This is a genomic window from Thermodesulfobacteriota bacterium, assembly GCA_040753795.1.
Taxonomy (GTDB): Bacteria; Desulfobacterota; Desulfobacteria; order Desulfobacterales; family Desulfosudaceae; genus JBFMDX01.
Genome location: JBFMDX010000004.1, coordinates 173,014 through 230,684 on the forward strand (window position 1 = coordinate 173,014; position 57,671 = coordinate 230,684).

General features: G+C 52.7%; 53 protein-coding genes and 1 tRNA gene (2 of these 54 only partly in view). 39 read left to right on the forward strand and 15 right to left on the reverse strand.

The annotated features are described in order from the left end of the window. Nucleotides 1-383 carry the start of a uroporphyrinogen decarboxylase family protein gene (locus AB1724_07170; protein ID MEW6077573.1) on the reverse strand. The gene continues 781 nt to the left of window position 1, outside the view, so 383 of the gene's 1,164 nt are visible here — the first part of the coding sequence; it begins with the start codon at nucleotides 381-383; its stop codon lies off the left edge, out of view. A 343-nt stretch (nucleotides 384-726) separates the two neighbouring features. Between AB1724_07170 and AB1724_07175 the strand changes: the two genes are divergently transcribed. From AB1724_07175 to AB1724_07255, 17 genes are all read left to right on the forward strand, one after another. Beyond that, nucleotides 727-2,589, forward strand: coding sequence for a thiamine pyrophosphate-binding protein (locus AB1724_07175; protein ID MEW6077574.1), 1,863 nt, complete (start codon nucleotides 727-729; stop codon nucleotides 2,587-2,589). 1 nt (nucleotide 2,590) lies between these two features. After that, the gene (locus AB1724_07180) at nucleotides 2,591-4,189 is read left to right on the forward strand and encodes a thiamine pyrophosphate-binding protein (GenBank protein MEW6077575.1); all 1,599 of its coding nucleotides are present in this window, start codon (nucleotides 2,591-2,593) and stop codon (nucleotides 4,187-4,189) included. 34 nt (nucleotides 4,190-4,223) lie between these two features. Further along, nucleotides 4,224-5,255 (forward strand): AraC family transcriptional regulator, encoded by a 1,032-nt coding sequence (locus tag AB1724_07185; GenBank protein ID MEW6077576.1) that lies wholly within the window; start codon nucleotides 4,224-4,226, stop codon nucleotides 5,253-5,255. Between the two features lie 100 nt (nucleotides 5,256-5,355). Continuing rightward, entirely contained in the window at nucleotides 5,356-5,955 is a 600-nt protein-coding gene (locus AB1724_07190; protein ID MEW6077577.1) for a TetR/AcrR family transcriptional regulator, read from the forward strand. A 216-nt stretch (nucleotides 5,956-6,171) separates the two neighbouring features. After that, nucleotides 6,172-6,279 (forward strand): hypothetical protein, encoded by a 108-nt coding sequence (locus AB1724_07195; GenBank protein MEW6077578.1) that lies wholly within the window; start codon nucleotides 6,172-6,174, stop codon nucleotides 6,277-6,279. Continuing rightward, the gene (locus AB1724_07200; GenBank protein ID MEW6077579.1) at nucleotides 6,276-7,214 is read left to right on the forward strand and encodes a serine hydrolase; all 939 of its coding nucleotides are present in this window, start codon (nucleotides 6,276-6,278) and stop codon (nucleotides 7,212-7,214) included. Before AB1724_07195 ends, AB1724_07200 begins: the two co-directional genes overlap by 4 nt. A 932-nt stretch (nucleotides 7,215-8,146) precedes the next feature. Next, nucleotides 8,147-8,422: a PQ-loop repeat-containing protein gene (locus tag AB1724_07205; protein ID MEW6077580.1), complete on the forward strand. Its 276-nt coding sequence runs from the start codon at nucleotides 8,147-8,149 to the stop codon at nucleotides 8,420-8,422. A gap of 247 nt (nucleotides 8,423-8,669) precedes the next feature. Then, nucleotides 8,670-9,848: a hypothetical protein gene (locus AB1724_07210; protein ID MEW6077581.1), complete on the forward strand. Its 1,179-nt coding sequence runs from the start codon at nucleotides 8,670-8,672 to the stop codon at nucleotides 9,846-9,848. 2 nt (nucleotides 9,849-9,850) lie between these two features. Continuing rightward, nucleotides 9,851-10,789 carry a hypothetical protein gene (locus tag AB1724_07215; GenBank protein MEW6077582.1) on the forward strand — a complete coding sequence of 313 codons (939 nt, stop codon included), beginning with the start codon at nucleotides 9,851-9,853 and terminating at the stop codon, nucleotides 10,787-10,789. A 311-nt stretch (nucleotides 10,790-11,100) separates the two neighbouring features. Next, complete coding sequence (locus AB1724_07220) at nucleotides 11,101-11,799, forward strand: hypothetical protein (protein ID MEW6077583.1); 699 nt, start codon at nucleotides 11,101-11,103, stop codon at nucleotides 11,797-11,799. 45 nt (nucleotides 11,800-11,844) lie between these two features. Then, the gene (locus AB1724_07225) at nucleotides 11,845-14,655 is read left to right on the forward strand and encodes an AHH domain-containing protein (GenBank protein ID MEW6077584.1); all 2,811 of its coding nucleotides are present in this window, start codon (nucleotides 11,845-11,847) and stop codon (nucleotides 14,653-14,655) included. 28 nt (nucleotides 14,656-14,683) lie between these two features. Beyond that, on the forward strand, nucleotides 14,684-15,589 hold the full coding sequence (locus AB1724_07230) for an OmpA family protein (GenBank protein ID MEW6077585.1): 906 nt from the start codon (nucleotides 14,684-14,686) through the stop codon (nucleotides 15,587-15,589). Nucleotides 15,590-15,713: 124 nt separating this feature from the next. After that, entirely contained in the window at nucleotides 15,714-16,649 is a 936-nt protein-coding gene (locus tag AB1724_07235) for a hypothetical protein (GenBank protein ID MEW6077586.1), read from the forward strand. Between the two features lie 221 nt (nucleotides 16,650-16,870). Continuing rightward, entirely contained in the window at nucleotides 16,871-17,320 is a 450-nt protein-coding gene (locus AB1724_07240; GenBank protein MEW6077587.1) for a hypothetical protein, read from the forward strand. 100 nt (nucleotides 17,321-17,420) lie between these two features. Beyond that, nucleotides 17,421-18,590, forward strand: a complete 1,170-nt coding sequence (locus AB1724_07245) for an IS4 family transposase (GenBank protein MEW6077588.1) — start codon at nucleotides 17,421-17,423, stop codon at nucleotides 18,588-18,590. A 524-nt stretch (nucleotides 18,591-19,114) separates the two neighbouring features. Beyond that, complete coding sequence (locus tag AB1724_07250) at nucleotides 19,115-19,687, forward strand: hypothetical protein (GenBank protein ID MEW6077589.1); 573 nt, start codon at nucleotides 19,115-19,117, stop codon at nucleotides 19,685-19,687. 169 nt (nucleotides 19,688-19,856) lie between these two features. Beyond that, complete coding sequence (locus tag AB1724_07255) at nucleotides 19,857-20,030, forward strand: hypothetical protein (GenBank protein ID MEW6077590.1); 174 nt, start codon at nucleotides 19,857-19,859, stop codon at nucleotides 20,028-20,030. Nucleotides 20,031-20,046: 16 nt separating this feature from the next. Here the strand turns inward: AB1724_07255 and AB1724_07260 are convergent, their stop codons facing one another. Next, entirely contained in the window at nucleotides 20,047-20,229 is a 183-nt protein-coding gene (locus AB1724_07260; protein MEW6077591.1) for a hypothetical protein, read from the reverse strand. Between the two features lie 54 nt (nucleotides 20,230-20,283). Between AB1724_07260 and AB1724_07265 the strand changes: the two genes are divergently transcribed. Then, nucleotides 20,284-20,532: an AbrB/MazE/SpoVT family DNA-binding domain-containing protein gene (locus tag AB1724_07265; protein MEW6077592.1), complete on the forward strand. Its 249-nt coding sequence runs from the start codon at nucleotides 20,284-20,286 to the stop codon at nucleotides 20,530-20,532. After that, nucleotides 20,529-20,927 (forward strand): PIN domain-containing protein, encoded by a 399-nt coding sequence (locus tag AB1724_07270; protein MEW6077593.1) that lies wholly within the window; start codon nucleotides 20,529-20,531, stop codon nucleotides 20,925-20,927. The genes AB1724_07265 and AB1724_07270 overlap by 4 nt, the downstream gene beginning before the upstream one ends. A gap of 26 nt (nucleotides 20,928-20,953) precedes the next feature. Here AB1724_07270 and AB1724_07275 read toward each other — a convergent pair whose 3' ends face one another. Continuing rightward, entirely contained in the window at nucleotides 20,954-22,093 is a 1,140-nt protein-coding gene (locus AB1724_07275) for an AAA family ATPase (protein MEW6077594.1), read from the reverse strand. Nucleotides 22,094-22,271: 178 nt separating this feature from the next. On the opposite strand from AB1724_07275, the gene AB1724_07280 reads away from it, so the two are divergent. After that, complete coding sequence (locus AB1724_07280) at nucleotides 22,272-22,814, forward strand: hypothetical protein (protein MEW6077595.1); 543 nt, start codon at nucleotides 22,272-22,274, stop codon at nucleotides 22,812-22,814. Beyond that, nucleotides 22,777-23,496, forward strand: a complete 720-nt coding sequence (locus AB1724_07285; protein ID MEW6077596.1) for a hypothetical protein — start codon at nucleotides 22,777-22,779, stop codon at nucleotides 23,494-23,496. Before AB1724_07280 ends, AB1724_07285 begins: the two co-directional genes overlap by 38 nt. 416 nt (nucleotides 23,497-23,912) lie before the next feature. Here AB1724_07285 and AB1724_07290 read toward each other — a convergent pair whose 3' ends face one another. Then, a complete protein-coding gene (locus AB1724_07290; GenBank protein MEW6077597.1) occupies nucleotides 23,913-24,566 on the reverse strand; it encodes a TetR/AcrR family transcriptional regulator in 654 nt (217 codons plus the stop codon). 199 nt (nucleotides 24,567-24,765) lie between these two features. On the opposite strand from AB1724_07290, the gene AB1724_07295 reads away from it, so the two are divergent. Both AB1724_07295 and AB1724_07300 read left to right on the forward strand, forming a co-directional pair. After that, a complete protein-coding gene (locus AB1724_07295) occupies nucleotides 24,766-25,803 on the forward strand; it encodes an enoyl-CoA hydratase/isomerase family protein (GenBank protein ID MEW6077598.1) in 1,038 nt (345 codons plus the stop codon). 30 nt (nucleotides 25,804-25,833) lie between these two features. Further along, nucleotides 25,834-26,703 carry an SDR family oxidoreductase gene (locus AB1724_07300; GenBank protein ID MEW6077599.1) on the forward strand — a complete coding sequence of 290 codons (870 nt, stop codon included), beginning with the start codon at nucleotides 25,834-25,836 and terminating at the stop codon, nucleotides 26,701-26,703. Between the two features lie 493 nt (nucleotides 26,704-27,196). On the opposite strand, the gene AB1724_07305 is transcribed toward AB1724_07300, so the two are convergent. After that, nucleotides 27,197-27,273 (reverse strand) — tRNA-Ala (locus tag AB1724_07305). Between the two features lie 307 nt (nucleotides 27,274-27,580). Between AB1724_07305 and AB1724_07310 the strand changes: the two genes are divergently transcribed. The 3 genes from AB1724_07310 to AB1724_07320 all read left to right on the forward strand — a co-directional run bounded on the left by AB1724_07310 (nucleotide 27,581) and on the right by AB1724_07320 (nucleotide 31,362). Beyond that, nucleotides 27,581-29,317, forward strand: a complete 1,737-nt coding sequence (locus tag AB1724_07310) for a long-chain fatty acid--CoA ligase (GenBank protein MEW6077600.1) — start codon at nucleotides 27,581-27,583, stop codon at nucleotides 29,315-29,317. 184 nt (nucleotides 29,318-29,501) lie between these two features. Further along, on the forward strand, nucleotides 29,502-30,293 hold the full coding sequence (locus AB1724_07315; protein ID MEW6077601.1) for a 2-amino-3,7-dideoxy-D-threo-hept-6-ulosonate synthase: 792 nt from the start codon (nucleotides 29,502-29,504) through the stop codon (nucleotides 30,291-30,293). A gap of 1 nt (nucleotide 30,294) precedes the next feature. After that, nucleotides 30,295-31,362, forward strand: coding sequence for an NAD(P)/FAD-dependent oxidoreductase (locus tag AB1724_07320; GenBank protein MEW6077602.1), 1,068 nt, complete (start codon nucleotides 30,295-30,297; stop codon nucleotides 31,360-31,362). Nucleotides 31,363-31,471: 109 nt separating this feature from the next. Here the strand turns inward: AB1724_07320 and AB1724_07325 are convergent, their stop codons facing one another. The 9 genes from AB1724_07325 to AB1724_07365 all read right to left on the reverse strand — a co-directional run bounded on the left by AB1724_07325 (nucleotide 31,472) and on the right by AB1724_07365 (nucleotide 38,550). After that, nucleotides 31,472-32,299: an SDR family oxidoreductase gene (locus AB1724_07325; protein MEW6077603.1), complete on the reverse strand. Its 828-nt coding sequence runs from the start codon at nucleotides 32,297-32,299 to the stop codon at nucleotides 31,472-31,474. Between the two features lie 131 nt (nucleotides 32,300-32,430). Further along, nucleotides 32,431-33,204, reverse strand: coding sequence for an acetoacetate decarboxylase family protein (locus AB1724_07330; protein MEW6077604.1), 774 nt, complete (start codon nucleotides 33,202-33,204; stop codon nucleotides 32,431-32,433). Continuing rightward, nucleotides 33,201-34,301: a glycerol dehydrogenase gene (locus tag AB1724_07335; GenBank protein ID MEW6077605.1), complete on the reverse strand. Its 1,101-nt coding sequence runs from the start codon at nucleotides 34,299-34,301 to the stop codon at nucleotides 33,201-33,203. Before AB1724_07335 ends, AB1724_07330 begins: the two co-directional genes overlap by 4 nt. Before the next feature lie 25 nt (nucleotides 34,302-34,326). Further along, a complete protein-coding gene (locus AB1724_07340) occupies nucleotides 34,327-34,755 on the reverse strand; it encodes a hypothetical protein (GenBank protein ID MEW6077606.1) in 429 nt (142 codons plus the stop codon). Nucleotides 34,756-34,774: 19 nt separating this feature from the next. Continuing rightward, nucleotides 34,775-35,302 (reverse strand): GDYXXLXY domain-containing protein, encoded by a 528-nt coding sequence (locus tag AB1724_07345; protein MEW6077607.1) that lies wholly within the window; start codon nucleotides 35,300-35,302, stop codon nucleotides 34,775-34,777. After that, nucleotides 35,299-36,453, reverse strand: coding sequence for a DUF2157 domain-containing protein (locus AB1724_07350; protein ID MEW6077608.1), 1,155 nt, complete (start codon nucleotides 36,451-36,453; stop codon nucleotides 35,299-35,301). Before AB1724_07350 ends, AB1724_07345 begins: the two co-directional genes overlap by 4 nt. A 50-nt stretch (nucleotides 36,454-36,503) precedes the next feature. Then, entirely contained in the window at nucleotides 36,504-36,731 is a 228-nt protein-coding gene (locus AB1724_07355; protein ID MEW6077609.1) for a CopG family transcriptional regulator, read from the reverse strand. Next, nucleotides 36,703-36,996 (reverse strand): BrnT family toxin, encoded by a 294-nt coding sequence (locus AB1724_07360; protein ID MEW6077610.1) that lies wholly within the window; start codon nucleotides 36,994-36,996, stop codon nucleotides 36,703-36,705. Before AB1724_07360 ends, AB1724_07355 begins: the two co-directional genes overlap by 29 nt. 111 nt (nucleotides 36,997-37,107) lie before the next feature. Next, nucleotides 37,108-38,550, reverse strand: coding sequence for a M48 family metalloprotease (locus AB1724_07365; GenBank protein MEW6077611.1), 1,443 nt, complete (start codon nucleotides 38,548-38,550; stop codon nucleotides 37,108-37,110). 59 nt (nucleotides 38,551-38,609) lie between these two features. On the opposite strand from AB1724_07365, the gene AB1724_07370 reads away from it, so the two are divergent. The 5 genes from AB1724_07370 (at nucleotide 38,610) to amrS (ending at nucleotide 42,818) form a co-directional block, all read left to right on the forward strand. Beyond that, nucleotides 38,610-39,371, forward strand: a complete 762-nt coding sequence (locus AB1724_07370) for an AAA family ATPase (protein ID MEW6077612.1) — start codon at nucleotides 38,610-38,612, stop codon at nucleotides 39,369-39,371. A gap of 17 nt (nucleotides 39,372-39,388) precedes the next feature. Then, complete coding sequence (locus AB1724_07375; GenBank protein MEW6077613.1) at nucleotides 39,389-40,294, forward strand: ParB/RepB/Spo0J family partition protein; 906 nt, start codon at nucleotides 39,389-39,391, stop codon at nucleotides 40,292-40,294. A 120-nt stretch (nucleotides 40,295-40,414) separates the two neighbouring features. Next, nucleotides 40,415-40,948 carry an NYN domain-containing protein gene (locus AB1724_07380; GenBank protein MEW6077614.1) on the forward strand — a complete coding sequence of 178 codons (534 nt, stop codon included), beginning with the start codon at nucleotides 40,415-40,417 and terminating at the stop codon, nucleotides 40,946-40,948. 50 nt (nucleotides 40,949-40,998) lie between these two features. After that, a complete protein-coding gene (locus AB1724_07385) occupies nucleotides 40,999-41,787 on the forward strand; it encodes a class I SAM-dependent methyltransferase (protein MEW6077615.1) in 789 nt (262 codons plus the stop codon). A gap of 17 nt (nucleotides 41,788-41,804) precedes the next feature. Next, a complete protein-coding gene (amrS, locus tag AB1724_07390) occupies nucleotides 41,805-42,818 on the forward strand; it encodes an AmmeMemoRadiSam system radical SAM enzyme (GenBank protein ID MEW6077616.1) in 1,014 nt (337 codons plus the stop codon). A gap of 4 nt (nucleotides 42,819-42,822) precedes the next feature. Here the strand turns inward: amrS and AB1724_07395 are convergent, their stop codons facing one another. After that, on the reverse strand, nucleotides 42,823-44,613 hold the full coding sequence (locus AB1724_07395) for a long-chain fatty acid--CoA ligase (GenBank protein ID MEW6077617.1): 1,791 nt from the start codon (nucleotides 44,611-44,613) through the stop codon (nucleotides 42,823-42,825). Between the two features lie 222 nt (nucleotides 44,614-44,835). On the opposite strand from AB1724_07395, the gene AB1724_07400 reads away from it, so the two are divergent. The 8 genes from AB1724_07400 to AB1724_07435 all read left to right on the forward strand — a co-directional run. Continuing rightward, nucleotides 44,836-49,785 (forward strand): diguanylate cyclase, encoded by a 4,950-nt coding sequence (locus AB1724_07400; protein ID MEW6077618.1) that lies wholly within the window; start codon nucleotides 44,836-44,838, stop codon nucleotides 49,783-49,785. Between the two features lie 34 nt (nucleotides 49,786-49,819). After that, on the forward strand, nucleotides 49,820-50,119 hold the full coding sequence (locus AB1724_07405; GenBank protein ID MEW6077619.1) for a hypothetical protein: 300 nt from the start codon (nucleotides 49,820-49,822) through the stop codon (nucleotides 50,117-50,119). Nucleotides 50,120-50,158: 39 nt separating this feature from the next. Further along, nucleotides 50,159-51,856 carry an AarF/ABC1/UbiB kinase family protein gene (locus AB1724_07410; protein ID MEW6077620.1) on the forward strand — a complete coding sequence of 566 codons (1,698 nt, stop codon included), beginning with the start codon at nucleotides 50,159-50,161 and terminating at the stop codon, nucleotides 51,854-51,856. Nucleotides 51,857-51,985: 129 nt separating this feature from the next. Next, on the forward strand, nucleotides 51,986-53,236 hold the full coding sequence (locus tag AB1724_07415) for a methyl-accepting chemotaxis protein (GenBank protein ID MEW6077621.1): 1,251 nt from the start codon (nucleotides 51,986-51,988) through the stop codon (nucleotides 53,234-53,236). Between the two features lie 195 nt (nucleotides 53,237-53,431). Continuing rightward, on the forward strand, nucleotides 53,432-54,751 hold the full coding sequence (locus tag AB1724_07420; GenBank protein MEW6077622.1) for a (Fe-S)-binding protein: 1,320 nt from the start codon (nucleotides 53,432-53,434) through the stop codon (nucleotides 54,749-54,751). 128 nt (nucleotides 54,752-54,879) lie between these two features. After that, nucleotides 54,880-55,074: a hypothetical protein gene (locus AB1724_07425; protein MEW6077623.1), complete on the forward strand. Its 195-nt coding sequence runs from the start codon at nucleotides 54,880-54,882 to the stop codon at nucleotides 55,072-55,074. Between the two features lie 32 nt (nucleotides 55,075-55,106). Then, on the forward strand, nucleotides 55,107-57,014 hold the full coding sequence (selB, locus tag AB1724_07430; GenBank protein MEW6077624.1) for a selenocysteine-specific translation elongation factor: 1,908 nt from the start codon (nucleotides 55,107-55,109) through the stop codon (nucleotides 57,012-57,014). A gap of 22 nt (nucleotides 57,015-57,036) precedes the next feature. Next, nucleotides 57,037-57,671: the 5' portion of a DUF2333 family protein gene (locus tag AB1724_07435; protein ID MEW6077625.1), read on the forward strand. The gene runs 547 nt beyond the window's last position; only the first 635 of its 1,182 coding nucleotides appear in the window; its start codon is at nucleotides 57,037-57,039; its stop codon lies off the right edge, out of view.

Sequence of the window (57,671 nt, forward strand, 5' to 3'; positions counted from 1 at the left end):
TACATGTACGTCATGCTGCCGAACCCGTCCGGAATCATGTTGTATATAGAGCCGGTGGTAAACACGATGGTTTTTGAGTCCGGATAATGCCAGGAATCATCATAATAGGCCCAGACCAGGTCAAAGCCCATCTTCACCTGGGCCAGGTTCCGCCGTTTGATCGTTCTGACCAGGGTGCTTCTGGCTATCGGCCGGGTCAGTTTTTCAGGCAGGTTGTCCAGCAGAAACCGGTTAACCGGGAAATTCGCGAATTTTTCTTCGGATATGAACGGCTTGCCGATGATTTCATTGGCGGTCCGGCTTTCCATCATGGCGCAGAAACAGGGAACCCTGTCCACCGGCTTACCTTCGAACGTCTTGTAAATTCTTTCAACCGGATGCATCGCTTCCTCCATAATTGATTGTTGACGTGCCGCTATGGTTGTCTTCAGGATACGTTTTCCGTAGATGGCGTCAATTGCCGAAGATATCAATATATTGTCATTTGATATCATCTTAGCGCCGGTCCACGCACACCCCGGGCCCGCTGACCGGCCTGCTGGAAGAACCCACACCCCGGTTGCCGGCGAAAGCCCGCGCCGACCGGCGGCAGCCGGGAAAGCGTTGACACACCCGCCTGATCTTGTTACAGATATTGGTCAAGAATTAAGCTTCTCCCCTTAAATTCCGGTTTTTAAAATCGATACCCGTAAAAGAGAAACTTCACCTTTTAGTCGGGAGGTCAATATGCAAAAGGATGTTTCAGGAGCCCAGGTGCTGGCGCGTTGTTTTGCCTCCCAGGGCATAAAATTCTTCTTCACGGTGCCGACGCCCAGGCTGGCGCCGTTGATCCGGGCGCTGGAAGATGAAAAGGAGGTCCGCGTCATCACCGCGCACAATGAAACCGCGGCGGCTTTAATGGCCGATGGTTACATCCGGCGGTCAAGGCTTCAGGCGGCGGTGCTCACGGACGCCAGAGCCCGGGCCATTTCCCAGATCTGCGGGGTAACCAACGCCTGGGCGGACAAGGTCCCCCTGGTGTCGCTGTCTTTGTGCGAAAACGACGAGCCGGACGGCAACAAAAGCGTCGAGCGGTGGCGTTATGATCAGCGCGCCGCCTTTCAGGCGGTCACCAGCTGGAATATCCGGCTGACTTCCCTGGAAGAAGCGCCGGACCGGATCGCCAAATGCCTGCGGGAATCCGTCAACAATAAAATGGGACCGGTTCACATTGATATTCCCTTCCGGCTGCTCGGTCAGAGCCTGCCGGAAAGCGCCGTCAGCAGCCCGCCGGAGATGCGTCCGCGGCCGGTGGAGCCGTTGCGCCTGAGGGCCGAAGCCGCCGCCGTGGCCCGGGCGGCAAAGCTCTTGATGGCGGCCCGGAAGCCGCTGATCTTCTGCGGCGGCGGCGTCAAGGCGTCGGATGCCTGCGCCGACCTGGTCCGTTTTCTGGAAACCTATAACATTCCCATTGCCACTTCCATGGCCGGCATCGGCAGCCTGCCCTTGAGCCATCCGCTGTGCCTGGGCGGCCCCAGTTACACGTCCGGCGAGGTGTTTCACGTGGCCGTCAGGGAAGCGGACGTGGTGCTGGCGCTGGGCGCGGCCTTCAGCGGGCTGGACGGCTTCGGGTTGCCGCCGGTCTGGTCCGGGGCCATCCAATTCATTCATGTGGATATTGATCCCCGGCAGCTGGGACTGAACGTGCAGCCGGAGGTTCCGGTCCAGGCGGATGCCGGAACTTTTTTAAAACAGCTTGCGGCGGAAATGGAGAAAAGCAATTTTCACAGCGGCCCAAGGTGGAACGCCTGGAACAACCGGCTGCAAAAGCTCAAGCAAACCCGCCTGGCGCGCCTGGAAAAAGACGCCGAGAGCAAGGGTCGGCTCATGCATCAGGCGAAGTTTGCCAAGGAACTGGGCAGAATGAAATCGCAACTGCCGGATGACCCGGTAATCGTCATGGACGGCGGCAACACGGTTTTATACATGGCCATGTACGCGCCGGATATCGACCCCTGGCAGATTCTCTTTCCTTACGGCATGGCGGCCCTGGGCGGCGGCATCCCCTACGCCATCGGCGCGGCCCTGGCCGCGCCCGGCAAGCCGGTGTTCCTGGTCACGGGTGACGGGTCCTTCCTGTATAACATTCAGGAGCTGGAAACCATCAAGCGCCTGAATCTGCCCATTACGGTTTTTGTCAATAATGACAGCGCCTGGAACATGATCCGTTCCATGCAGAATTCCTTTTTCGCCCAGAATTTCGTGGGCACGGACATCGAAGGCGTTGAGTATGCTCGCATCGCCCGGGGGTTTGGCTGGAACGCGGAGAAGGTGACCGAGGCCGCGGATATTCTGGCCGCTTTTGAGAAACTGGGCCGGGAGCCCGGCCCCGGGCTGATTGAATGCATCACCGACAAGGCCAACACGCCGGACAGCCTGCTGAGCTTCGCGCTGGTGGAGTTTGAGGGGGCGCTGCGATACCTTAATCCGCTCAAGGTCCTGCAAAGTTTCTGGTTGATGCGCCGACTGGGCTGGTGGCGCAATTTTTACCAGCTGACCTATATCAGAAAAGCATTGCTTCGAATCAACCCCATGGCAAGGAGGGTGTAAGATGAACCTGATAACGGGTGGAGAAGTGCTGGTTGACTGTCTGCGGGCCCAGGGGGTGCGTCAGGTGTTTTCCATCATCGGCGGGCAGATGGGCACGATTTACGATACCATCGGCCGCAGGGAGGATATGGACCTGTTTGTTCCCCGCTGCGAAACAACCGTACCGCTCATGGCCGCCGGTTATGTCGCCTCCACCGGACGACCGGCGGTTTCCCTGACCACGGTGGGCGCGGGGGTGGTTTACGAAGTGGCGGGCCTGGCCTGTGCCTGGTTTGATTATCTGCCGGTCATTTCATTGGCGCCGCAGGTGCAGAGCTGGAAAACAAAACCCCATCAGGAAAGCCTGCAGGCCTGCAACCAGGATGAGATTTATTTTCCGCTGACCAAATGGAACACCATCGTCTATCACTGGAAACGGATTCCGCAACTGCTGACGCGCGCTTTCCGGGAAGCCTACACCGGTCTTCCCGGGCCGGTCCATCTGGATTTTCCGGTGGATATACTGTTCCGGCGGGGTATTTGGGGTCCAAAAGATCTGCAAAAAGTGCCCCTCGTAAAAAGGGAGGCCGTCATTCCCGGCGCGGCCGCGCAGATCGATAACGCCGCCGCGGCCTTGAAAAACGCCGGGCGCGGCCTGGTCATCGTGGGGCAGGGAATCGGCCGGAAGGGGCGCTATCGCGGTATCCGCCGGCTTTTAAACCAGTGGGGATGGCCGGTTATCACCACGCGCCTGAGCGCGGGAATTCTGCGCGGAACGGATGCGGCCTATGCCGGGCCGGCCGCTCTTCTGGCTGAAACCGGAAAAGGCCGGGAACTGCTGAAAAATGCCGACGCGATTGTTGTTATCGGCCTTGATCCGGAAACGGTCGCCCTGGCAGAAGCGTTCGGCTGGGGCGAAAAACCGCTGGTCCAGATCGAGACCGATCCGTCCGCCCTGCTGACCGCCGCGCGGTTTCCGGTTTATGCCGATCCGATCAGCGCCGTCACCGGCCTGATGACTTCGGGCCTGGCCGCTGAACCGGCCGGGAACCGGTTGGCGTCTTTCCGGAGCATTTTTGCCGAACGTGTCGAACAACTGGCCGGTGATGAGAAGGGCATCAACCGGGCCATCACCGCCCTGGGCAAGACAACCGGCGAAAAAGATATTATCGTCGCCGACGGCCCCGGCATCGGACGGGCCGCTGCCGGTCTGCTCGGAGAGGCTGAATATCGCGATTTGTTCTGCCTGGACGAAAACGAAATGCCGGGCGCGGGCCTGCCGTTTGCCATCGGCGCCGCCATCGGCAATCCCGACGCCAGGGTAACGCTGATTTGCGATAAGGAATCGCTTTTCGCCCATGTGCGCGAAATATCACCCGCGGCCCTGGCCGGCGTGGCGCTGCGCCTTATTGTGGCCGATAACCGCAACGCGGCCGTTAACTGCGCCGATACCGCGGCGGTGCTGGAAGGATTGACCTGTTCCGTGGTAAACCGCTCTTCCACCGACGCGATGGAAATACCGGAATTCAAAGCCCGGCCCATCACTGCCGTGGTGGTGGCGCCGGACCCGGAAAAAGCGGCAATCACGGCGGACCGGCGGGCCGTGGCTCTGGCATCATGAAACAGACAGGAGGATAATCATCCGGGGTGAATTTATGGGAATCTGTATAAAAACCGAGCCGATTATCCCGCAGCACCGGTCCATGCACGCCACGCGCATTCTGATCGATCTCGCGGAAAAACGCGGGATAGCGGTGAACGAGATCCTGGAAGAAGCCGGGCTTGATTATGCCGACCTGGACAATCCCGACAAATGGATATCCTTTGAGCAGGAACTGACTGTTTACCTGCGGATCGCGGACCGCGCCACCGATCCGGGTTTCGGTTTGCTGCTGGGCCAAAACTACAATATCGGTCATCTGGGAAAATGGGTGATGGCCGTGAACTGCTGCACCACGGCCATCGAGGCGATTAAAACAGCCTTTGGGCTCATCGAGTTAGCGCCGGTTTATTTTCAATATATTCTGGAGACAAAGGGTGATACCGCTTTTTTCCGGTTCCGCGAGATATTTGATCCCGGTAAATACCGGCGGTTTATCCATGAAGCCCATACGGTCGGCTTTTATTATATCTGCCGCGAAATAATGAAAGAGCCGCTCCCGCTGACGGAAGCCCGGTTCGCCTATCCCAAACCCGATTATGTCGAAAAATATCAAAAAATTTTCAATTGCCCGATCATTTTCAATGCCGAAGAGACCCAGGCGCTTTTTGCCGGCCGCTATCTGGAAAAACCACTGCCCTGCTCCAATGTGCTGACCAGAAATCTTTATGAAAAAGAGTGTCGGCACCTGTTGCAGGATTTGGACCGGTTTTCCACAACTGCCGGGCGCGTCAGGCAGTTGCTGCTCTCCTGTGATAACGGGTTTGCCGGAATGACCGAGATTGCCCGGCAATTGAATATTAGCCCTCAGACGCTGGGCCGTCGTCTGGCCGCCGAGGGGACTGATTATAAAACCGTGTCCCGCCTGGTGCGCGAAAACAAAGCCCGCGCTTTCTTAAAAACAACCGATTTATCCATCGAAGCAATCGCCGGCAAACTCGGCTACAGCGATACGGCCAATTTCTACCGGGCCTTTAAATCATGGACCGGTCAAACACCGCTTGATTTCCGCCGCAAAAACAGTTGAATTCAAATTTTTGATTGTTCAAGTGATCAATAAATATGTTGACACCCCGTCCGGCCCGGACTATAGATTGATCAGACGATAAATATATGTGGAGGCGGCCATGGGGAGAAAAAGCATTGCTCCGCAACGGCAAGAGGAAATTTTAGATGCCTTTGAACGGACGATTGAGCAGCATGGTTTTAGCGGCAGCTCTACCCGGAACATTGCCGAAGCAGCCAAAATGAAACAGGCGATGATCGCTCATTATTTCGGCAGCAAAAAAGAACTGGTCGATGCGCTGGTCCGTCGGATTACGGATGACTATGTCTTGCGAATGCAGCAAGCCCTGGGAAACACATCCGGTGATGTTCGCGTGAAAAGGCTTCTGGGATTTTTGTTCGGTCCCGGTCTGCTGGGGAATAAGACGAAAAGAAACCTGATCGGGCAGCTGCTGGCAGCCGCCATTAATGATGAAACACTGCGGGCACAGATGCATTTCATGTACCAGTCTTTTATTGAAATCGGCATCCGTGAGCTGAGCCAGACCTTACCGGAAATACCGGTCCATAAACATAAAGAGTGCGTTTACGGCATCTTGTGCCTGGCTGTCGGAAACGACGCGGTTCTATCCGTTGACTTGCCATATTCCAACCGGATACTTGCCAGGCAGTGTGCTGAAGTGTTGATCAACAGGTTGAGGATGTCATTAGGTCCTCATTAACCATAACAAGCCCCGGCGGAGCGCGTATGCAAAACATTAATTTAAACAAAGTTAAGGCCTGCGGAATGTGCGGTGTTCTGAAACACCTTATCCTGATCATGATGATCGCGTTCATGGCCGGATGCGGCATATCCCGTAAAGTGAACCGTTTATGGCAGTTTAATTCTTTGTTTGATGAAGATCGTATTGTCGAAAATTTCCGCAGACTACCCGAATATGTCCCTTATCATACCATTCATAAGGGAGACCGGTTGTTTGAGTTCGGCACGGCTTACCGGGAACTGCCGGAATCTTTTGAGTTCCGGGGTAAAACCTGGAACATGAAGGAGCTGCTGAAAGACACCTGGACCACCGGTTTGATTGTGATAAAAAATGATCAGATCCTGTTTGAAGAATACTATCTGGGCAATACGCCGGATACGCTCAGCATCTCATGGTCTGTGGGAAAATCCTTTGTGTCAGCTTTGATCGGCATTGCCATTGACGAAGGCTTTATTGAAAATGTTCAGGTCCCGGTATCCGATATCGTCCCGGAGCTGAAAAATACAGGCTATGACGGCGTTAAGCTAAAAGATGTTCTGCAGATGTCCTCGGGTGTGAAATTCAACGAAGATTACGATGCCTTTTTTTCCGATATCAATCGCATGGGCCGGACGGTTGCCTTCGGGAAATCCATTAATGAATTTGCCGCCAGCCTTGAAAGGGAAAGAGCGCCCGGAACCGTCAACCATTATGTGAGCATGGATACCCAGGTTCTGGGCATGGTATTAAAAGCAGCCACCGGGAAAACGCCATCTGAATATCTTGAAGAAAAGATCTGGAAGCAAATCGGCATGCAGTCGGATGCCAAATGGCTGGTGGACGATGAAGATATGGAGCTGGTTTTCGGGACACTGAACGTCACCCTCAGGGATTATGCACGGTTTGGCCGCTTGTACGCCAATAACGGCAACTGGGAAGGGAACCAGGTGGTTCCCGCCCAATGGGTTAAAGCGTCCACAACGCCGGACGCCCCTCATCTGATGCCGGGAGCAAAGCCCCTGTCGAAATATAAAATGGGATATGGGTATCAATGGTGGATACCGGAAAATCCAAAAGGAGACTTCATGGCTCTGGGGGTTTACGGACAGTATATCTATGTGAACCCTGCCAAAAAGGTGGTCATCGCGCAAACTTCGGCCTTCCCTTTCTGGAAAGATGAACTTGAAACCAATGACGTGACCATGGCCTGGTTTCAATACCTGGCCGATTATTTGTAATTATTCTTACCGGATAACGGCTTCGCTCTTTATTTATTCATCTTGGCCAATTGGATTGGGGTTGTTTTTTTTGTTTGCGCTGCAAGGCCAGCTTTAGTTCGATATATTTCACCAAAATGTGTTCGGCTCTCTGGTTAGCTCCAAAAGTTTTCGGAAACCGACCAAAAAATTCTCCAAGTGTGACCGTATCTGTCACAAAGGCAGGTTATCATGCAATCAAGGTTGAAGAGTTGTGACCGCAAAATATAAAATCAACCAGAACCGGCAAGAAGGAGTTGACATCTTCAACCGCTCGCATTAAATTGTTAAATACAAATTTGCTTGTGATGCCGTTTTAAATGGCTAGAAACAGGCCCTACGAGATCTGAAAAAGTTGGTCTCCTTGAGTATCAGTTAAACTCATGGAGACCATTTTTATTTTAGAGCCTCCTTGAATTGATACTCATCATTTCCGGGAGGTTTTTTATTTTGGGCAAAAGGGACGGGCAAAACCTAAAGGGGGAAGATCATGAACCTTGACTCTGGTTGGTTCTGGGGCATGGCCGCTTATCGGATATTGTTTTTTGTTTACGTAACAATAGGATTCAGCGGAGACGCGGACATGTTTCTGTTTGCGGGGGTTGCATCGTTTTTTGACCTGGTCGTATGCAGGACGTTTTATCAAAAGTCTAAAAGAAAAGATGCACAGGATAAAAAGAATAGGACAGAGATTTAATACAACAACCATAACCATGGGAGACCATCATGCTGATGTGGCCGCTTGAGAATATAGAGTATGAACTGCATCACCCGTTCATTGTTTTGGGTTACAGGGTTTTGGTTCTCATTCTGGCCTTACTGATTGTAGCCAGAATAAAAGCCTCCGGAAAAAATAAGAGAACAGGACCGTAACAAGAAACAAGGGACGCAAGGGGAAAAGGATTCTAACGCTAATGGAAATCGAAAATATCTTTGAACTGATGGGAACAACCGGCTCTTTAATCCTGTGCGTCAGTGCCGTTCCCCAGATTTTAAAAACCTACCGGCTTAAATGCGCTGACGGTTTGAGCGGGCTGTATCTTCTGGTGCTGGTTATCGGAATGGCCCTGATCCAGCTTTATGCCATTCACATAAAAGACGCCGTATTCATCTGGGGCAATGGCATCTCGCTTCTATTAACCTCAATATTGCTGGGGCTCAGGTGTCAGTACGGAAAAAAAGCAGGATAAACCAACCATAAAAGGAGACGAAAATGACCATAAGAATACCGCCTGAAAACATTCTGGACAGAGTGCTCCGGCTCTTCGGGAAGGAAAGAAAAATTATTTTTCCGGAGGGTGCCGGAAAAACCTACAGGGAAACAGGGCCTTATGTGCAGATAAAGGCAAGAAAAGAAAGTTTTTTAAAGGCCCTGTTCCGGAGGAAAACAGACAATCATTAAAACCGCTAAACTGGAGGTTTGGCAAGGAGGTGCCCATGAGAACCCTTTCATTTGTCTTTTCCCACAAGCTCCCAGTTGTAAAAAAGCGCGTCAAAGCAGGCAGTCCGACATCCTTTCCGGAAAACAAGTCCGGCAAAGGATCGTTTGGCGCAGGAATTCTTCTCTTGGCGGTCTCGGTACTCACGATATATGTCGCTTACAACATAGCAACCGAAGACAGGATCGTCCCTCAAACGCCTTCAGTCTCTCGTGCGGACAAAATCGACAGCCGGCTGTCCGAATTTATGGATGAAAAAATAGACCCGGTCCTGAAGGACAACCACAACCGCAACCTTGATGCCGTCAAAAGAGCGGTTCAGGATGTTAATGATCTCTTCAGCCAGTATGAGCAAGGCGTCGCCCCCTTTGTGGATGATGTTACCAGTTGGGGCACACGCTTTGGAATTATCGGGCGCTATGCCGGGGAAAAATACGATACCTGGTGGAAAGACAAAGAAAGCACAACCAGAGTGGCCGACTATATCAGCGAAAAATTTGGAAAGCATGTGTTTGCCGGTAATAAGATCGAGGGGGATTTACAGCTCATCGTCAACAATTTCCTGCAAGATGTCGAAGCCAATCAGAACCTCATGCTTTCCGAAATAACCGAACAGATTGAAATGTCCGGCCTGCCAATCGATAAGAATTTATTTAAACCGGAAAACTTCACCCCTAAATTCAAGCAGGATCTTGAGCCGGTCTTAAAGGAAATGGCGAAAGATTCCATGAATGTCGGCCTCCTGAGTATTCTGGGCGGATTTATATTAGAAGAATCAGCCACAAAAATTGTTCAAAGCGTATTGGCAGCGGTATCGTCCGGAATAGCGGCTACAACCGCCTCTTCAGCCGCCTCGTCCGCTGTATCCACCGGCGTGATTCAGGGGGGAAATATGCTGTCCATTTCAGCAGCCGGCGGCGGCGCAGGCAGTTTCGGCGGTCCGGCGGGCATGATCATAGGTGCGGTTGTAGGCCTGACCGTCGGTGTGATCATTGACTGGTGGGCCACGGAGAAGCTGCAGGAAAAGCTGACCGACCAATGTGTGTCTTTTCTGAACAACACAAAGACCGCGATTCTAAGCAGCGAAGAGGGGCTGATTCCCAGTCTTTACCAGTCGTTATCAATTACCGGTGAATCCTACCGGCGGGTGATCAACGCAAATTTACGAAAGGAGTAGCCATGAAATCATGTCGATTAACCATTTATCCTTTTGTCCTTCTGTTTATAGTGGGTGTTTGTTCGACCTCTTATGGAAACCCTCTTATCCGGGAATCCCTTGAACAGATCATTGAATTTTCTGTCAAAAAAAGCGGTCAAACCGCTGCCAAGGAATTTGTCGAATTCGGGGGTGAGACGGCTGCCAGAGAAGTCCTTGAAAAAGCATACCAGGAAGGCGGTGAAGCGCTAACGAAAAAGGTTGTGCAATATAGCGAAAAATATGGGATAATTGCTTTGAGAGGTATACGGCAATCTCCAAAAATCTTTCTGCAAGCACTTGATGATATGCCGGATAATTTAATCAGATCGGCACTGCAATCCGTAAAGAGAGAACCTGAGCTATTAGCACGGTTGACCTCTGAATACGGCTCCAAAGCCCTGAAAGTCGCGGCACAACATCCCGGGGTTGGTCCTCAGATAGCATCTAAGCTGGGTAAGGAAGGAATCGACCTGGCGCTTGAGCTTCCGACAGAATCCGCAATCAAACTCAATAAGATCGCCGGCCCTTTACAGAAATTAGACTCAACGCAAAGGTCGGCCATCATAGACATAATAAAAAAAGCGCCGGGGAAGGCCCTGGACCTGCTGGAGAATCATCCACGGGTATTATATACATCCGCGGCTGTCGCGAGTTTTCTGGCCGCAAAGGATCAAATCCTTGGGGACAGCGAGGTCCATATCGACGATAACGGCCAGGTCCAGGTAGTTGATAAGCATGGACTGATCGGCAGGACCGTCAATTGCTTACTGAATACAAAAGAAACCCGAAACGCCATATCCGCTGTCTTTTATGTGATTGCTCTGGTTATCGGCTGCGGGGGGGTGAGTATTATAGTCGGTGGGTTCAGAAAAAGGAAGGTTAAGGAAGAGCGTCTCAAGCAAAAGCTAACCAAAAACTGAAATTTCTACGCATGTTTTGTCATTTTACAACCAAAGCCGCCCACAATGAATAAACATAAAAAAAAAATAGCATTAAGCATATTGATATTATTTTTAATCAATCAATTTTCTGTTGTTTCGGCTGGCTGCTGGATTCCCCTTATGGAAACCCTCTTATCCGGGAATCCCTTGAACAGATCATTGAATTTTCTGTCAAAAAAAGCGGTCAAACCGCTGCCAAGGAATTTGTCGAATTCGGGGGTGAGACGGCTGCCAGAGAAGTCCTTGAAAAAGCATACCAGGAAGGCGGTGAAGCGCTAACGAAAAAGGTTGTGCAATATAGCGAAAAATATGGGATAATTGCTTTGAGAGGTATACGGCAATCTCCAAAAATCTTTCTGCAAGCACTTGATGATATGCCGGATAATTTAATCAGATCGGCACTGCAATCCGTAAAGAGAGAACCTGAGCTATTAGCACGGTTGACCTCTGAATACGGCTCCAAAGCCCTGAAAGTCGCGGCACAACATCCCGGGGTTGGTCCTCAGATAGCATCTAAGCTGGGTAAGGAAGGAATCGACCTGGCGCTTGAGCTTCCGACAGAATCCGCAATCAAACTCAATAAGATCGCCGGCCCTTTACAGAAATTAGACTCAACGCAAAGGTCGGCCATCATAGACATAATAAAAAAAGCGCCGGGGAAGGCCCTGGACCTGCTGGAGAATCATCCACGGGTATTATATACATCCGCGGCTGTCGCGAGTTTTCTGGCCGCAAAGGATCAAATCCTTGGGGACAGCGAGGTCCATATCGACGATAACGGCCAGGTCCAGGTAGTTGATAAGCATGGACTGATCGGCAGGACCGTCAATTGCTTACTGAATACAAAAGAAACCCGAAACGCCATATCCGCTGTCTTTTATGTGATTGCTCTGGTTATCGGCTGCGGGGGGGTGAGTATTATAGTCGGTGGGTTCAGAAAAAGGAAGGTTAAGGAAGAGCGTCTCAAGCAAAAGCTAACCAAAAACTGAAATTTCTACGCATGTTTTGTCATTTTACAACCAAAGCCGCCCACAATGAATAAACATAAAAAAAAAATAGCATTAAGCATATTGATATTATTTTTAATCAATCAATTTTCTGTTGTTTCGGCTGGCTGCTGGATTCCCCTAAAAAATAGCCCATGTAAGGTATGGTTTGATGAATATACAACAAGGGACGGGAAAGACTGCGGCGAGCCTTCATATGAGTTTGAGTGGGAGGGAGGTTGTTTTGATAACTACGCCCATGGCCCCGGAGTTTTAAAAACATATCGTTCAGGAACGCATATTAATACGGAAGCAACGGAGTTGTATTATGGATCAATCAACAAACAGTCCATACAAAAGGTTGGAGAAGATGAATACATTGGCGAGACTAATAGGGGCTCCTTGGATGGAAACGGCATTTTAATCAAACATGATGGGCGAAAATATATTGGTGGATTTAACGAAAGTTTGCCACATGGCAAATTGTCAGAATATATCGGCGAACAGATACTTTATGACGGTCAATGGATAAACGGGAAGAAAGAGGGCTCTGGGACCATTTATTATAGCAATGGCATAAGGTACGAAGGGCCGGTTCTTGACGGCAAGCCTCACGGAGAAGGCCTCAGGTATGAAGATGGTAATGTGGTTACTTCCGGGACATGGGATTATGGCGTTTTAAACGGACCGGTAACAATCAATTACCCGGACGGTAAAAAGGTAGAAACAACCTTTACAAATGATATCAGAGGGGCTGAAGTTGTTATTTATTATCCGAATTATGACAAATATGAAGGCGTCATAAATGAAGAGGGCCAGAAGAGCGGCCCTGGAAAATACTACTACGCTAATGGCGATTTATATGTAGGTGCTTGGGCAAGTGACACGCCAGACGGACTCGGCAAATTGATTTTTAAGGATGGCACAACCCTTGAAGGCGTTTGGAAGAACGGGCAATTAACAGAAAACGACAAAAATTTAATAATATATGAAAATAATGAGAAATATTTAGGCTCATTAAAAAACGGAATAAGATGCGGCCGTGGAACACTCTATTATAGTAATGGAAACAAATACGAAGGCGAATGGTCTGATAATGAAAAAAATGGAGAGGGGACATTCCATTTTTCCGATGGAGGCACATATACCGGGAGTTGGTTAAAGGGTAAAAAAAACGGGTCAGGAAGATATGACCTTCCGACCGGGGCTTTTTACGAAGGCAATTGGGTTGATGACGAAAGGTCAGGGCTTGGCGTTTTCGTATTCCGCGGCGGATCCAAGTTTGAAGGTCAATGGGCTAATGACAAAAGAAACGGGCATGGAAAATTACAAACCGTTAGCGGGGCAGAGTATGAAGGTGACTGGAAAGACGATAAAATTAACGGTAAAGGGAAAATGTCTTTACCGGACGGAGAATATTATGACGGCGAATGGATAGACAATAAAAAGAACGGAAAGGGCGTTTATTACTGGAAAGATGGCTCCGCATATATTGGAGACTGGCAGGACGATCTTCCTCATGGTGGGGGGAACTTTTTCTGGATTAATGGGGATGTTTATGATGGCGAATGGGAATCCGGTTTACCGAATGGTGAGGGAACGCTGTTTTACGAAAACGGAGACCACTACGAAGGAAGCTGGGTTGACGGGAGCAAGGAAGGTGAGGGCACGTATGTTTTTGAAAACGGTAATATTTACAAGGGATTTTTCTTAAACGGTCAGCCCAATGGTTTCGGTACATTCATATTCACCAATGATAGCTTTTACGAGGGCAGTTTTAAAGAAGGACGATTTAATGGAGAGGGCTCGCTTCATATATGGCAGGATGACTCATACGTTATTTACACTAGTCTCTGGGATGGCTCCGAAAAATTACCAAAACATGGAAGCATTTTGTTTGAAAATGGGGATTTGTTTGAGGGTGAGATCGAAGAGGACGGAGCGCCAACAGCAAATGGTGTATGGTCGACGGATGAAGAAAGACAAGATAGTGTCGAACCTGACAATGCAAAGCCTGTCCAGTCCCAACTCCAGGAAGATAAACCACAGCAGGAAGCGTCACGAATACGGCGAGCAAATGAGTTCTATAAAAAGCATGAATCAACTATATCTACTGCTGTTAACGTAGTAAGTCTGGTTCTAACAGTCGCCAGTTTTTTTCCCGCCACCGCTCCGGTTGCGGTTCCGGCACTGATGGCACTGAATATTGCGGATGCAGCTATTACAACCACTTCTAAATCGATAGATGCTTATGACGCTTATAAAGAGGGCGACCGGGAAAAGATCAAGGAAGCGGGGTCCGATTTAATAGTAGAAGTTGGTGTAAATGTTCTTTTTATATACGCACCAAAATTTGTTAAAAAGGGGGTTAAAAAATTTAGTGAAAAACATTTGAAAGAGGCGACTTCTGAATTATTAGGAAAAGCACTTTCAAAAGTATTGCGTGGGGCGAAAGCTCCTCTTAGAAGAAAAATAAAGAAAGAAATCAAAGAAGGTTTCGAAGGGGTAAGAGATTTAGCAAGGATGCAATTCTGTCCTCCTGGAAAATCTTGTGGGAAAATATTTAACGAGCAATACCAGTGCCATCATATAGTTGCTCAAGGGGAGCCAGAAGCAGAACCGGCACGAATAATATTGGAAACGTATGGTATTGATGTTAAAAATGATGCTTGCAATAAAGTGTGTTTACCTCATAGTGGCCCTCACTCTAGCCAATATTATGCTTTTGTAAATATGTGCATCAATGAAGCCGCCAAAAAGGCAGCAGGTAAAAAGGACGGAAGAAATGAAATTTTTAAAGCGCTTCTAAAATTACGTATAGGCTTAATAGCTAAAGAAATTCTTTTGTACAACAAATAATATTTTTTAAAATGAGGAAGGCTAAAAAATGGAAAACAATGATCAAAAAAAATCAGGCAATGGAAAATGGATTGTTGTGGCTGTATGTATTGCGTTTGTTATTGCAATTGTTTTTTACCTTAACAAAACGACCGACAACAAATCGGAAATTTCTCCATCAGCACAACAGAATGCCTCGTTAAATGGTTATGAAGGAACAGGAGACGGCCCAGGTGCTTCTAAAAAGATCGGTGATATCGGGGGCGATCCCGCCAACCCAGATGGGATAGGAGGAAAAGATTCTGACAGCGGTAAAATGACTGAAACTGACGACACTATGCTTGGAGGTGCCAACCAAACTGGCCAGGATTCAACTCTTGATAACAAGAACGTCGATTTGCCAGCGGGGCAAAAACCATCTTTAAAAGGTTATGAAGGAACAGGAGACGGCCCAGGTGCTTCTAAAAAGATCGGTGATATCGGGGGTGATCCCGCCAACCCAGATGGGATAGGAGGAAAAGATTCTGACAGCGGTACAATGACTGAAACTGACGACATTATGCTTGGAGGCGCCCGCCAGTTGAATCCAGATGAAACCGCCGATAATATTAAAGATGTTAGTCAAAGAAAATCTGGTTTTAAGCATATCGCGCATTTTGATTTTAATTCTGATGTATTAAATCAAGCTGAGGTTAACAATATAAAAGAAGAAATAAAAAAACATTGCACAAAAGGGTGTAAAATAACGATTGAGGGGCACACCTGCTGGGTCGGAACAGATGACTATAATAATGATTTATCGCTTAGAAGGGCAAATTTTATTTCAAGAGTAATTAAAGAAATATTACCCCAGGATGCCAATCCTGAAATACAAGTAGATGGCTTTGGAGAAAGCAAATTAATCGATAAAAACAATAAAGAGGCAAACCGGCGCGTAGAAATAACAATTTTTTAGCCCTTTAAAATAGAAAAGCCGGGTTTCTCCTATGATAAACCCGGCATAAAATGCTGATGCTTCCAAGGTGTCAGCGGGGTCCTATATCAGTTCGTCAACGGGTTGATTGCCTTATGGGGATAATATGATAATAGAACAAACAGTTAGCCCACCTTCTTTTAGGCTGGGCAAGGCTTATGCTATAGATTTCTCCTCCGATGGCAGCTTGCTCGCATCTTTGGCAGACAACGTAGAACTGTGGGGCATTAAAGAACGAAACCGACTTAACACGTTTGATGTTCCGTCAAATCCAAGCAGCCTGATGTTTTCTCCAGATGGCAGCCAATTGGTTGTTGTGAATACAGCCGGCACAGTTGTTGTTCTTGACATCAGGAGTGGAAAATCTGTTTGTGAATTCAATACCTCAAAAAAAGGCAAACAGGGAAGCAATATTGTTTTTTCTGATGATGGTTCAGAAATAATATATGGCTCCTGGGATGGAGACCTTTTTGTTTATAATAGGGCCACCTGTGCTTGCATATATAAAACAAACTTTGATAACGCTATGATTACCTGCATTACCTATTCGTCTGTTACAAAAACATTTTTTTTTGCGATACAAAATAAATGGAGCAAGGATAATCCGAAATTAAGTCATAGTATAGTCTATAATAGATTGCCATTTTCGGACGCAGGGTTTCAAAAAATAGACGAACACAAAGGGACCATTAAAGAATTAAGAATCAGCAATGATGGAAAGAAACTCGCGATTTTAGGAAACCGTAAAAAAAACGATCAACTCATAGTTCAAGATATCACCACCAATAAAGCAATTGCCTCCCGAGACATAAAACCATCGGGCACGCCTAATAAATTTTGTTGGAGCCCGGATGACAGCGTCATTGCTTTTACTGGAGACCATCAAGTTACTGTTTTCGACTCTCTGAAGTTAAAGCCAATAGGTTTTATCCCATTGCAATATGCCTGTGATGTTTTGTTTTCTCCTGATGGTTCTTTCCTGGCTATAGGGTCATGGGAAAAGGGCTTGGTCCTGAATACGGATCAAATTGATTTTTTGTAAGCTTTGTGCTGATAGATTTTTTACGAAAAAATGTGGTTTAATTTAAACAAAACCAAATGCCTCAAAAGTAAAATTTTGTAGTGGAAGCCGAGTTTTTAATCGCTTTGGGTTAATTCCCCGCTGCTTGCTGCGATGAAATTGACATAAACAAAATGTTGATACCCCGCTGCTTGCGGCGGGGTAATTCATTAATGTTTACAACATAGAAGGGAAATTTAAAAATGCTTGATCTGGTTAATATTCTTGAAAAGATATTTTGTGATAATATTCGAGACAATTTTCCAGAGAGTTACGATGAGGATCACATAACCTACTGCATCTTAAGTGAAATACGAAACAAGCTCGCGTATATTGAGGTGGATAGTGATCTTGGAAGAATCTCTTTGGCTTGGAGACCATGGAAGCTAAAAGGGCGTTTTGAAAATAATTTTGGTGATATAGCAGTCTTGGTAAATATTCAAGATAACGATGGGTTAAAAATAGAAGGAGTCGGTTTTCTGGAGGCAAAAAAAAGGTATAAAGACAGCGGTCTTTTTGATGCAGTAAAAGAAGATCAGCTAAAACGAATATATAATAAAGCACCTCATGCTATGATGCTTCTTTATGATTTTCGATTAATCGAGGACACTACTGTCCGGTTAAAGTTTCATGAAAGCATTATAACTATTTAGAATTTATAAAAATACAGTCGATTTTGTGCGGAATCGACTTGAATTCCGATCCGCCTCCTGCTACCCCTCCTTCATCATTTCAGAAGGAGGATACAGGACAATGTACCAGGGCAAATTTATCTTTTCTCAAATTATGGACTTTCTACCCAGGAACGCGTTCAATCAATGCGTGAGCCGTTATAGCGGCAATCACAGAATACGATCATTCTCTTGCCTGGATCAATTTTTTTGCATGGCCTTTGCCCAACTCACGCAACGGGAAAGCCTGCGTGATATCGAATGTTGCTTACGCGTCATGCAAAAAAAATTATATCATATGGGCATCCGCGGCCGTGTCTCCAAAAGCACATTAGCGGATGCCAATGAAATCCGAGACTGGCGCATCTATTGCGATTTTGCCCAAATCCTCATTCAAGAAGCAAGACGGCTTTATACCCACGACGACTTCGAACTGGAACTGCGAGAAACCGTCTACGCCCTTGATTCATCTACCATTGATTTGTGCCACTCTTTATTCCCTTGGGCACGATTCCGGAGTTCAAAAGCCGCCATTAAATTGCATACCTTGCTGGACCTGCACGGCAACATCCCAACGTTTATCTGGATTACCGACGGCAAGGTTCATGATGTTAATTTCCTTGATCAACTCATCCCTGAACCGGGCGCAATCTATCTCATGGATCGGGCATATCTGGACTTTGATCGTCTTTATACCTTTCACCAGAGCCTATCTTTCTTTGTCACACGCAAGAAGACAAACACATCTATCCTCCGTTTGTATTCAACTCCAGTCGATACTGCCACCGGTCTTAAATGCGATCAGGTGGTGGCGTTGACCGGATTTTATGCCCGAAAGTCATACCCGGAAAGGCTGCGCCGCGTCAAATTTTATGACGCGGAAAGCGGCAACAATCTTGACTTTCTGACCAACAACTTTTTACTACCGGCCACCACCATCGCTGATCTATATAAATGCCGATGGCAAGTAGAACTATTCTTCAAGTGGATCAAACAACATTTGCACATCAAGGCCTTTTACGGCAGCTCACCGAACGCGGTGAAAGCCCAGATTTGGATCGCCGTAGCGGTTTACGTTCTGGTTGCCATAATCAAAATAAGGCTGAAAATCGAACAGAGCCTCTACACAATTTTACAGATTTTAAGTATTTCTCTTTTTGAGAAAATGCCCATTTATCAAGCGTTCGCGGGCACAGCCTACACGAAACAAATTACTACCGATGACAAACAACTATATTTATTCGACTTTTAACCGGACAGTAGTGAATCGAGGACTTTATTAAGTATCAAAATCCATACACATCTTTTCGTCCTGTGCTCTACCGTCATTTCATGCGTTCAGAGCCATGGACTGAACTTGTCCCCTCCATGCCGGGTAGGACACATTCAGTAGCTATCCCAATAAATTTAGCCCTGCAAGTGGGAAGTTACGGCCCAAAAATGTATCGGTATTCAATCCCATGTTCTACACAAATAGCCTTTAGGTATTTTAATGGTTTTGATTTAGAGTTCTCTGATGAACCTATCGCAATAGCAAAAGGTTTTTCGCAGAATGATGAAATTTCACCTCCAAAATTTCTTCTTGTCGTCTCGATAGGTCGAAATGGGGCAAGCCCAAAAGAAGATATAGATATTAATACCGCCCTTTTTGAACCATTCGATAACCAACAAATGATGGCATAATATTGCGGTGAACCCGGCGGGTCGGACGCGCAAAAAACCTCGTGCCCTTGAAGTATAACATTTTAAATACTTCAACATTATAAGGCGTAAGAAATGAGCGGAAATTCTATTTTTAAACCTATTTATGACCAATACGCCGTAAACCTTTTTTTGTCAAATAACTGGGGAGCTTTTTCTGTAAAGAAAAATGGATGGTATTGCGATGTGCTTGCCATCCGAAATTCTGAAGTGGCTTTAGTCGAAGTAAAAAGTCCTGCTGAGGGTTCTACTGGCCCAAAGTATGATGACATGAAAGGATTGAAGCCCAACCTTTCATCCCAATTCCCGGTCGGTTTCCCGCAACGCCGCAAATTAATCATGAATAACATCACCGCCCCGCACGGAGGAATAAGTCTGGTTAAGTTATATGCCGTAGGTATCGCTTGCCAATTATATAGGTATAAGGTGGAATTGGAAACCAAAAGACTTTTATATCAATCTGCTATTTCTGGATTAAATCTTCCACAATCAGGACAATACCAATTATCTTCGCATTTCGCTGTACCCTTTGAAGCAAAACAACAATGCAGTGATGCTGTAGATTTCTTATCACAAGAACATATTGTGAATTTGGTGTCGGAAAATGAGGACTGCAAAATATATTGTGTATGTATTTCCTTCGTTTAAGAATAAACCTAACCTTCAATCGCTTTGGGTTAATTCCCCGCAGCTTGCTGCGATGAAATTGACATAAACAAAATGTTGATACCCCGCTGCTTGCGGCGGGGTAATTCATTTTCTTCGGATAGAAAAAAAGTTGCGACTGTAATCGAAAAATCAGAAAACAGGAGAAACAATGAAAAGCAAGAACAATGATGCAACACTTAAAGAAATGATTGGCTTGATTGAAGATTTCGATAATAAATTGTCCGCTATAAAGGTAAAGCCTGAAGACGAAAAAGGAAAAGAAGCGTTACTTAATCAAGCTAAAGAAGCAATTGAAAACTTCAAAAAGGAACTATCTATCTAATTTATACGTTGATTGCTCAAACCAGTTCATTGGAAAAAAGATGGGCGGGGCAGATGCGAATTTCGTCTTTGGTCAACACATCCGGCCTGTCGTCTAAAGTGAGCTGGATGGCGGAAACCGAAGGAAAGCGCTGTTTGGGGAATAACCCGTATGTGCTCTGTAAGGGCGTTGGATGATTTTCCCTTTTATCGGTTGACATGTGTTTTTCTCCTTACTATGATGTAAGGAAAAAAAGAAAAGTAAGGAGGATCGGATGCCGCTTGCCACCATCACCAATAAGGGCCAGATAACGATACCCAAGGCTGTTCGGCAGTCTTTGGGACTGCATACCGGAGACAAGCTCGAATTTATCATCAACGCGCAGGGCGAAGTTCTCTGCAAACCGGTAATAAAAAGGGTGGATGACGTATTCGGCAGCCTGAATATGCCCGGCAGAAAGCCCGTGTCCGTCAAGGCAATGGATGCCGCGATAAAACAGAAAATAAAGGAACGAGTTAAATGAAAGCGGTCGATACGAATGTAATCATCCGTTTTCTTGTCAGGGACGACGAAAAACAGGCACAGGCGGTTTACAGGCTGTTCAAAACTGTTGAGACGAATAGAGATATGCTGCTTGTCCCGCTGTTGGTAGTACTTGAAGCCATTTGGGTGCTGGAAGCGGTCTATTCGATCAGTCGACGTAATATTCTGGATTCTCTTGAAACGCTATTATTAATGCCGATTCTAAAGTTTGAGGCCCAGCCTGCAATAAGACAGTTTATCGTAGCGGCAAGAGATTCTAACGTGGAACTGTCCGATCTTCTTATCGCCGCTGCGGCACGGGTAGACGGTTGTGACCGGATCTTCACCTTTGATAAGGCCGCCTGCCGGGACCCGTATTTTGAGATGGTTACATAATTAGTTTACATTTTATTCGTGATTGCTCAAACCAGCTCATTGAGAAAAAGATGGGCGGGGCAGAGACGAATTCCGTCTTTGGTCAACACATCCGGTCTGTCGTCTAAAGTGAGCTGGATGGCGGATACCGAAGGGAAGCGCTGTTTGAGGTAGCGGAGGGACGGGCTCTGGGCTTTGCCGGATAATTTGGCTTCTATAAAATGTAATGGTTTGCCGTCCTCCATGATCACGAAATCAACCTCCCGCTTATCGATGTCTCTGAAATAGCGGAGCTCCAGATTTTTGCCCTCGGTATCCTGCAGGTAGAAGATCCATTTTAACAAGTGGAAGGCGATCAGATTTTCAAAGCGGGCGCCCCTGTCCGGCACAACGGTCCAGTCCATATGATAATGTTTGGCTTCTTTTTTTACAGCGCGAATCCGGTCGGCGCCAAAGGGATAAATCCGGAAGACCATATACAGATTTTCCAGCATTTCCATCCAGCGGGAAACAGACGGGTGAGACACCTGTAAATCCTCGCGCAGCGCATTCAATGAAAGCGGTGATCCGACAAGTTCCGGCAAACGAATAGCCATGTGTTCGATCAGGTTGACATCCTTCACGTTTTCAAGAGCCGTCAGGTCGCCCTGGATGATGCGCGATCGATATTCCCGGCTCCATCGTCGGGTTTCCTTTTCGGACTGAAGCAGAAACGGCTCGGGAAAGCCGCCGTAAACCAGCAGGTCTTCAATCGTTTTTAGCGATGGGGATTTTAATTCGGCGCAAGAAAACGGCAACAGCCGGTAATAGTGATAACGGCCCTGTAATGAATCGCCGCCGCGGCGATAATAATCCAGCCGGGCGCTTCCGGTAACCAGAATGTTTAATTCAGACCGGCGCTTATCAAAAAGCCCTTTGACCACCTGTCGCCATCGCGAATATTTATGAATTTCATCCAAAACCAAAGGCCCCGCACCCGCCGGAAAAGCCTCCTTCATGATATTTTCGCGATCCTCCGCCGCATCCCAGTTCAAATAGCGCGTGGCTGGATCCCCGTTCATTGATTCGCATATATGCCGGGCAAGGGTGGTCTTTCCGGTCTGGCGCGGTCCGCCGATAAAAACCATTTTCCGCTTTAGATCATCCAGTACCGGCTGTTCGATATAACGGGCGACATGTTCGGACATTTTAATCACCGCCTAAAAACACACGCTAGTTTTTTAATGTGTATGTTAACGTGCTTGCATATTTTCGTCAAGCGGAATAAGGGGGCATAATCGGAATCAAAAAGAGTATAAAAAATCATTGACAGGCATTGCCTATATCCACTATTCTTTATTTGCGATTTGCGAATAGAGAACAAGTATGATTTTAAAACCCCAGGACATATTCACGGTGCTCAAGCTGATTGCCATTGGCAATGGCGATTGGTCATACGCCAGGCTTGCCGTGGATTTGGGAATGAGCACATCGGAAGTCCATGCCGCGATAAAAAGATCCCTGCAAGCCCGGCTGGCGGTTCAGTATAATTTTCGGATACGGCCAAACATACAAAATCTCCATGAGTTTCTGATACATGGCATACGGTATGTGTTTATCCCGGAGCGGGGGGAGATAACGCGCGGCGTTCCAACGATTCACGGGGCCGCTTTTATGGAAAAAATGCTGGCGTCATCAGGCGGCCCCCTGCCGGTCTGGCCGGATCCGGAGGGGCCGGTACGCGGGGAGTCTTTTTCCCCACTATACCGGTCCGCGCCGTCAGCTTCCCGCAAAGACGATCAATTTTACGAACTGCTGGTGCTGGTAGACGCGCTTCGTGCCGGCAACGCCAGAGAACACAAACTCGCGGCGTCTGAAATTCAGAAGAGGTTTGATAATTATCGAGAGCGCTCAAAATCCCAATCTTGAACTGCTGGAAGCAGTCGCCCAAGAATTGCTGCCCCTTAACCACGAAGTCGTTTTTCTGGGAGGCGCCGCCACCGGCTTGCTGCTGACGGATACCGCTGCCCCGCCCATTCGCATTACCCGAGATATCGATATTATTATCGAGGTGGTTTCTCTGGCTGCGTATCATCGGTTTAATGAAAAACTGCGGAATCTGGGCTTTTCTGAAGACTTGTCTCCGGACGCCCCGCTGTGCCGCTGGCTGAAAAAGGGCATGATTCTGGATGTTATGCCAACAAATCCGGCCATTCTCGGATTTGGAAACCGGTGGTTTGCAAAAGCCTTCGCATCAGCCTGTTACCATCGACTGCCTTCCGGACAGGAAATCAAGTTGCTGCCGGCGCCGTTTTTCCTGGCGACAAAAATTGAAGCTTTTCAGCATCGCGGCAACGCCGATTTTGTCTTCAGCACCGATATGGAAGATATGGTTACCGTCATTGACGGCCGGCCTGAAATTGTTACCGAAGTAAACGAAGCCGAATCAGAACTGAAAAAATATATCAGGGATTATTTTGCTGATTTACTTTTACTTCAGGGGTTCTACGAAGCGCTGCCGGGATTCTTACCGCCTGATAAAGCAAGTCAGGCGAGAGCGACGCACGTGATCAGCCGTATGGAAGAAATTGCTGGCCGGAGAAGTTCATAAAAACTGCATCAAAAATACGGAACGCCCACCACCGTATATAAACCCGAACTAATTTTCACACACAGCAGTCTAGCCAAAGAAAAAGGGCTAACCGGTGCTTCGGTTAACCCTTCCTCATCATTGACTGTTTTTGGTGGAGCTGAGGGGGATCGAACCCCTGACCGCACATGACTGCCAGACAAAACCCGCGAGCTTCCTAACCCCCCTCAATTTTTACAGGTAGCTGAATTTGTTTGGTTTTTGATTTTTATGTTTTGGCAGATTTTCCATGTTTTTGCCAATTTTAGAAATTTTTCACACACAGATTCACACACAGAAATTCGGAGTCTCTTTGTTTCTGTCGATTTATCCTTGTCGGTTCTCGGTGAAAAGATCAGCGTTGCGGATGATGCAAGAATGGATTTCTTCGAAGAAAGTTAAGGGTTCTTATCCCCGAAGGGGATAAAAAGATATCTGCAAATTATATCTTCAAGCTCTCCAAGAAGCCGCTCCTCTTTATCATCTTCCTTGTCATTCATGATGCGGTGAATCATTTCCGTGCTTATCCAGAATAGCATGGTTGCGGCGTCCTCAATATTATCCACACGAATAAATTGTTTATACTGATTCAATAAATTGATTAAAAACAAAATTATTTTTTTTTCTTCTTCTTTGTTCATTTTGTTTACGTCTTCATCCAGTAAAATCAGCGCCTGGGCATCCTGGTGAATCATCGGGTTGATTTCATGAGATTCTTTTAAGGAGCGAATTAAGGAACGAACCAGCTTTTTTCCGTTATCAAGATTTTCTGTGGCACGATCGCCTACGTCTCTATTGATATTCTGGAATGCTTTTTCAGATGCCTCTTTATAGAATCTCTTGATTAATTCTATGGCAACTTCCTTCTTGTTATTGAAATATGCGTAAAAAGATCCGGTAGCCACACCGGCACGTTGAGCCAGATCATGCGATGTTATTTTAAAATATCCTTTTGCGGCAGAGAGATCCCAGGCGGCTTGCAAGATCTTTTCTTTGGTCTCAATGCTGCGCTTTTGTAATGGTATTCGAGCTTTATTTCTTACTCTAGTCACAATTGCTTTCCCAAATTAATTCGTCTAATTTCTTTTAATTACAACTTATTAAGTAATTTTTATAAAATAATCAATATAAATATGACATAAAGGTCATTTTTCTCTTTACAATATGACTTTCATGTCATATTCATCTCTTTACAAAGATTATAATAATCAGCAATTCCACGGTGTCGAAAGCAAAGGGGAACGTGAAAGCATGGAATATAAATATCTAGAAACAAGAAAAGAGAATTATACGCTCTGGGTCAAAATAAAAAATCCGCCGGTAAATTTCCTGACGGTGGCTATGCTCGAAGAGCTATTTACTGTGGTCAAGCAGGTATCCCATGATGATTCTGTCAGAGTTTTCATTCTGACCGGCGGCATGGAAGATATCTACATCATGCATTTCTCCATCCCCGAGCTTCTTGGTCTGTCGACGGACAATAAAAAACTGCTCCTCAATCTTTTCGTAAAAACAAGAATAACCGGCGCTGTTTTAAAATACATGACCACGCATACCAACTGGGTGATGGATTGTTTTGGATGGTATGAAACCATGATGCTGAAATTTGCCAGGAGTATAAGCGGTTATTCTTCGAGCCTCTATTTGTGGTTTATCATGCAGCGTGTCTATTTTGCGATTGAACGACTTAATAAAATAACCATTGCCGCAATCAACGGTAATTGCAACGGAGGCGGCACCGAGCTTTCCGCCTGTTTCGATTTCCGGTTTATGGTGGGCGATCAGGGATTCACCATCGGCCAGCCGGAGGTGCTGATCAATATCGTTCCCGGCGGCGGTTCGACACAGAGACTACCGCGCCTGATCGGCAGGGCCAAAGCGCTGGAGTTGATGCTGCGCGGCAATCAGTTGGACGCCGTGGAAGCCCAACGCATCGGTTTAATCACCGGATTTTTCGACAAGGCTCAATTCCAGGCAAAGGTGCGGGAATTCGCCGATCTGATGAGCAGGCGGCCGATGACGGCCGTGGATGCGATTAAGAAATGCGTCCATGATGGTATGGAAACAACCTTGAGGCACGGATTAAGCATCGAGATGGAGCAGAGCATCCGCTGCCTGGATATCCAAGATACCATGAACGCCATGCAGGCTTATATCCGATATCTCGATGAACATATTAATTCAATGGACCGTCAGAAAATGACGACCGAGGATCTTAACAAAGTCGTCCAGGAAACCGTGAAGCATATGGAGGAAGGTCATCTCTACAAATTTAAGCACGGTAAATAGAGGGAACAATTATTATCAAGGAGACTAATTATGGCTAAAACCATACTGGTGACCGGTGCATCCAGCGGTATCGGTTGGGCGACATCGCTGGAACTTGCCGAAAAAGGATGGCGAGTGTTTGCTGCTGTCCGGAAGGAGGCAGACGCACAAAAACTGCGCGAGGCCTCTTCCGACAGAATCACACCGGTGATAATGGACGTTGTGGACTATGAAAGCGTTAAGAAAGCAGCGGTGGAGATTGAAAAAATGCTCAACGGCGCCGGCCTGGACGCGCTGTTTAATAACGCAGGAATATCTGTCCAGGGTCCGCTGGAAATAATACCTATCGAACTCTTTGAACAGCAGATACGGGTTAATGTTTTCGGTCACGTATTCGTAACGCAGACCTTTCTCCCCCTTTTACGCAAAGCGCAGGGAAGAATCGTGTTCACAAGTTCCGAGAGTGGCAGGATAACACTGCCGCTCATGGCGCCTTATTCATCTTCAAAATTCGCGCTTGAGGCGGTGGCCAACGCCCTCAGAATAGAGCTTCGTCCATGGAAAATCAGGGTCTCTTCTGTGGAATTGCAGACAATAAAAACACCCATGTGGGAAAAAATAGACACCAGTACTGAAAAATTGATGGCATCCATTCCTCCGCAGGCCAGAGACCTATACCAAAATGAGCTGAAAACTTTGAGCGTTTTTCCTAAATGGCATGCGGAGATGGGGATATCCATGAAAAAGGCCGTCAGGGTAATCATTCGCGCCCTCAGCGCAAGAAGTCCCAAAGCCCGCTACCTGGTAGGTTATGAGGCCAGGTTTTTGGTCTACAGCCACGCCATCACGCCTATCTGGATGATGGACTGGTTCTCGAGCAAAATTATGATACTGCTGGGTAAATTTATAAAGTCAAAATGAACGGATAGCAGAAAACACGATTGGACGATAAGAATACAAAGGGTAAGCCTCCCTTTACCCTCAAATCTTGACATTTTTTTCACGTCAGCTGTTCAAAATATGAATCCGTTACACTGTCTCGAAGCTGAAGAGAGGTTGCCTTGATTGCAACAATGCAGGCGTCAGGTTGCTTCATCATCATCCGACGGTCAGGCTAAAGTTGTTTATCAATCCAGGGGGGCCGTGAGAGCAAAGTGTTCCCGAATCTACGCTTATCCCTCCACGAGATCCGGCTGGCCGAGCATTAGGAATTAAAACCTCTGGGCTTCCTAACCGCCTCAATTTTTTCAGGGAGCTGAATTTGTTTAGTTTTTGATTTCCATGTTTTGGCAGATTTTCCATGTTTCTGCCAATTTTAGAAATTTTTCACACACAGATTCACACATAGCAGTCTATCCAAAGAAAAAGGGCTAATCAGCGATCTGATTAACCCTTCCTCATCATTGACTTTTTTTGGTGGAGCTGAGGGGGATCGAACCCCTGACCTCATGACTGCCAGTCATGCGCTCTCCCAAACTGAGCTACAGCCCCAATAAAAAAGAATGTTTAGCAAAGGGTATGGCCCCAGTCAACCATAATTTTCAGGGGGCCTAAAAAAGTTTTGCGGGAAAGCAAAAGGGGCTGTCCCTGCATTTTTGTGTTGGAATGCCCTGAAAGGGCACGGCGCGCCGTGCCCTTTCAGGTTGGTGGGTCGAGTGCAAGATAAACCTGTAGAGGCGACCAGCGGGTCGTCCCAAGACATTTTTAGAAAAACGTTGATTCATGCCGGAAAAACGCCCTATATATTAGAGCATTGAAGCGTCCATCCATTTTATTAATATACGACAAGGAGTCCGCCATGAGCATGAAACCCTGGCCCACCCCCAGGTGGCCCCAAGGCGTTGCCCGGGAAATTTCAGACTATGAGCACCCCCTGTATGCGTTTCTGGATGACTCCGCACGGGATTATCCCGACAAGGTCTACACGATATTCAACGGCGGCACCCGCACCTTTGCCCAGGTAAAAGACGCCGCCGACCGGATCGCCCATTTTCTGCACGCCAGCGGCATTAAAAAGGGAGACCGGGTGGCCATTTTTCTGCCCAACCTGCCCCATTATCCTGAAGTCTATTTCGGCATTCTCAAGGCCGGAGCGGTCTGCGTTACCTGCAATCCGCTGTATACGCCGAGAGAACTGAACTACCAGCTCAAGGACTCCGGCGCCCGGGCGGCCTTTGCCATGGACCACCCCCAGTTCTACGAAACCATTGTCCAGGCCGTTCAGGAAACGGACGTGGAAACCGTGGTGATCTGCAACGTCAAATCCTACCTGCCGCCGCTCAAACGCTTTCTGGGCAGTCTGCTCAACAAGATCCCGTGCGCGGAACAGCACCATCCCGGCCACCTGATGTATGACGACGTCCTGGCCACCCATCCGCCCGAGCCGCCGGAAGTGAACATCAACCCCGTTGAGGATCTGGCCCTGATCATTTACACCGGCGGCACCACCGGCATGCCCAAGGGCGCGGCCCTGACCCATGCCAATTTTGTTTTTGACGTCAAGGCAATGGACGAATGGGTGCGGATCTCCCATGAACCGGGCGCGGCCCCGGAAAAAATCCGGCGGGGAGGTTTTCACTGTTATATCGGCGTCCTGCCCTGGTACCACAGCTTCGGCATGACCTTATGCATGCTGACCTCCTGTGCCTCGGCCAGCCGGCTGATCTGCGTTCCCGATCCCCGGGCCGGCAACCCGCCCTTTACCGAGGTGCTCAAGCTGGTCCAGCGCTATCGGCCCACATTCCTGGTGGGCGTGCCGACCATTTTTTCCGCCTTTGAGAACCATCCCCTTCTGGATCAATATGACTTAAGCTCGCTGATCTGCTGCGCCTCCGGGGGCGCGCCCCTGCCGGTGGAGCAGGCCACCAATTTTGAGGCCAAGACCGGCTGCATTATTTTTGAAGGCTACGGCTTGAGCGAAACCGCGCCGGTTATCTGCGGCAACCCCAGCGACAAAGCCCTGCGCAAGTTCGGTTCGGTGGGCTTTCCCATTCCCAACACCGACATCAAGATCGTGGACGCCGACACCGGCGCAACCGTCCTGCCCCGGGGCCAGGACGGCGAGATCGCCGTGTGCGGACCTCAGGTCATGCAGGGCTACTGGCGCAAACCCGAGGCCAACAAGGATGCCTTCCGCGAGATCGATGGCCGCCGCTATTTTCTGACCGGCGACATCGGCCATATCGATGAAGAGGGGTATATTACTATTACCGACCGCAAGAAGGACCTGATCCTGGTCGGCGGTTTTAACTGCTACCCCCGGGAGGTGGAGGAGGTGCTTTACCAGCATCCCAAGGTCGCCCAGGCCGCGGTGGTCGGCGTGCCCAACCCCCGCAGCGGGGAAGAGGTCAGGGCCTACGTCCAGTTGCGGGAAGGCATGCAGGCCACCGAGGAGGAGATTCTGGAGTTCTGCAAGGAGCGGCTGGCCGGGTACAAGCGGCCCCGGACCATCGAGTTCCGGGACGCGCTGCCGACTTCGGCCGTGGGCAAGGTGTTGAGGCGGGTTTTGAAGGACGAATATAAAAACCTCGGCTAAAAATTGCCTTTTGGTTCGATTTCGGCGTTGCGCTCAAATTTTAATCCTCGAAATACGTTTAAGTATTCCTGCGGTTAAAATTTTCGCGCGCCTTGAACTCGAAACAAAATTCTAATTTTTAGAGGTGGCTTGCAATCTCGGCTGACGGCTGGGAATGAGATCACTATTAATAGGACAAGAGACCATGAACATCGGAAAACGAATCAGAAAGAAGCGGATCTTCAACCGTCAATCCGGAAAGACCGTCATCGTGCCCCTGGATCACGGCGTCACCATGGGGCCCATCGAAGGGCTGGAGGACGTGGACCAGACCGTCAACATGATCATCCGCGGCGGGGCCAACGCCGCCGTGGTGCACAAGGGCATCGTCATGTCAACCAACCGGAGCGAGGGCACGGACATCGGCCTGATCATCCACCTGTCGGCCTCCACCGCCCTGACGCCCCAGCCGGACAGCAAGATATCGGTCTGCGATGTCGAGGAGGCAATGGCCCTGGGCGCCGACGCCGTGTCGGTTCACGTCAACGTGGGCGCGGACACGGAATCGGTCATGCTGGAGTTTCTGGGCCGCACGGCCAAAGCGTGTTACCGCTGGGGTATGCCCCTGCTGGCCATGATGTATCCCCGGGGCAAAACCGTGCAGCAGAACCTGGCCTCCATCAAGCACGCCGCCCGGGTGGGCGGGGAACTGGGCGCGGACATCGTCAAGTGCCCGTACACCGGCTCGGCCGAATCCTTTGCCGAGGTGGTGCGCGGCTGCCCGGTGCCGGTGGTCATCGCCGGCGGTTCCAAGCAGACCGATGCCCAGACCATGAAGATGATCGAGGGGGCCATGAAGGCCGGCGCCGCCGGCCTGTCCATCGGCCGCAACGCCTTTCAGCACAAGAATCCCGAACTGTTTGTGCGCACGGCCTGTGAGATCGTCCACAACAACCTGTCCGCCGACGAGGCGCTGAAGATGCTTCGGCGGGGATAAGATGAAGGTATCCATCGCCGGCGGCGGGCCGGCGGGCCTGATCACGGCCCTTTACCTGTCGCGGATTCCCGGCACCGACATCACGGTTTATGAAAAGCAGGACGAAGGAACCTACCGCTCCAGTCTTTGCGCCGAGGGCATTTCCCTGGAAAAGCTGAAGCGCCTGGAAAATGAAACCGGCTTTTGCTCAACGCCGTTCATCGCCGCCCGGGTGCGCGGGGTGCGGGTCAACTTTCCCAACCGCCGGCAGGGCATCGTGATCCAGGACGGCGCTACCCTCAAAAGAACCGAGTGGCTGCGCGGCATGATCGAGGTGCTGCGGCAGCGGAAGGTGGCGGTGCGGTTTTCGGAGCGGTACGCCGGGCCGGACGTGCCGGACGACGGCTGGCTGATCGGGGCCGACGGACCGGCCTCGAAAATCCGCTCCCGGATCGGCGGCCGGGTCGAGCAGGTGCCGGCCGTGCAGTACCGCATGCGACTGGATTGGCCCAAAGATTATTTTGACGTGTTTGTCGGCAGCCGGTTTTACGGCCGCAGTAAGGCCCATGGCTACGGCTGGATTTTTCCCCGGGACAACGGCGTCTTCAATGTGGGCGCCGGCGGCAGCTACGACATCCTGGACCAATTTCTGGCCGATTACGGCATCAGTGGCAGCATCGAAGAAAAGGGGGCCGCGCCTATTTCCGTCAACGGCACGGTCTTTGAGCGCGGCCGGGTCCTGCTGGTCGGCGACGCCGCCGGCCTGACCAACCCGGTCACCTGCGGCGGCCTGTGCGCCATCATCTGCTGCGCCGGCTATCTCCGGCAGGCCGTATCCTCCGGCCAACCCGGCGTCTACACCCGGCTGATCAAACGCCACGGCCTTTTCCCGGCCGACTGGAACCGCCGGCAGCAGGTCTTTTATCTTAACGATCCCCAGTTCAACCTCGTCGGCGACCTTTGCGCTGACCGGCGCGTCAACCCGCCGGGGCCTGCCTTCTTCGGTCGCCTGGCCGCAACCCCGCGACTCTGGAAAACCTGCCTGCGTCTGGGACGGCACATCCCGGCCCTGAAAAGCGTCTCCTGGTAGGAACACGGGGGCGGGCCTGCAGGGTCGGATATGGAGTGCCCGTTTGTCGGGTAGGGGCAAGGCGGGTCGCCCCTGCAAGTTCTTGGCAACCGGCGGTTCATCGGTCGCCCTACGCCTGGGTGATGCCCTTCCGTATGGAATCCCGGTTCACTAATTTCATGAGCCACATGACCAGAGCGGGGCTTAAGCGGTTCAGACGCCAGAGTATTTTGGCGAATAAGGTCACGACGATGAAGGCCTGGTTGCGTTCGACCCCGGCCAGGATCACTTTAGCGCATTCGTCGGGCGTGATGCCGACCCAGTCCGGCAGGCTCTTCATCAGTTTTTCCCGGTTGACTTTAATCATTTTTGAATCGGTGAAAATGGCGGTCTTGATATAGCCCGGGCAGACCACGCTCACCCGGACGCCCAGGTCGGCTCCTTCGATGCGCAGGGAGGTGGACAGCCCGACCACGCCGTGTTTGCTGGCCACATAGCTCGAGGTGCCGGGAAACGGGACCAGCCCTTCGATGGAGGCGGTATTGATGATATGGCCGAAGCCCTGCCGGGCCATGATGGGAAAGGCCACCGAGGCGCCGTAGACCACGCCGTAGAGATTGATGTCGATGACCCGGCGCCAGTCGTCGATGGCAAATTCTTTGGCCGGGCCGCCGACGGCAATGCCGGCGTTGTTGAAGATGTAATCGATCCGGCCGTGGGCGGCCACCGTGTCCTCGATCATTTTTTTCACGGCCTCGTACTGGGAAACATCCAGGGTCAGGGCCGTGGCCTTCCCCCCGGACTGAAGGATTCCGGCCGTCACCGCCTGAACGCGATCCGGGCTGATATCGCTGATCACCACATGGGCGCCCCGCCGGGCCAGTTCCTCGGCCAGGCTCCGGCCGATGCCGGAACCCGCGCCGGTGACGATGGCTGTTTTTCCGTTGAAGATGTTCATGGATTCTCCTTTTTTTCAGGGCACGGCACGCTGTTCCCCTTCAGGTTTATGTCAATTATCCCCAAAACTGGATTATGCAATACGGGCGACCGCCGGTCGCCCGTAGGGATTGGTGCGTCGTGACCGGCAATTTACCGGAACCGCATGTTGAATGTCCGGCCGAACACGAACGGTCCGGCCAGGCCCACCGGCAGCATGTAGGGCGATCCGCCGGGGATATCAATGGTCACGATACGGCCGTTCCGGGGCTCGCCGTCCACCAGCCGGGCCAGGGGATCGTACGCGGAGTCGTTGACGGTCAGTTTGATGTCCGCCCGGAATGATTCGTGGATGACCTCTTTGGGCCGGAACATCCAGACCGCGCTGAATGACATGAACTGCCCCAGGCCGCCGTAATTAAAGGTCTTGTTGTTGAAGACCGGCGGCGGGACGGGTTCCCGGGAACCGCGGGACGCCGTCATGGACATGACCGTGATGTCCCGGCGCGTAATAGAGGCGTTGACCGTTTCCCGGTTGTCCTCAAAAACAAACGTTCCGGTTTTCTTGGGGAACCCCAGCAGCTCCCGGCCCAGGATCAGGGCGGGATCGTCATCCACGATGATCCAGCAGCAGTGGCGGCCCTGGCCCAGCAGGGTGCGCACATGGATCATCATGATGGCCTCCTTGTACGGAAAGAGCGGATAGGCCACCGTGGGGTAGTTGATTAAGAAAAGCGTGGCCATGGGCGGATCCGTGGGCCACAGCCCCAGGGGCAGGATTTTTTTCACCTCACGGATGTTCACGGGCACATCCGCCAGCACTATCTGCGCGTTGTCCCAGGCGTTCACGCGTCTTTTGCGGTTGTCCAGCAGGCGTTTCCAGAGGTTATCGCTTCCGCCTGTTTGTCCGGTGGTATGGCTACTCATGGTTTCCTCCTGTTATTTCGGTTTTCGCCAATGGCGTCGGCCGCCAGCATGGCGTGCAGGACCTTTTCCGAGGTGATGTCGCCGGCCTCGTGGTGGATGCTGGAGCCCGGTTCGCAGGTTTTCTCCGCGGCCGTCATCAGCCTGCCCCGGTCCGGGGTCTTCAATCCGATGCCGGCCAGGGTGGTGGGCAGGCCGACCGCCTCGCAGAAGGCGTAAACAGCGGCTGTTTCCGCCGGCGGGGCATCGGTGAGCTGCAGGCCGGCCAGAACGCCGAAGGCCACCTTCTCGCCGTGATAATACGCATGGGTCTCTTCCAGGGCGGTGAGGCCGTTGTGAACGGCATGGGCGGCGGCCAGTCCGCCGCTTTCAAAGCCGACGCCGCTCAAGAGGATGTTGGTCTCGACGATGTGCTCCAGGGCGGGCGTGACGATGTGCCCTTCGGCCGCGATTTTGGCGTCCGGACCGTGGCTGAGCAGGGTGTCATAACAGAGCCGGGCGAGGTTGAGCCCCGTCAGGGTGCAGAGGCCGCCGCACTCGTTGGCCGATTGGGTGGCGTGGCAGGACCGGGCTTCAAACCAGGTCGCCAGAGCGTCGCCCATGCCGGCCACCAGAAAGCGGGCGGGCGCCCGGGCGATCACGGCCGTGTCCACCAGCACGGCGGCGGGGTTTGATTTCTGATAATAGACCGACGCGAAAACGCCCTGCGCCGAATAAAGCACGGCGCAGCCGCTGCACGGGGCATCGGTGGAGGCGATGGTGGGCACGATGAGGACGGGGATGCCGGCCCGGTCGGCGGCGATCTTGGCGGTGTCGATGGTCTTGCCGCCTCCCATGCCCACCAGGACATCCACGCCTTTTTCCCGGATAACGGCGGCTACCCGGGACAATTCCGCCTCACAGCACTCGCCGCTGAAGCGCTCCACCGGCAGGCCAGGGGTCTGAAGATCCAGGCCGCTTTCGGCCAGAACGGTCTTCCGGGCCGTGGGCGAGGCCAGGATCAGGCCCTGCCGGCCGAACAGCCGGATCAGGGCAGGCAGTTCCGACAAAGCGCCGGCGCCCTGGATATATTTTCCGGGAAACATCACTTTTTTCAGCATGGGGGTATCCTTATAAACTATTTAATCAGACCGTCTCCAGAAACGCGTCCACGGTTTTATAATATTCGTCAAATATAAAATACAGGGTTTCCGGCTTCTCCGGGGTTCCGATCAGGACGATTTTCTTGCCCAGGCCAAAGGCGATGCCGGCTTCCATGTGAGCGGACGTGCCGGCCGGCAGCAGCATGACAATGGTGCCGGCGTTTTTAAGGCCATCCAGGTCCCGCCGGAAGTGGGCCAGGTGAACCGGATCGTTTAAAAAATCCGGGTGGGATTCGAGCACGGCCATCTGCGCGTCAAAGGGAGCGTCCGGATTGGCCGGATCGGCGGGCTTGGCGGTAAAGTCATAGCAGGTTTTGCCTTTTTCCCGGATGGCGGCAATCAGCCGCCTGACGTTGGCGCCGTTGCGGAACCGGCCGATGACCATATAATCCGTCCTGTCATGCTGTGCCATACCTGTTTTCCTGTTGTTTTTATCGAATGTCCAGCGGCAAGATCGGGCCGTCGTTGCTGCTGACCCCGAGCCGGATGGGCCGGGGCGGGCCTTTCTCCGGAATGGTTGTCTCCACCCACAGCTTTTCGCCGGCCTGGCGGCGGGACGGGTCGGGGATGTGCTCGGGAATGAAAAAGGCCACGGGCTCATCGAGCACCGCTACGTTTTCGCTGCCGGCCATCGTCTGCCGGACATAGCGGTTGTTACCGCTTCTCCGGCGCTCCTCCGCTTTGACTTCAGCCGACAGCCGGCCGTTTTCCACCTTCAGTTCCACCGGATAGCGGTTATAGTTTTTGTCCGGGGTTTCCGGCGCTGGGATGCCCCTGGCCGCCACAATGAGCTGCAGCCGGACGTAGCGGCCGCGAATGGGCAGATTGGGGTCATAAGGCACGGTCTGAACCCAGACGCGCGGCAGGGTGGTTCTGTCGTACAGGAGCTTGGCGCCGAGGGTCCCCACCAGGCCGACCTGGACCACCGCGATGATGATGCCTTTGATCAATGGTCTCATTTCCGCCCCCCTTCGATTCTGACCAGCAGCCGCCGGCGCGTCTTTTCCAGCAGCCAGCCGCCTGCCAGGAACAGAACGCCCAGGCCGATCAGGCTGGCCGAGCGCCCGAGTTTATCCATGAGGCTTGAAAAGTAAAAGGACAGGACGGTCAGGGCAAACCCGGCGATCCCCAGGTTGACCCGTTCCCTGCGGGCTTCCATCATGCCCCAGGCGATCAGGCCCACCGCGCCCAGGCCGCACAGCCCGTAGGACAGCAGATGATGCCATTCAAAACGGGGCCCGCCGTAATAGGGGTAAAACCAGCGGGCGGAGACGCTCAGGGCCGCGACCCACAGGGCGGCGCCGATATTCACGACGGCCATCTTCTTTCTCAGTGTTAAGGACAGCACGAGGGGCGCGAGATAGGCGGCCGTCCAGCCCAGGGTCCGGTAAGCCGGCAGCAGCGGCAGGTCACTCCGGTAATGGCCCCAGCCGACCGTAACCACCAGGGCCGCGGCCGGGATAAGCGTCAGTCCGCCGATCCAGGCCAGGGCCTTGCGGACCGGCGAGGCCTCGTTTTCAGTTATCGCCGTCAGGTAGGAGATGGACAGCATCAGCAGTGCCGCGGCCATCAAAGGCTGCGCGCCCCTCATGCCCTCGGTGGCCACCAGCCACTCGCCGCCCAGCCAGGCCGGGGTCAGAATCGCGGCCAGGGCCGCCTGGGGCCAGTCCCGCAGAAGGGCCCAGGCCGCCCAGGCGCCGGCCGCCCAGAGCATGACGCCGCCGGGCCAGTGTTCCTGGAGATGAAAGATCTGTCCGGCCAGAAATATCCCGGCGCCCAGGCAGACGGTGCCCACGGCGTGCAGGACCGCGGCCAGGGCCGCGAACCGCGCGGCCGTAAAAGCCGCGGCGCCGTGAAAGCCGGCCACCATCACAAGGACCAGGGCAAACCGTTGGGCCGGGGACAGGGCCTCCCAGTGCGCCGCCACGAACAGCAGCACTCCCGCCCCCAGCAGCAAGCCGCCCAGGGCAATGGCCACCAGGACCGGCCAGCGCAGGCCCCGGGCTTTGTCCTGACCCGCCTCATAGGCGCGCACCCGCTCGGCCGCCGCCGGGTCGATCAGGCCCGCCCGCGTCCATTTTTCAAGAAAATTTTCCCATTGTGCTGCCATAGGGCTGTTTCTCCGGTGGCTGAATTTTCAGGTCACCTCAAATAAAAATGTTACTGATGAGCCGTATATTCATCCAAAAGCCTGCGAATCATTTTTTGATATTGTGTGTTGTGCCTTTTGGCCTCTTTTTTGAAAAAATCGACACTTGTTTTGCTGAGCGCAATGGTGACCTTCACGGTCTCGTCTTTCAGCGCGAGTTCTTCAGGGGAGGGGAGAAAATCAGGAATAGCCTTGACCTTCCCCATGGGCTCATCCGTGTATTTGATTTTCCCTTTCATATATTTTCTTTCCTTTCCGCCAATATCCGGCGCCAATAATTCTGATTTTGGTCTTTCTGTATGTAAAGCGGACGGTCATTATTCCATCAGAGACCCTGCCAAGACAATAATAGCGCTTTTCATCATCGCTGTGCTCAAGATCTTCGAGAATAACACGGTCAGGATCCAGAAACGCCAGTTGCGCCATCGCAAAAGAAACGCCATGCTTTTCCAGATTGCGCCTGTCTTTGTCGGCATCCCAATCAAAATCAGTGTGTTTTTTCATTATTATATTAGGTTAGGAAAGAAAATACGTCAATATAAAAATATGGCTACTTATATGGCTTATGAGCCATGATGTTTCCAGTAAAACTTTGATCTCTTTGAAATTATCGGACTACAGCTGCAGAAAAGGAGGGCGGGCGGTAAAGGACTCGGGTTCTGTCCTGGGGGAACGCCGGCCCTCCTTTTTTACTTCTTTTATTTTTTCTTCCGTGTCTTTTTTTATTTCCGGGTCGGTGGTCAGGTCATGGGCCTTCTGCAGGTGGAACATGGCGTTTTTGAAATGGTCGATTTCATAGTAGTAGCGGCCAAGATAGTAATGGGCCTTGGCCTCATTGTTGCTTTTACCGTAGGCCATGCCCAGGGCGTAATAGGCGTCGATATAATCCGGTGTTTTTTTAATCAGGGCTTCCAGAATGGAAATGCATTCGTCCATATGGCCGGTTTCTTCCGCGGCCTGGGACCAGTAAAGCTGCTTCTTGAAGTCCCAGTAGGGGGTTTGCGGGACTTTTTTAAATGTTTCCATGGCCTTATCGTAATATCCCGTGAGCACATATTCAATGGCCAGAGTGGTCAGGATCTGGGGATGGGCGGCCTGTTTTTCAAGGGCTTTCTTCAAATAGCCGATGGCTTCCTCGTGACGGGCTTTTCTGGACAGGGCCAGGGCGTAGCCGAAATCGTTCAACGGGTCCTTGTCGTTCTGGTCAAGGCGGATTTTCATCTGCTTGAGGGAAATTTCGCTGTCGCCGCTGGAGGCCGTAACGATCGTGTGGGCCATTTTAAAATCCGCTGCGGTGTTTTCCGCTGGCGGCTGGCCGGGCCGGTAGCGGTCGGAAGCCAGCAGCGTGTCAATGTAAACAATGCGCTCTTCCGTTCCGGGATGCGTGGTCAGGTACGTGGGCACTTCCTGCTCGGTAAACCAGTGTTTTTCATTGATTTTCTTTAGCATGAGCAGCAGCCCCTCGGCGCTGTAGCCGGCTGCCGCCAGGTACTGGACGCCGATCTCATCCGCCTGGCGTTCGTCCTGACGGCTGTAGGCCAGCCCCGCGGCCTGCCCGGCCGCGGCGGAACCAATGGCCAGGGCGCCGCTGCCGAGAAAGAGTCCGGCGGTGATGCCGGCCAGGGTGGCCAGCGACAGTTTTTTGGATTTTTCAATTCGTTCGGAAATGTGGCGGCAGTAAACATGGGCGATTTCATGGGACAGGATGCCGGCCAGCTCATCTTCCGAACCCATGGCGTTGATCAAACCGCTGTGGACAAAGACGTATCCTCCCGGGGCGGCAAACGCGTTATATACCGCGTTATCAATAACATAGAACCGGTAATCAAAGGACTGTTCTGGAAAAGCGGCCAACAGTCTCCGGCCGAGGCGGTTGATGTAGTCGTCTACAAACGGGTCGTCCACAAACCGGTAGACCTGCTTCACCTGCTTGAGAAACTCTTCGCCCAGTTCCTTTTCTTCGGCAATCGTCAGCGCTGAAACAGGAACGGCGGATACCAGAAAGCAGAACAGCGTGACCAGCCAGACCGTTGAAAAAATTTTTGTTTTTAAGTACATAATAAATCACTTATCATATATTCTTTTCAAAGAAAATGTTTTGTGGTATGGCACCGTTTATGACGAAAATTATCTGCATTGCCAATCAGAAGGGCGGGGTAGGCAAGACCACTACCGCGGTCAATCTGGCCGCGGCTCTGGCCGCTTCCGACAAAAAAACGCTGCTGATCGACTGCGATCCCCAGGCCAATGCCACCACCGGGGTCGGCATCAACAAGGCCGACCTGAACAGAACCCTGTACCAGGTGCTCATCGGCGCCCTGGCGGCGCATGAAGCGGTCATCGATACCATGGTGGACAACCTGAAAATCATCCCCTCCAAAATCGACCTGTCCGGTTTTGAGGTGGAAATGGTGGACGCGCCGGACAAGGAAAAGGTGCTGAAAAACAGCCTGGCCGGCCTCAATGGCGCTTATGACTATGTTTTGCTGGACTGCCCGCCCTCATTGAGCCTGCTGACCATCAACGCCATGTCGGCGGCCGATTCCGTGCTGATTCCCCTGCAGAGCGAGTTTTACGCCCTGGAGGGCCTCGGCCAGCTCATCCAGACCATCAAGCGGATCAAGCAGGCCTTGAACCCGTCCCTGAAGATCGCCGGCATCCTGCTGACCATGTTCGACACGCGCACCAATCTTTCCCACCAGGTTACCGAGGACACGGAAAAGTTTTTCACGGACCTGGTGTTTCAGTCGCGGATCCCCAGAAACGTGAAGCTGGGGGAGGCGCCCAGCTACGGGATGCCGATCACGTTATACGCGCCGTCTTCTCCCGGCGCCAGGAGTTACATGGCGCTGGCCGGGGAGATTCTGGCTCAACCATAAACAGGGTTTTGGAAATAATGCCGACCAAACCAGCACAAAAAGCGAAGGCCAAGGCGGAGGAGGCACCGCGCAGGAAAAGAGCGCTGGGCCGGGGGCTGGAAGCGCTTTTCCCCGACATGAAAACCGTTGCCGGGGACAGCAGGGATTTCTTTCAGTGCGACATTACCGATATTTCTCCCAACCGCTATCAGTCCCGCACGCTCTTTTCGGAGCAGGAGCTGTCCGAACTGGCCGACTCCATCCGCCGGGAAGGGGTGATTCAGCCGATCATGGTGCGCCGGGTCGGGACCGGGTTTGAACTGGTCGCCGGCGAACGGCGGCTGCGGGCCGCCAAAATGGCCGGTCTGACGCAGGTGCCGGTCATCGTCCGGGAGGTGGACGACCGTCAGCATCTGGTTTTTTCCATCGTGGAAAACGTGCAGCGGGAAAACCTAAACCCCATGGAGGAGGCGGAGGGCTATCACCGGCTGGTGGCCGAATTCGGTTTTTCCCAGGAGCAGGTGGCCGAGCACGTCGGCAAGAACCGGACCACCGTGACCAACCTGCTGCGGCTGCGCAAGCTGCCGGACTATATTCAGAAGAGCATTACCGCCGGGCAACTGACCATGGGCCATGCCCGGGCCTTGCTGGCGGCAAACACCCCGCAGCAGCAGAACGCCGCCTGGAAGGAGATCCTGGCCCGGGGGCTTTCGGTCCGGCAGACGGAAGCGCTGGTCAAGCGCAGCGGGACCGAACCGAAACCCGCCGCCGGAAAAAAGACCGCCGACAGCGCCGCGACCCACCTGTCCAGCCTGGCCGAAAAGTTTTCCAGGATTTTCGGCACCAAGGTGAACATCATCCGCAAAGGCCGCCGGGGGAAGATCGAGATCGAGTTTTACAACGACGAGGATCTGAACCGGCTGCTGGAGATGATGGATAAATAACAGCGGTAAAGGTTGTCGTTTCCGGCCCGATATCAGCGTTCAAATCGTCTCTGACCTTTCACCAGTCGAATAAACACGGATATAAGCAGGCATCCATCAATGTCTTGACCTGGCAGGCTTATGGCGATTCATATCATCATCGACGGGTACAATTTCATCCGTCAGTCCATGTCCCCGCGGCTGCTCAAGACCCGTGACCTGCAGCAGGAGCGGGAGTTTCTTGTCCGCCTTCTGGCCGCCTGGAAAAGACGCCGGGCCCACGCCGTCACGGTGGTGTTCGACGGCGGCCGGGCGCCCTGGGATCTTCCCCGGAAAGACGTGGTTTCCGGCATTGAAGTGATTTTTTCCCCGGCCGGTCAGACGGCCGATACGGTCATCAAGGAGATGGCGGCCCGGGAAAAGGAAAAGGCCCTGGTGGTCAGCTCCGACCGGGAAATTTCGGTTTTTGTTTCCAGGACAGGAGCGACGACCATCGACTGCGCCGCCTTTGAAAGTCGCCTTGAAGCGGAATTCCTGACAGATGATGAAGACGGCCTTTATCCGGACGAGGGCGACGGCCAGTCCGTGCGTCCGGCGTCAACCCGGAAAAAAGGCCCCTCCTTTCGACTTTCCAAAAAGCAGCGGCAGCTGAAAAGCCGACTCGAAAAACTGTAAATCTCAGTTTTGCTTGATAAAACAAGATGGCTGCGCTATGCTTAACGTCTATGGGATACGTCTTTACGCAACAAGATTCAGCCGCTTTTGAAAAGGAACGCCAGGACCGGCGCCATGCCCATATTGCTCATCTGGAGGGAGAGCTGATGTGCGACATGCTGCGGCCCCTTCCCGGCGAAAGCGTGCTGGACATCGGCTGCGGCATCGGCACCAGCCTGCTCACGCTGCTGGACAAGGGGCTTGACGTCACCGGTCTTGACCCCTCGCCGTACATGCTTGATGTCGCATACAAGCGGGTCGGCAGCCGGGTCGACCTTTACCGCGGCGTGGCCGAGGACCTGCCCTTTGAGGACAACTCCTTCAACCACGCGGTGTTTTTCGCTTCCCTGGAATTCGTGGATGACCCGGGGGCGGCCTTGCGCGAGGCCTGCCGGGTGGCCAAAGACAAGATCTTCATCGGCGTCATGAACCGGTACGCCATCAAGGGACTGGAGCGCCGGGTAAAAGGCGTGTTCGCCAAAACGATTTACAACAAGGCCCGGTTTTTCAGCGTCTGGGAACTGAAGGCGGAAATCCGGAGCATCATGGGGGATGTGCCCGTCAAATGGAAAACCATCTGCCACCTGCCCTTCGGCGAGGGCCGGGTGGCCCGCAAGATCGAATCCGTGGAACTGATCCGGCGGTTTCCCTTCGGCGCCTTTGCCGGTGTGTCCGCCCTGCTGGTTCCCCGGTTCCGCACCCTGCCCCTGGCCCTGAAATACGCGCCGGCCAAAAGGGCCGGCGTCCTGGTCGGCAGCATGTCCACCGAGACATTGAACTCGGAAAAGATAACCACTTAAAGAAGGGAGGCAAAAGCATGGAAGCCCTTTTTTATGAAAAGCGGGAAGACCGGAAGGTTAAGTGCGGCCTCTGCCACCACCGCTGCCTCATCAACGATAACGGCTTCGGCCGCTGCAAGGTCCGGCAGAACGTCAACGGCGTTCTGGAAACCATGATCTACAGTCGCCTGGTCGCCATCAACCCCGATCCCATTGAAAAAAAGCCTCTCTATCACGTCATGCCGGGAAGTCTGGCCTATTCCATCGGCGCCGCGGGGTGCAATTTCCGCTGCCTCTTCTGCCAGAACTCGGAAATTTCCCAGATGCCCCTGGAACGGGGCAAGATGGGCGATCATATCTTTTCCGCCGCCGACATTGTGGATGACGCTGAAAGAAGCAACTGCCGCAGCATCGCCTATACTTACACGGAACCCACCGTGAACTTCGAATTCTGCTACGACACGGCCGTGCTGGCCCGGGGAAAAGGGCTGAAAAATATCTTTGTCACCAACGGCTACATGTCACCCGAGGCCATTGACATGATCGCGCCCTTTCTGGACGCGGCCAATGTGGACCTGAAGAGCTTCAGCAATGATTTTTACAGGGATATGTGCGGGGCCCGGCTGGAGCCCGTCAAGGAGAACCTCAAGCACCTCCGGCGCAAAGGCGTTTTTGTGGAGGTGACCACGCTGGTGATTCCCGGCAGAAACGACGATGAAGCCGAACTTACGGCCCTGGCCGAATTTCTGGTCAAGGAACTGGGGCCGGAAACGCCCTGGCACATCAGCCGTTTTCATCCCACCTACAAGCTTCTGGACGTTTCGCCCACGCCGGTGGGAACGTTGACCCGGGCCCGGGACATCGGGCTCAAGGTCGGCCTGAAATTCGTCTATATCGGCAATGTCCACGGCCACCCCGGCGAGAACACGTATTGTCCCCAATGCGCCAAGGTCATCATCGAGCGGGCCGGGTTTTACAACATCAAGCAATATAAAATCGAGGGCGGACACTGTCTGTATTGCGGGGCGCTGATCAACGGGATAGAGATGTAGAACCCTATTTTTTATACATCGCCTCAATCTCTTTCTTAAACCGTTCCTGAATCACATTTTTCTTGATTTTGAAGGTCGGGGTGGCCAGACCGTTTTCAATGGTGAACTCCGGCACGATGGTCACTGTCTTGACCGATTCAAATGAGGCGAACTCCCTGTTCTTCTCGGCCACTTCCGCGTTGATCAGATCGATGACGGCCTGATGCCTGATGAGGTCGTCCATGCCGGTAAAAACCAGGCCCTTTTCCCGGGCGAACTCGGTGATGTTATCCGGGTCCAGGGTGACCAGGGCGGTCAGGTATTTACGTTTATCGCCGATAACGCAGACCTGGGCGATATATTTGGAGGTGGCGATCACCCCTTCAATGGCCGAGGGCGCGATGTTTTTGCCGCCGGCGGTGATGATCAGGTCTTTTTTGCGGCCGGTGATGCGCAGGAAATTTTCGTCGTCGATTTCACCCAGGTCGCCGGTCTTCTGCCAGCCTCCCTGGAGAATGGTGGCCGCCGTTTCGTCGGGCATTTTGTAGTACTCTTTCATGACGTTGCGGCCCCGGAACAGGATCTCGCCGTCGTCAACAACCTTCTGCTCGATACCCGGACCGGGCTGGCCCACCCAGCCGAAGCGGTAGTCGTCAAAGCGGTTGACGTTGGTAAAGGAGGTGTTTTCGCTCATGCCCAGTCCTTCGAGGATCAGGATGCCGGCGGCGTGAAAGAACTTGGCGATGGAGGGATTCAGCGGCGCGGCGCCCGAGACGCACCAGCGGACCCGGCCGCCCAGAGCCGCCTGGAGTTTGCTGAACACCAGTTTGGTGGCGATTTTATATTGAATGCCGGTCAGCAGGGGAATGGATCGGCCTTCCAGGAGGCAGTCGCTGACCGTGTCCCCCACGCCGCAGGCCCAGTGGAAAATCTTCAGGGCCAGGCCGCCTTTGGCCTCGGCACCGCCGACCACTTTGCCGTACACTTTTTCGTAAATGCGTGGCACGCTGGCGAACCAGTCGGGCTGAGCCGCTTTAAGATCATCCACCAGGGTGTCGATGCCCCGGGCGATGACGGTTTTGACGCCGGCCAGCAGGGCCAGGTTGACGCAGATGCGGGCGAACACGTGGGCCAGGGGTAGAAAGAGAAAGGTGGTTTCCCCGGGAAGCACGTTCAGGCAGGCCAGGGCGGACTGAGAGGTGAAGGTCATGTTGTCGTGGGTGAGGACCGCGCCCTTGGGCACGCCGGTGGTACCGGAGGTATAGACGATTCCGGCCACGTCATCGGCAGTGGTGGCGTCGATCCGCTCCTGAAGGGCCTGGTCGCTGATCTTATCGCCGAGCTTGAGGAATTCATCAAACCCCAGGACCCAGTCGTCGTCATGGCTGTCGTTAAACAGCACCACCTTCCGGATGGCGGGGATCTCTTTTCTGATGGACAGCAGCTTGTCCAGTTGTTTTCTGTTTTCCGCGAAAATGACCACCGCGTCGGAATGATGGATGATGTAGCGGCAGTCCTTGGGCAGGTTGGACTGGTAGATGCCGACGGTGGCCGCGCCGCAGGTGGTGATGCCCAGGTCGGACAGAATCCAGCGGTAGCAGGTATAGCTTAAGATGTTCACCTTGTCGTTTTTTTCCACGCCGAGCGCCATCAGGCTTTTGGCCACTTTTCGGACCTGACCGTAAAACTCGCTCCAGGAGACCGGCGGCAGGCTCTCACCGGTTTCGGAAAACCACTGATAGGCCGGCTGCCCGGGAAGCTTGTCAACCGTTGCTTTGAGCATCTCATGAACGTTGCGAAAGCCTCTGATGGCCATGATTGTTCTCCTTAATCATTGAATGGTTGCAATTCTATTGAATCGGGTATGAATTGGCAACCCTTTTTGACCAGTCGCGGATAGGGTCGGCGCCGGAAAAATGTCTTGGAAAAATTCCGGAATTTATTTATAATTTTTTGCCATTGCCTTTTTTAAAGGGGGTGGCGCGGGCTTTTTCCGTTACATAAGGTTGGGCACTCGCGGATCAGAACAGCGGACATAATGGAAACCTTCAGCGGATATCAATTACTGGAAAAATTAGACGAAACCGCCACTTCCTTGGTTTATCGGGCCATCCAGGAGAGCAGCGGCCGGCGGGTGATCGTCAAGATGCTCAATACGGACAACCCCTCTCCGTCCGAGATCGCCCGGTTCAACCGGGAGTTTGAGCTGATTCGCGACATCGACGATGACGCGGTCATCAAGGTCTATGACGTGATCTCGTCCGACGGGAAAGTGGCCCTGGTTCTGGAAGACTTTGACGGCGTTTCCTTAAAAAAGATAGCCACCCGGGCCATTCTCCCCCTGGAGACGTTTCTGAAAATCGGCATCACCATCGCCCGGGTCCTGGATAAGCTTCACAAAAAAAACATCATTCACAAGGATATCAAACCCCACAACATTTTGTTCAACGAGAATACCGGCGCCCTCAAGCTGACCGACTTCGGTATTTCGGCGGAATTGACTCATGCCAGGGATAATATCACCCAGGCCGCGCTGGTGGACGGTACCCTGGCGTACATGGCCCCGGAGCAGACCGGCCGGATGAACCGGTCGGTAGGCTACGAAACCGATCTCTATTCCCTGGGCGTTACCTTTTATGAGCTGCTGACCCAGCGGCTGCCTTTCGATGACGTAACCGATCCGGTGGAATATTTTCACGCCCACATGGCCCGGCGGCCGGTGCCGCCGGCCGAATTGAATTCCTCCCTGCCGCCGGTGCTGTCGGATATCGTCATGAAACTGATGGCCAAGGAGTCGGCCGACCGCTATCAGAGCGGTCTGGGCTTAATGGCGGATCTTCAGGAATGCCTGGATCAGCTCCGGCGCAAGGGCAGGATCGACCGGTTTGAAATCGCCGCCCGAGACATCGGCGCGACCCTGAAAATTCCCCAGAAGCTCTTCGGAAGAGAAAAAGAAGGCGAGCGTCTCCGTTCAGCCTATCGCCGGGTGGAAGGAGGGGCCTGTGTGGTTTTTCTGGTCTCGGGCGATGCCGGCACGGGCAAGACGGTTTTTATGGCCGAAAACCGCCGGCACATGGAAGCGAAAAACGGTCTGATCATCTCCGGCCGGTTTGAAGCGCAGAACAAGACCATTCCCTACAGCGGCTTTATTTTTGCCTTCCAGGAACTGCTCAATCAGCTGCTGGTGGAATCCGCCGAAAGAATGGCCGCCTGGAAGAGCAACCTGCAGGCGGCCCTGGGCAGCAACGGCAAGCTGCTGACCGATATGGTGCCGGAGATTGAAATCCTCATCGGCAAACAACCCGAAGTCCCTGCCCTGGACGCCGAAGAGGCCCGCAACCGGTTTAACTATGCGGTCAGAAATTTTATCCGGGTATTTGCCAGAAAGAGCCATCCCCTGACGATCCTGCTGGATGATCTGCATCAAGCCGATGCCGCCAGCCTGGATCTGCTCAAGTTTCTGGCCGGTGACGCGGACACCGGCTACCTTTTCATCGTCGGGACCTATCGCCGGGACGCCGCCGAACTTTCCCGGCTGCAGCAGACCCTGGCGGAGATAGCCGAAAGAGGGATCGTTCCGGAAACCATAATGTTGACGCCCCTGGAAGTTCCGCAGGTCAATGCCCTGATTTCCGCCGCCCTCAAACTTGGCCGGAGGGAAGCCCAACCCCTGGCGGAACTGGTTTGCCGTAAAACCAACGGGACCCCTTTTTTCGTCCACCAGTTTCTGGGCATGATCTATAAAACCAATCTGTTGCGCCTGTCCGAAGACGGCACCTGGTGCTGGGACGCCCAGAAAATCGGGCAACTGGCCATTACCGATAACGTGGTCGAACTGATGGCGGAAAAGATCGCCCGGCTGGACGACCAGATCCGGGAAACCCTTCAGATGTGCGCCTGTGTCGGTACCCGCTTTGATCTGGAAACGGTGGCGCCTCTGCTGGACAGACCGTTTGAGTCCCTGCTGGACGACATCACCGTGGCGTTTTTTGAAGAGTTGATCCGGGAGGATGGTGATGGTTACCGTTTCCAGCACGAAAAGATCCGGGAGGCCGCCTACTCCCTTATTCCGGATAAGGACAAGCCGCATATTCATCTGAAAATCGGTCAATTCCTGCTGGAGCGGGCCCGGGCCGACGATGAAGGCTTGCGGGACAAGGTTTTTCACGTGGTCCGTCACTGGAATGCCGCGGCCCCGGTCATTACCGACGCGGCCGGCAGGCTGGAACTGGCCCGGATGAATATCCTGGCCGGGGAAAAAGCCCGAGGCGCCACGGCCTATGATTCGGCGGAAAACTTTTTTTCCCTGGCCGCCGCGTATTTGCCGCCCGACGCCTGGGAAAAGCAGCCTGATCTGTGCCGGCGGCTGTATCTTCTGCTGGGCGAAAGCCGTTTTCTGATCGGTGACACGGACGGGGCCGACGGTATCTTTGCGGACGTTCTGGCCAGAATCGAAAGCCCGGTTGAGCGGGCCGATATCTATTCGCTGATGGTGACGCTGTACACCGCCGTCGACAAACCCGACAGGGCCCTGGCCGTCGGTCTGCAGGCGCTGTCTCTGCTGGGCGTCCGCCTGCCGGAACATCCGCGCAAGATTCATGTCCTGATCAACATCATCCGCGTCCGTCTGGCTCAGGGAAGAAACCGGGTGGAGGACCTGCTTCATCTGCCGGAGCTGACGGATCCGAAGCAGAACGCCATCATGAGCCTGCTGGCCATGATCGGCGCGCCGGCCTACTACGTCAATCCCAATCTGTTTGCCATCATCATTACCCGGGGCGTCATCATGTCGCTGCAAAAAGGGCTGCCCGGGCTGGCCGCTTACGGCATGATCGCCGTGGGCCTGATCATGGGATCCCGGCTGGGGTTTTACGATTACGGCAACCGGCTGGGAAAAGTCGGCCTGGAGGTGATGAAGCGGTTTCATGACGTCAAATCATTTGCCCGCTCCTATTTTATTTATGCCTATTTTATTCTGCCCTGGCGGGAGCCGGCCAGGGGTTGCCTGCACTATCTGGCCCTGGCCTATAAACACGGCCTGGAGACCGGCGATATCATTTTTACCGGCCACAGCATCAACGTGTCGGCCGCCTATCGTCTGTTCACGGGCTTTCCTTTAGATGCCATCTTTGAAGACCACAAGGGCCGCAGCGCTTTTCTGGAACGGCTGGATTCCCCCTTTATTTTAAACAACTATCTGGATACATATGAAATGGTCACCCAGCTGAGGGGAGGCGGGGAAGCGGACGGCGAATCCCTTCAAACCCGGTGGGATGACCGCGAGCAGCGGCTCAAGGCCATTGAAGATGAAAATCTCCAGCTGGGCATGTTCATTCATTTTGCCAAGAGAGAAATGCTTCTGTTTTTTTTCGGCAAATACCGGGAGTGTTATGACATGGGATGCCGGGCCGACCGGATTATCGATTACGCCATGGGCACCATGTATGTAGCCGAGCACTATTTTTACTGGGGCCTGTCCGCGGCCAGGCTCTGCCTGGAAGACGCGACGGCGGACCGGCGGCTCCTGCTGCGGACGATCCGCACGGCGCTGAAGAAATACGCCAAATGGGCCAGGGGCTGTCCGGAAAACTTTGCCCATAAGCATTGGCTGCTCAAGGCCGAACTGGCCCGGCTGCGCGGGAAAAAAACGGCGGCGGCCGGCGGATATCACCAGGCGCTGGTGCAGGCCCGGCAGAATAATTATATCCATACGGAGGGACTGGTCGGGGAACTGGCGGCGGATTTCTATTTTTCCGTTGGTTATGACGAAATCGGCCGGGCCTATATCACCGAAGCCAGAAACGCCTTTCACCGCTGGGGCGCGGACGCCAAGGTCAAACGCCTGGAGCAGTTGTATCCCCACGTGGGTTCGATGGCGCAGGTGCGTTCCCGGGCCAGTGAGACGTCCAGCACCATTACCGGATCGGTCATCGATCTTTCCACGCTTCAGAAAGCCCTCAAGACCATTGCCGAAGAAAAAGTTCATACCCGCATGCTGGAAAAGATCATCCGGACGTCGGTGGAGTTTGCCGGCGCCCAGAAAGGCCTTCTGATATTACGGAAGGAGCATGCCGGCGACCAAGACTCGGGGGCGGCGGCGGATGTCTGCGCCGGACTGTTTGTGGAGGCCGAGTGGTCGGTCGATGCGCAAGAGGTAAAAATCCTTCAGTCAACGCCGGTCGGCGACAAAGACAATCTCTCCCAGGTGGCCCTGAACTATGTCGCCCGTACCCGCAAGAGCGTGGTGGTCCATAATGCCCAGACACCCCATGAGATCCTGCCCAGGTTGCAGTCGGAAGCCCATATCCGGACCGCCGGGGTCAAGTCGCTGATGTGCATGCCGATTCTGATTTCCGCCGTCGACACGCCCGAACTGATCGGGGTGCTTTATTTTGAAAACAATCTGACCAGTCACGCCTTTACCCAGGAGCGCATCGAGACCCTGGAAATCATCTCCCTGTCAGCGGCGGGCCGGCTGGAACTTTCCCGCAAGGCGGTTACCGACGGGTTGACCGGGCTTTATAATCATGACTATTTTTACAATATCCTGCAGCAGGAGCTGCTTCTGGCCAAGCGGAAGGGGCGGGAATTGTCCGTCATGATGATCGATATTGACCATTTTAAACAGTTCAACGATAAATGGGGACACCAGGCGGGAGATCTGGTACTCAAGGAGGTATCGGCCGCGATTAAAAGCAATTGCCGGGGGTCGGACGTGGTGGCGCGGTATGGCGGGGAAGAGTTTGTCCTGCTGCTGCACGAGACCGATCCCTCTTCCGCCATGGTCCTGGCGGAACACCTTCGCCAGACGGTCGATGACCTGGTTGTCACCGACCCCGGGCAGATCAGCCTGCATGTGACCATCAGCGTCGGCGTGGCGGGTTTCCCGCATCATGCCAGGGACAAGAAGACGCTGATCAAAAGAGCGGATGAAGCCATGTATGTGTCCAAAGAAAAGGGAAGAAACCGGGTGACGCTGGCCGCTTGAACGGCCGCGGCCTAACAAGAAAGGAGAAACGGGGATGCTTGATTTAGTAAAAAAAATGGTCTTCGCGAGCATTGGCATGGTGCTGAAAACCAAGGAAGAAGTGGAGGAAATGGCCAGGGATTTTGTCAAGAAGGCCGAGTTGTCCGAGAATGAAGGTAAAAAATTTATTAATGACTTTCTGAAGCGCTATGACGAATCCCGGGAAAAGCTGGAAGAAAAAGTGGAGAAAAGCGTCAAGGATGTACTCAGCCGCTCCAGCCTGGCCACCAAGGACGAGCTGACCGAAATCAAGGAAGAGATTAAAAAGCTGAAAAAAACCACCTCAGCCGAATAGCGGCGCGGACTCCGGGATCACCCCGGGACGGGACAGGGCATGTTCAGCATACGACAAATCGGAATTATCGGCCGGACCTACCGGCATCTGACGCGGTACCGTCAGATTCTGACGATCTTCTTCAAGTATGGTCTGGGAGAATTCGTGGACCTGTTGAAGATCGAGCAGTATATCGAGACCGGTCTGCAGATGATCTCCAAAAAGCAGCGGGAACACACGACCCGGCTTTCACGGGCCGAGCGCGTGCGCATGGCCTTTGAGGAGCTCGGCCCGACTTTTATCAAGCTGGGTCAGGTTCTCTCCTCCCAGCCGGGCCTGATTCCCATCGATATCGTTGAAGAATTGGCCCAGCTCCAGGACAATGTACCCCCCGGTTCGTTTGAATCCATTGAGTTGTCCCTGGCCGAAGAGTTTGATTCACCTGCCGGACGGGTGTTTCTGTCTATTGAACCCCGGCCCATCGCCTCGGCCTCTATCGCCCAGGTGTACAGGGCCCGGCTGCACAGCGGCGAAATCGTGGCCGTCAAGGTCCGTCGTCCGGGCATCAAAAGGACCATCGAAGTCGATCTGGAAATCATGATGTATCTGGCCGGAGTGCTGGAGCGCAACGTGCAGGAGTTCGCCCAGCACAAGCCGACCAAAATCGTGGAAGAGTTCGCCCGGGTTCTGGCCCAGGAGATGGATTTCACCTTTGAAGCCGCCAACGTGGAGCGCTTTGCCCGGCAGTTCGCGGATGACAAAACCATTTACGTGCCGCAGGTGTTCCGCCGCTATACCTCCGACCGGGTACTGACCCTTGAGTATATCGACGGCATCAAGATCACCGACATCAAACGCCTGGACGCCGAAGGGTATGACAAGCAGGTCATTATTAAAAGAGGCACGGACCTGACCCTGCGGCAGGTGTTCATTCACGGGTTTTTTCACGCCGATCCCCATCCCGGAAACATCTTCATTCTGCCGGGCAACGTCATCTGCCCCCTGGATTACGGCATGGTGGGGTATGTCGACCTGAAGCACCGGGAGATGTTCGTAGACCTGCTGGACAGCCTGGTGCGGCAGAAGATCCCCAAGGCCACCCGGGTGCTGCTGCAGATCGCCATCTGGGACAGGGAACCCGACGTTATCGCCCTGGAAAGGGACCTGGCTGATTTTATCGGGCACTTTTTTTACAAGCCCTTGAAGGAACTGGAAGTCGGCAAACTGCTCCAGAACCTGCTGGTCATGCTGACCAAGCACCACCTGCGCCTTCCCCCCAACATATTTTTAATGATGAAGGCCCTGGGTACGATCGAGGGAATCGCCAAACAGATCGACCCGGATTTTGATATTATCACCAATGCCACGCCGTTTGCCCGCAAGGTCATGCTGGCCCGGTACTCGCCCGGTCGGATTGCCGGAGAGTTGGCCCGTACGGCCGGGGGGCTGCACCATTTCGCCCAGCAGTTTCCGGATGATCTGATGGATCTGGCCCGGCGGCTGAAGGAGGGGAAAATCACCATCAACATTGAGCACAAGGGGTTTGACAACCTGATGACCACCCATGACCGGGTCAGCAACCGTCTGTCTTTTTCCATTATCATCGCGGCCCTGCTGATCGGATCGGCCATGATCGTTACGACCAAGGTGCCGCCTCTGGTGTTCGGCATTTCCCTGTTTGGCATTATCGGCTTTACCGGCGCCGCCTTCATGGGGGTATGGCTTCTAATCGGAATTTTGCGAAAGGGTCGGCTATAGCCGCAGCCCCCTGGCGCCGGATAGCGAGCATTTGCTTGACATCCAGGTGCTTATAAAATATGGTCACAAAAACAATAGGATGTGCATCCGAAACGATGCCGGCGTCAAGCAACGTAAAGTGAGGCGGATATGCTTTCCGAGAAAATCAAACGGGCCAGTGTCAGGCACAAGCTGGTCTTTTCGGTGATCACGATTACCCTCGTGCTGCTTTTTGCTCTTTTCGGCGTTCGCGAGTCGGCGGCCGCCTTCTGGGTGCTGGGTGTTCTGCTGATTGCCGCCCTGTGCCTGACCGTGTGGTTTCTTCTGGAAGGACTGCTGGTTCCGGTCAACGATATCATCCGCATCGGCCAGCAGGTGTCAGTTGATCTGTTTGTGGAAAAAAGCGATCTGACGGCCCGGGTCCGGGAAACCGCCCGCAGCAATGAAGTTCACAAGCATGATGAAAAAGGGGAACTGGCCAAGTGGTTTAACAAGTTCATGAAAAAAATGCAGATCATCATGGTGACCTCCCGGGATCAGGCCACTCTGGTCGATGAAGCCGCCGGGGAGCTGATCGAAATCACCGGGTCCATGATGAAATCCATAGACAACAACCGCATGCGGACCAATGCCGTGGCCGGCGCCGCCGAAGAGATGAACGCCAATATGGAATCCGTGGCCGAAACCATGGACAAGGCCGCCACCAATGTCAAGACGGTGGCCTCCGCCACGGAAGAGATGACCGCCACGATTACCGAGGTGGCGAAAAATTCCGAAAACGCCAGCACCATAACGGAGAAAGCCGTTGTCCAGGCCAAAAAAGCCTCGGAGCAGGTGGAGCATCTGGGTAAGGCGGCCCGTGAAATCGAAGAAGTTCTGGAGACCATCGCCGAGATTTCCGATCAGACCAACCTGCTGGCGTTAAATGCCACGATCGAGGCGGCCCGGGCCGGTGAATACGGCAAGGGTTTTGCCGTGGTCGCCAATGAAATAAAGGAGCTGGCGGCGGCCACCTCCGAGGCGACCATGGAAATAAAGCAGAAAATAGAAGGGATCCAGCATTCTACCGCGGGGACCATTACCGAGATCAACCAGATCACCGGAATTATACATGAAGTCAACGAGATGGTGGCGACCATAGCGACCGCCGTGGAGCAGCAGACCACCACCACCAAAGAGATCGCCAGCAACGTCGCCAAGGCGTCCACGGGGATCAGCGAAGTGAATGAAAATATCGCCCAGTCATCCATGGTGGCGGCGGAAATCGCCAAGGATATTGCCGCCGTGGACCGATCCGCCACCAGCATCGCGGAAAAAAGCCAGGAGGTGATTTCCCGCGCCCAGAAAATGCGGGAATCCACCACCATCTCCAAGGATATGGCGACGCGCTTCATTGTTTAAGAGAATCTTTTTTCATAAGCCCTGTAGGATAATTATCGGAAAAATTATACCGGTTGCGCCGGTATTAAAAAAATGATTGTGTCCTGATTTTTGATGTGATAGGAATTTTTGCTTGTGTTTGCCTGAAAAAAGATCGGTGGTATCAGCGACCTGTGATTTTAAGGTTAATTATAGAAAAACGGAGGATTTAACAAAATGGCGGAAGAGGCAATCAAGCTTGGGAAAAAGAAGGAAAGCACTTTAATAGACAAGGTGAAAGGACTGCTGCCTGAGGGTGGAAATCTGAACCTCTGCCTGACCTGCGGCGCCTGTTCATCCGGCTGCCCGGCCTCGGGTTTTGAAGGAATGGACCCTCGAAAACTTCTGCGCATGGCGGCGCTTGGCATGGATGAAGAGATTCTCTCTTCCAACTGGCCCTGGTGGTGTACCATGTGCCAGCGATGCATTTACGTCTGCCCAATGAAAATCGACATCCCCCAGTTGGTTTTCAACATCCGGAGCATGCGACCCAGGGATCAACGGCCCAAGGGCATTCTGAACTCCTGTGATATGGCCATGAAAGTCGACACGTTGAGCGCCATGGGCGCAACTGAAGAGGACTTTAAGTTTGTCGTAGAGGACGTACTGGAGCAGTACCGTGAAGAGCAGCCGGAGTTCGCGGAAATGGAGGCGCCTATTGATAAAGAGGGCGCGGAATTGTTCATTAACCAGAATTCCCGCGAACCGGTGACCGAACCGGATGAAATGGTCCCCTTATGGAAAATTCTTCATCTGGCCGGAGCAAATTGGACATACGGCAGCAAAGCCTGGGCGGCTGAGAACTACTGTCTGTTCATTGCGGATAATGAGTCCTGGAAAAAAATGGTACAGATGCAGGCGGATCAGGTGCACAAGCTAGGGTGTAAGGTCTACCTAAACACCGAGTGAGGGCACATCACTTTCGCAGTCCGGGCCGGACTGAAAAAATTCGGAATCAAGCACAATTTTGAGGTTAAGAATATTTACGAATATTATGCCAAGTGGATTCGGGAAGGAAAACTCAAACCCAATTCCGATTGGAACAAGGATCTGAAAATTAAATTTACGGTTCAGGATCCCTGCCAGATTGTAAGAAAGAGTTTCGGAGATGCTATAGCGGATGATCTGCGATACGCTATCAAGATGGCGGTAGGAGAAGAGAACTTTGTCGACATGACGCCCAACAAGTCCAATAACTTCTGTTGCGGCGGCGGCGGTGGATTCCTCCAGTCTGGATTCAAGGATCAACGTCTGGAGTATGGCCGAATCAAGGACGAGCAGATCAAGAGAACCGGTGCGGATTATTGCATTACCGGATGTCATAACTGTCATGCCCAGGTTCACGAACTCAGTGAGCATTACGGTGGCCATTACGGAGTCGTGCACTTCTGGACGATTCTCGCCCTGTCTCTGGGCATCCTCGGTCCCAATGAGCGGGCCTATTTGAAAGACGAACACAAGGAGATTAACGTGTTCCATCCGGAGACATCTCAGTAGTGTGATTTAAAGGCGGTTCATACCGTTGTTTGACATAAGCCCGGCGGGAAATCCCCGCCGGGCTTTTTTATGTAAAGCATTGACCCGGAAAATCAATTATATTATTGGTAAGAGGTTTCCGGATCCTCATGACAAGGCGATTTGCGGTGACGAAGCTGACGATTTTTATTATCCGTCTCCTGATGGGCGCGTTTTTCGGTCTAATTTTGACGCGGTTTTTTTTCCCGGGGTCGCCCTGGACCACCATGGTCGGAATCGGAATCCTGCTGGTCTTTCTGGCCTATGTGTTTGATTACTTGCGCGGCCGGCGGACGGAAGAATAATCCCGATCCGGAAAAAGCATAAAGGAGTAACGTTGGAACAATTCGTTCTCGGCACGGCCGGCCATATCGATCACGGCAAATCCAGCTTTGTCAAGGCGCTCACCGGCACCGACCCGGATCGGCTGGAGGAGGAAAAGCGCCGGGGGATAACCATTGACCTGGGGTTTGCCTCCCTGCGCCTGCCGGGGGGGCAACGGGTCGGTATCGTCGACGTGCCCGGTCATGAAAAATTCATCAAGAACATGGTGGCCGGGGCGTCCGGCATTGACCTGGTCGCCATGATCATCGCCGCCGACGAAGGCGTCATGCCTCAAACCCGTGAGCATCTGGACATCTGCACCCTTCTGGGCATTTCCCACGGCCTGGTGGTCCTGACCAAGATCGATATGGTGGATGAGGAAATGCTGGCCCTGGTCCGGGAAGATATCGCCGATTTCACCCGGGGCACCTTTCTGGACGGCGCGCCGGTCCTGCCGGTTTCCTCCCTGACCGGCCAGGGCGTGGCCGATTTTCCCCAAATCGTGGCCGACATTGTGGCCAGGATCCCGGAGCGCGCCCAGAACGGTCTGCTGCGCCTGCCGGTCGATCGCGTGTTTTCCATGAAGGGATTCGGAACGGTCATTACCGGGACGCTGATTTCAGGAGAGATCAAGGCCGGTGAAGGGATCCAGATCTATCCTTCCGACGTTCAGTCCAAGGTCCGCGGGCTGCAGGTCCATGGTCAACAGGTGGATGCAGCCGGAACCGGCATGCGGACGGCGGTCAACTTTCAGGGAATTGACAAGGAAAATGTTGCCCGCGGCAATGTCTTGAGCCGGCCTGGCGCCTTGACGCCCAGCTATATGCTGGATGTTTTTTTTAAATATCTGGGCGGAAACGCCAAGGCGCTGAAAAACCGGACGGCGGTACGGGTATATTCCGGCACCGGGGAATTTACCGGCAATATTATTCTCCTGGACCGGGATGAACTGGAGCCCGGGGAGAACGCGCCGGTTCAGTTGCGTTTAAAAACCCCGGTGGTATGCGTCAGAGACGATCGCATTGTCGTCCGCACGCTTTCTCCGGTCAGGACCATCGGCGGCGGCCGCGTGGTCAACCCGGTGCCGCCGAAACATCGCCGCTACCGGCAGGCCCTGGCCGAGGCCATGGAAAAACTGCGCGGAAGCTCTCTGGAAGAACTCATTCTATTTCAGTGCCGGCAGGCCCGTGAACAGGGCGTCGCTTTTTCCGTCCTGAAAGTCATGACCAACACCAGCGACCGGGTGCTGCAGCAGACGCTGGAAGCGCTGCTGTCGGCCCGTAAGCTTATTCTGGCGGACAAGGACCGCCGGATTTATGTCCATCATCTGCTGGTGGAGGAGACGGCCCAAACGGTACTGGAGACCCTGCAGCGGTTTCACCAGGACAATCCGTTGAAAAAAGGCATGTCCCGGCAGGAAATCAAATCCCGCCTGGCCCGGCAGTCCGGGGAAAAAATCGTGGAGCTGGTTTTTATCCGCCTGATGAAGGAAGGAAAAATCACCCAGGAGGAGGACGTGATCCGGCTGGCCGGACATGCCGTGTCTCTGCCGTCGGCTCATGCCGAAATCCGGCGGAAGGTTCTGGATCTTTACAACAGCGCCGCGCTCGCCCCCCCGGTCGTCAAGGAGTTGCTGGCGGAATTCCGCCCGGATGACGCCCGGGCGGTCAAGGAGGTGCTGACGCATCTGGCGGAAGAAGGCCAGCTGATCAAAGTGAAGGAAGACCTATATTTTCCGGCCGCCGTTATTGAGGAGTTGAAACAGCGATTGATTGATTTTCTGAAAAAAAATGAGAAAATATCGACGCCGGAATTTAAGGAAATGACAAATGTTTCCAGGAAGTATACAATACCGCTGATTGAATATTTTGACTCCCGCAAAGTGACGATTCGCATTGGCGACATGAGAAAGCTCAGATAATGGATCGAAATGGAGAGATGATATGATGAAGATGCTTGACCGCAAACAGGGCGAAGCAGAGAAGGGCAATTTTGCCGTTTTTTTCTGGGTGCGGGTGGTGGCCGGGTTGGTCGTCGCGGTTGCCGTGATCTGGATAACGGCGACGGTTCTTAACTTTGTGGGCAGGATCGGGACCGGTCATGAGGGCCAGGCAACGGCTTCCGGCGACAGCCATGGGAAGACGGCCGAAGCCAGTCACCCCGCCACGGATCTTCATCCCGGGCAGGCGGAGGAACCCGTCGAAGAAGAATCCGGTCACCGGAGCGCCGAATCGGCCGAAAGCCCGGCCGCCGATGATGAGGGGGTCTCCACCCACGAGACCGAGCGTCCGGCCACGGTAGCCAAAACGGCCGGACATGGTGTGGCGGTTCATGGCGCCGCGGCCGTAAGCGAAAAAACCGCTGAAATGCCCAGGGTCAAGGGCGTGGCTTTTCTGGATGCCATGATCAAGCCCATGGAGCTTGAATTGAAGAAAAGGGCCTGGGGGTGGCGGCCCAACGACATAATCGAGTTTACCGATAATGTGAATAATTTTCAGCTGGGGGTGCTGGAGGCGACGAGACGGGCGTCGACACGGCTGGCGGAACGGATTTCCCGGACAGGCACAACCAACACCCT

Bases quoted from the DNA above. Each gene is read 5' to 3' on its own strand.
- AB1724_07190 (MEW6077577.1), top strand. From the start codon at position 5,356: ATGGGGAGAAAAAGCATTGCTCCGCAACGGCAAGAGGAAATTTTAGAT.
- AB1724_07360 (MEW6077610.1), bottom strand. From the start codon at position 36,996: ATGAAAAAACACACTGATTTTGATTGGGATGCCGACAAAGACAGGCGC.
- AB1724_07200 (MEW6077579.1), top strand. From the start codon at position 6,276: ATGAAGGAGCTGCTGAAAGACACCTGGACCACCGGTTTGATTGTGATA.
- AB1724_07380 (MEW6077614.1), top strand. From the start codon at position 40,415: ATGGCGATTCATATCATCATCGACGGGTACAATTTCATCCGTCAGTCC.
- AB1724_07210 (MEW6077581.1), top strand. From the start codon at position 8,670: ATGAGAACCCTTTCATTTGTCTTTTCCCACAAGCTCCCAGTTGTAAAA.
- AB1724_07415 (MEW6077621.1), top strand. From the start codon at position 51,986: ATGCTTTCCGAGAAAATCAAACGGGCCAGTGTCAGGCACAAGCTGGTC.
- AB1724_07365 (MEW6077611.1), bottom strand. From the start codon at position 38,550: ATGTACTTAAAAACAAAAATTTTTTCAACGGTCTGGCTGGTCACGCTG.
- AB1724_07355 (MEW6077609.1), bottom strand. From the start codon at position 36,731: ATGAAAGGGAAAATCAAATACACGGATGAGCCCATGGGGAAGGTCAAG.
- AB1724_07330 (MEW6077604.1), bottom strand. From the start codon at position 33,204: ATGAGTAGCCATACCACCGGACAAACAGGCGGAAGCGATAACCTCTGG.
- AB1724_07340 (MEW6077606.1), bottom strand. From the start codon at position 34,755: ATGGCACAGCATGACAGGACGGATTATATGGTCATCGGCCGGTTCCGC.
- AB1724_07175 (MEW6077574.1), top strand. From the start codon at position 727: ATGCAAAAGGATGTTTCAGGAGCCCAGGTGCTGGCGCGTTGTTTTGCC.
- AB1724_07240 (MEW6077587.1), top strand. From the start codon at position 16,871: ATGCTTGATCTGGTTAATATTCTTGAAAAGATATTTTGTGATAATATT.
- amrS (MEW6077616.1), top strand. From the start codon at position 41,805: ATGGAAGCCCTTTTTTATGAAAAGCGGGAAGACCGGAAGGTTAAGTGC.
- AB1724_07310 (MEW6077600.1), top strand. From the start codon at position 27,581: ATGAGCATGAAACCCTGGCCCACCCCCAGGTGGCCCCAAGGCGTTGCC.
- AB1724_07350 (MEW6077608.1), bottom strand. From the start codon at position 36,453: ATGGCAGCACAATGGGAAAATTTTCTTGAAAAATGGACGCGGGCGGGC.
- AB1724_07180 (MEW6077575.1), top strand. From the start codon at position 2,591: ATGAACCTGATAACGGGTGGAGAAGTGCTGGTTGACTGTCTGCGGGCC.
- AB1724_07185 (MEW6077576.1), top strand. From the start codon at position 4,224: ATGGGAATCTGTATAAAAACCGAGCCGATTATCCCGCAGCACCGGTCC.
- AB1724_07245 (MEW6077588.1), top strand. From the start codon at position 17,421: ATGTACCAGGGCAAATTTATCTTTTCTCAAATTATGGACTTTCTACCC.
- AB1724_07215 (MEW6077582.1), top strand. From the start codon at position 9,851: ATGAAATCATGTCGATTAACCATTTATCCTTTTGTCCTTCTGTTTATA.
- AB1724_07250 (MEW6077589.1), top strand. From the start codon at position 19,115: ATGAGCGGAAATTCTATTTTTAAACCTATTTATGACCAATACGCCGTA.
- AB1724_07230 (MEW6077585.1), top strand. From the start codon at position 14,684: ATGGAAAACAATGATCAAAAAAAATCAGGCAATGGAAAATGGATTGTT.
- AB1724_07335 (MEW6077605.1), bottom strand. From the start codon at position 34,301: ATGCTGAAAAAAGTGATGTTTCCCGGAAAATATATCCAGGGCGCCGGC.
- AB1724_07275 (MEW6077594.1), bottom strand. From the start codon at position 22,093: ATGTCCGAACATGTCGCCCGTTATATCGAACAGCCGGTACTGGATGAT.
- AB1724_07315 (MEW6077601.1), top strand. From the start codon at position 29,502: ATGAACATCGGAAAACGAATCAGAAAGAAGCGGATCTTCAACCGTCAA.
- AB1724_07320 (MEW6077602.1), top strand. From the start codon at position 30,295: ATGAAGGTATCCATCGCCGGCGGCGGGCCGGCGGGCCTGATCACGGCC.
- AB1724_07405 (MEW6077619.1), top strand. From the start codon at position 49,820: ATGCTTGATTTAGTAAAAAAAATGGTCTTCGCGAGCATTGGCATGGTG.
- AB1724_07395 (MEW6077617.1), bottom strand. From the start codon at position 44,613: ATGGCCATCAGAGGCTTTCGCAACGTTCATGAGATGCTCAAAGCAACG.
- AB1724_07410 (MEW6077620.1), top strand. From the start codon at position 50,159: ATGTTCAGCATACGACAAATCGGAATTATCGGCCGGACCTACCGGCAT.
- AB1724_07205 (MEW6077580.1), top strand. From the start codon at position 8,147: ATGGAAATCGAAAATATCTTTGAACTGATGGGAACAACCGGCTCTTTA.
- AB1724_07300 (MEW6077599.1), top strand. From the start codon at position 25,834: ATGGCTAAAACCATACTGGTGACCGGTGCATCCAGCGGTATCGGTTGG.
- AB1724_07260 (MEW6077591.1), bottom strand. From the start codon at position 20,229: ATGTCAACCGATAAAAGGGAAAATCATCCAACGCCCTTACAGAGCACA.
- AB1724_07280 (MEW6077595.1), top strand. From the start codon at position 22,272: ATGATTTTAAAACCCCAGGACATATTCACGGTGCTCAAGCTGATTGCC.
- AB1724_07195 (MEW6077578.1), top strand. From the start codon at position 6,172: ATGTCCCTTATCATACCATTCATAAGGGAGACCGGTTGTTTGAGTTCG.
- AB1724_07345 (MEW6077607.1), bottom strand. From the start codon at position 35,302: ATGAGACCATTGATCAAAGGCATCATCATCGCGGTGGTCCAGGTCGGC.
- AB1724_07265 (MEW6077592.1), top strand. From the start codon at position 20,284: ATGCCGCTTGCCACCATCACCAATAAGGGCCAGATAACGATACCCAAG.
- AB1724_07325 (MEW6077603.1), bottom strand. From the start codon at position 32,299: ATGAACATCTTCAACGGAAAAACAGCCATCGTCACCGGCGCGGGTTCC.
- AB1724_07270 (MEW6077593.1), top strand. From the start codon at position 20,529: ATGAAAGCGGTCGATACGAATGTAATCATCCGTTTTCTTGTCAGGGAC.
- AB1724_07425 (MEW6077623.1), top strand. From the start codon at position 54,880: ATGACAAGGCGATTTGCGGTGACGAAGCTGACGATTTTTATTATCCGT.
- AB1724_07370 (MEW6077612.1), top strand. From the start codon at position 38,610: ATGACGAAAATTATCTGCATTGCCAATCAGAAGGGCGGGGTAGGCAAG.
- AB1724_07375 (MEW6077613.1), top strand. From the start codon at position 39,389: ATGCCGACCAAACCAGCACAAAAAGCGAAGGCCAAGGCGGAGGAGGCA.
- AB1724_07385 (MEW6077615.1), top strand. From the start codon at position 40,999: ATGGGATACGTCTTTACGCAACAAGATTCAGCCGCTTTTGAAAAGGAA.
- AB1724_07295 (MEW6077598.1), top strand. From the start codon at position 24,766: ATGGAATATAAATATCTAGAAACAAGAAAAGAGAATTATACGCTCTGG.
- AB1724_07400 (MEW6077618.1), top strand. From the start codon at position 44,836: ATGGAAACCTTCAGCGGATATCAATTACTGGAAAAATTAGACGAAACC.
- AB1724_07225 (MEW6077584.1), top strand. From the start codon at position 11,845: ATGAATAAACATAAAAAAAAAATAGCATTAAGCATATTGATATTATTT.
- AB1724_07235 (MEW6077586.1), top strand. From the start codon at position 15,714: ATGATAATAGAACAAACAGTTAGCCCACCTTCTTTTAGGCTGGGCAAG.
- AB1724_07255 (MEW6077590.1), top strand. From the start codon at position 19,857: ATGAAAAGCAAGAACAATGATGCAACACTTAAAGAAATGATTGGCTTG.